Source organism: Proteus sp. HMSC14B05 (assembly GCF_001808035.1).
GTDB classification, from domain to species: domain Bacteria; phylum Pseudomonadota; class Gammaproteobacteria; order Enterobacterales; family Enterobacteriaceae; genus Proteus; species Proteus mirabilis.
On sequence record NZ_KV792006.1, the window covers coordinates 1 to 57,671 of the forward strand.

Annotated in this window: 55 protein-coding genes, 1 tRNA gene and 1 pseudogene (1 of these 57 running past the window's edge); 31 read left to right on the forward strand and 26 right to left on the reverse strand. The window is 38.5% G+C overall.

The genetic code is table 11. From position 1 onward, the window contains the following. The 4 genes from HMPREF3129_RS19080 to HMPREF3129_RS17495 all read left to right on the forward strand — a co-directional run. On the forward strand, nt 1-3,023 hold a 3,023-nt coding region (locus tag HMPREF3129_RS19080; protein WP_254668264.1), incomplete at its 5' end, for a beta strand repeat-containing protein. Nucleotides 3,024-3,127: 104 nt separating this feature from the next. Further along, on the forward strand, nt 3,128-4,381 hold the full coding sequence (locus HMPREF3129_RS17485) for a TolC family protein (RefSeq protein ID WP_001985440.1): 1,254 nt from the start codon (nt 3,128-3,130) through the stop codon (nt 4,379-4,381). Between the two features lie 24 nt (nt 4,382-4,405). Further along, a complete protein-coding gene (locus tag HMPREF3129_RS17490; RefSeq protein ID WP_036919896.1) occupies nt 4,406-6,568 on the forward strand; it encodes a type I secretion system permease/ATPase in 2,163 nt (720 codons plus the stop codon). 19 nt (nt 6,569-6,587) lie between these two features. Next, a complete protein-coding gene (locus HMPREF3129_RS17495) occupies nt 6,588-7,847 on the forward strand; it encodes an HlyD family type I secretion periplasmic adaptor subunit (RefSeq protein WP_070487159.1) in 1,260 nt (419 codons plus the stop codon). A 267-nt stretch (nt 7,848-8,114) separates the two neighbouring features. On the opposite strand, the gene HMPREF3129_RS17500 is transcribed toward HMPREF3129_RS17495, so the two are convergent. The 4 genes from HMPREF3129_RS17500 to speFL form a co-directional block, all read right to left on the reverse strand. Then, nucleotides 8,115-8,792 (reverse strand): TetR/AcrR family transcriptional regulator, encoded by a 678-nt coding sequence (locus tag HMPREF3129_RS17500; protein WP_083297159.1) that lies wholly within the window; start codon nt 8,790-8,792, stop codon nt 8,115-8,117. A gap of 129 nt (nt 8,793-8,921) precedes the next feature. After that, nucleotides 8,922-10,250: a putrescine-ornithine antiporter gene (potE, locus tag HMPREF3129_RS17505; RefSeq protein ID WP_070487160.1), complete on the reverse strand. Its 1,329-nt coding sequence runs from the start codon at nt 10,248-10,250 to the stop codon at nt 8,922-8,924. Between the two features lie 63 nt (nt 10,251-10,313). Next, on the reverse strand, nt 10,314-12,476 hold the full coding sequence (gene speF, locus HMPREF3129_RS17510; protein ID WP_004244853.1) for an ornithine decarboxylase SpeF: 2,163 nt from the start codon (nt 12,474-12,476) through the stop codon (nt 10,314-10,316). Nucleotides 12,477-12,851: 375 nt separating this feature from the next. Next, nucleotides 12,852-12,959, reverse strand: coding sequence for a leader peptide SpeFL (speFL, locus tag HMPREF3129_RS18575; RefSeq protein ID WP_107034653.1), 108 nt, complete (start codon nt 12,957-12,959; stop codon nt 12,852-12,854). A 358-nt stretch (nt 12,960-13,317) separates the two neighbouring features. On the opposite strand from speFL, the pseudogene HMPREF3129_RS17515 reads away from it, so the two are divergent. The 5 genes and pseudogenes from HMPREF3129_RS17515 to HMPREF3129_RS17535 all read left to right on the forward strand — a co-directional run bounded on the left by HMPREF3129_RS17515 (nt 13,318) and on the right by HMPREF3129_RS17535 (nt 15,950). Then, nucleotides 13,318-14,047 (forward strand): annotated as a pseudogene (locus tag HMPREF3129_RS17515) (TIGR03747 family integrating conjugative element membrane protein). 48 nt (nt 14,048-14,095) lie between these two features. Beyond that, a complete protein-coding gene (locus HMPREF3129_RS17520) occupies nt 14,096-14,662 on the forward strand; it encodes a hypothetical protein (RefSeq protein WP_004247372.1) in 567 nt (188 codons plus the stop codon). Nucleotides 14,663-14,713: 51 nt separating this feature from the next. Next, nucleotides 14,714-14,935 (forward strand): hypothetical protein, encoded by a 222-nt coding sequence (locus tag HMPREF3129_RS17525; RefSeq protein ID WP_239668683.1) that lies wholly within the window; start codon nt 14,714-14,716, stop codon nt 14,933-14,935. 226 nt (nt 14,936-15,161) lie between these two features. Continuing rightward, the gene (locus HMPREF3129_RS17530; RefSeq protein WP_036905867.1) at nt 15,162-15,434 is read left to right on the forward strand and encodes a transposase; all 273 of its coding nucleotides are present in this window, start codon (nt 15,162-15,164) and stop codon (nt 15,432-15,434) included. Between the two features lie 219 nt (nt 15,435-15,653). Then, nucleotides 15,654-15,950 (forward strand): DDE-type integrase/transposase/recombinase, encoded by a 297-nt coding sequence (locus HMPREF3129_RS17535; RefSeq protein ID WP_080749538.1) that lies wholly within the window; start codon nt 15,654-15,656, stop codon nt 15,948-15,950. A gap of 287 nt (nt 15,951-16,237) precedes the next feature. On the opposite strand, the gene HMPREF3129_RS17540 is transcribed toward HMPREF3129_RS17535, so the two are convergent. The 4 genes from HMPREF3129_RS17540 to mutY all read right to left on the reverse strand — a co-directional run bounded on the left by HMPREF3129_RS17540 (nt 16,238) and on the right by mutY (nt 19,051). Continuing rightward, nucleotides 16,238-16,313: transfer RNA gene (locus tag HMPREF3129_RS17540), tRNA-Phe, on the reverse strand. A gap of 261 nt (nt 16,314-16,574) precedes the next feature. Beyond that, the gene (gene mltC, locus HMPREF3129_RS17545; protein ID WP_004244838.1) at nt 16,575-17,645 is read right to left on the reverse strand and encodes a membrane-bound lytic murein transglycosylase MltC; all 1,071 of its coding nucleotides are present in this window, start codon (nt 17,643-17,645) and stop codon (nt 16,575-16,577) included. A gap of 62 nt (nt 17,646-17,707) precedes the next feature. Further along, nucleotides 17,708-17,980 carry an oxidative damage protection protein gene (locus HMPREF3129_RS17550; protein WP_004244837.1) on the reverse strand — a complete coding sequence of 91 codons (273 nt, stop codon included), beginning with the start codon at nt 17,978-17,980 and terminating at the stop codon, nt 17,708-17,710. 30 nt (nt 17,981-18,010) lie between these two features. Beyond that, nucleotides 18,011-19,051: an A/G-specific adenine glycosylase gene (mutY, locus tag HMPREF3129_RS17555; RefSeq protein WP_036919900.1), complete on the reverse strand. Its 1,041-nt coding sequence runs from the start codon at nt 19,049-19,051 to the stop codon at nt 18,011-18,013. A 215-nt stretch (nt 19,052-19,266) separates the two neighbouring features. Between mutY and trmB the strand changes: the two genes are divergently transcribed. The 5 genes from trmB to HMPREF3129_RS17580 all read left to right on the forward strand — a co-directional run bounded on the left by trmB (nt 19,267) and on the right by HMPREF3129_RS17580 (nt 23,221). Then, a complete protein-coding gene (trmB, locus tag HMPREF3129_RS17560) occupies nt 19,267-19,986 on the forward strand; it encodes a tRNA (guanosine(46)-N7)-methyltransferase TrmB (protein WP_004244835.1) in 720 nt (239 codons plus the stop codon). Then, on the forward strand, nt 19,986-20,312 hold the full coding sequence (locus tag HMPREF3129_RS17565; protein ID WP_004244834.1) for a YggL family protein: 327 nt from the start codon (nt 19,986-19,988) through the stop codon (nt 20,310-20,312). Before trmB ends, HMPREF3129_RS17565 begins: the two co-directional genes overlap by 1 nt. 76 nt (nt 20,313-20,388) lie before the next feature. Next, nucleotides 20,389-21,315, forward strand: coding sequence for a glutaminase B (gene glsB / locus HMPREF3129_RS17570; RefSeq protein WP_012367555.1), 927 nt, complete (start codon nt 20,389-20,391; stop codon nt 21,313-21,315). Between the two features lie 70 nt (nt 21,316-21,385). After that, nucleotides 21,386-22,123 (forward strand): YggN family protein, encoded by a 738-nt coding sequence (locus HMPREF3129_RS17575; protein ID WP_017827576.1) that lies wholly within the window; start codon nt 21,386-21,388, stop codon nt 22,121-22,123. Between the two features lie 147 nt (nt 22,124-22,270). After that, nucleotides 22,271-23,221, forward strand: a complete 951-nt coding sequence (locus HMPREF3129_RS17580; RefSeq protein ID WP_070487161.1) for a siderophore ABC transporter substrate-binding protein — start codon at nt 22,271-22,273, stop codon at nt 23,219-23,221. A gap of 102 nt (nt 23,222-23,323) precedes the next feature. On the opposite strand, the gene hemW is transcribed toward HMPREF3129_RS17580, so the two are convergent. Genes hemW through HMPREF3129_RS17605 form a run of 5 tightly spaced genes read right to left on the reverse strand, consistent with a single transcriptional unit; the run spans nt 23,324 to nt 27,168 of the window. Beyond that, a complete protein-coding gene (gene hemW / locus HMPREF3129_RS17585; protein ID WP_004244830.1) occupies nt 23,324-24,454 on the reverse strand; it encodes a radical SAM family heme chaperone HemW in 1,131 nt (376 codons plus the stop codon). Beyond that, nucleotides 24,447-25,040: an XTP/dITP diphosphatase gene (locus tag HMPREF3129_RS17590; protein WP_004244829.1), complete on the reverse strand. Its 594-nt coding sequence runs from the start codon at nt 25,038-25,040 to the stop codon at nt 24,447-24,449. The genes hemW and HMPREF3129_RS17590 overlap by 8 nt, the downstream gene beginning before the upstream one ends. Before the next feature lie 10 nt (nt 25,041-25,050). After that, nucleotides 25,051-25,614 (reverse strand): YggT family protein, encoded by a 564-nt coding sequence (locus HMPREF3129_RS17595; protein WP_004247379.1) that lies wholly within the window; start codon nt 25,612-25,614, stop codon nt 25,051-25,053. A gap of 18 nt (nt 25,615-25,632) precedes the next feature. Then, entirely contained in the window at nt 25,633-26,451 is an 819-nt protein-coding gene (gene proC, locus HMPREF3129_RS17600; RefSeq protein ID WP_004252280.1) for a pyrroline-5-carboxylate reductase, read from the reverse strand. An 18-nt stretch (nt 26,452-26,469) separates the two neighbouring features. Next, nucleotides 26,470-27,168 (reverse strand): YggS family pyridoxal phosphate-dependent enzyme, encoded by a 699-nt coding sequence (locus tag HMPREF3129_RS17605; protein ID WP_004244825.1) that lies wholly within the window; start codon nt 27,166-27,168, stop codon nt 26,470-26,472. 21 nt (nt 27,169-27,189) lie between these two features. Here HMPREF3129_RS17605 and HMPREF3129_RS17610 point away from each other — a divergent pair, with 21 nt between their 5' ends. Further along, nucleotides 27,190-28,209, forward strand: a complete 1,020-nt coding sequence (locus HMPREF3129_RS17610) for a type IV pilus twitching motility protein PilT (RefSeq protein WP_004252277.1) — start codon at nt 27,190-27,192, stop codon at nt 28,207-28,209. Here the strand turns inward: HMPREF3129_RS17610 and ruvX are convergent. The 4 genes from ruvX to rsmE all read right to left on the reverse strand — a co-directional run bounded on the left by ruvX (nt 28,206) and on the right by rsmE (nt 30,999). Beyond that, a complete protein-coding gene (ruvX, locus tag HMPREF3129_RS17615) occupies nt 28,206-28,625 on the reverse strand; it encodes a Holliday junction resolvase RuvX (protein WP_004247382.1) in 420 nt (139 codons plus the stop codon). The genes HMPREF3129_RS17610 and ruvX overlap by 4 nt on opposite strands. After that, on the reverse strand, nt 28,625-29,188 hold the full coding sequence (locus tag HMPREF3129_RS17620; RefSeq protein ID WP_004244821.1) for a YqgE/AlgH family protein: 564 nt from the start codon (nt 29,186-29,188) through the stop codon (nt 28,625-28,627). The genes ruvX and HMPREF3129_RS17620 overlap by 1 nt, the downstream gene beginning before the upstream one ends. Nucleotides 29,189-29,300: 112 nt before the next feature. Further along, nucleotides 29,301-30,257 (reverse strand): glutathione synthase, encoded by a 957-nt coding sequence (gshB, locus tag HMPREF3129_RS17625; protein WP_004244820.1) that lies wholly within the window; start codon nt 30,255-30,257, stop codon nt 29,301-29,303. Between the two features lie 10 nt (nt 30,258-30,267). Further along, complete coding sequence (gene rsmE, locus HMPREF3129_RS17630) at nt 30,268-30,999, reverse strand: 16S rRNA (uracil(1498)-N(3))-methyltransferase (RefSeq protein ID WP_004244819.1); 732 nt, start codon at nt 30,997-30,999, stop codon at nt 30,268-30,270. A 247-nt stretch (nt 31,000-31,246) separates the two neighbouring features. On the opposite strand from rsmE, the gene HMPREF3129_RS17635 reads away from it, so the two are divergent. Beyond that, nucleotides 31,247-31,879 carry a prepilin peptidase gene (locus tag HMPREF3129_RS17635; RefSeq protein ID WP_070487162.1) on the forward strand — a complete coding sequence of 211 codons (633 nt, stop codon included), beginning with the start codon at nt 31,247-31,249 and terminating at the stop codon, nt 31,877-31,879. Between the two features lie 101 nt (nt 31,880-31,980). Here HMPREF3129_RS17635 and HMPREF3129_RS17640 read toward each other — a convergent pair whose 3' ends face one another. After that, on the reverse strand, nt 31,981-32,646 hold the full coding sequence (locus HMPREF3129_RS17640) for a DsbA family protein (RefSeq protein WP_017628339.1): 666 nt from the start codon (nt 32,644-32,646) through the stop codon (nt 31,981-31,983). Then, the gene (locus HMPREF3129_RS17645; RefSeq protein ID WP_036908321.1) at nt 32,634-33,506 is read right to left on the reverse strand and encodes an MBL fold metallo-hydrolase; all 873 of its coding nucleotides are present in this window, start codon (nt 33,504-33,506) and stop codon (nt 32,634-32,636) included. The genes HMPREF3129_RS17640 and HMPREF3129_RS17645 overlap by 13 nt, the downstream gene beginning before the upstream one ends. Before the next feature lie 104 nt (nt 33,507-33,610). On the opposite strand from HMPREF3129_RS17645, the gene HMPREF3129_RS17650 reads away from it, so the two are divergent. Further along, complete coding sequence (locus tag HMPREF3129_RS17650; protein WP_036919905.1) at nt 33,611-34,531, forward strand: LysR family transcriptional regulator; 921 nt, start codon at nt 33,611-33,613, stop codon at nt 34,529-34,531. On the opposite strand, the gene HMPREF3129_RS17655 is transcribed toward HMPREF3129_RS17650, so the two are convergent. Next, complete coding sequence (locus HMPREF3129_RS17655) at nt 34,508-35,434, reverse strand: LysR family transcriptional regulator (protein WP_004244812.1); 927 nt, start codon at nt 35,432-35,434, stop codon at nt 34,508-34,510. The two genes, HMPREF3129_RS17650 and HMPREF3129_RS17655, sit on opposite strands and share 24 nt — an antisense overlap. A gap of 109 nt (nt 35,435-35,543) precedes the next feature. On the opposite strand from HMPREF3129_RS17655, the gene lysA reads away from it, so the two are divergent. Beyond that, nucleotides 35,544-36,788: a diaminopimelate decarboxylase gene (gene lysA, locus HMPREF3129_RS17660; protein WP_036919906.1), complete on the forward strand. Its 1,245-nt coding sequence runs from the start codon at nt 35,544-35,546 to the stop codon at nt 36,786-36,788. A gap of 134 nt (nt 36,789-36,922) precedes the next feature. On the opposite strand, the gene fadE is transcribed toward lysA, so the two are convergent. Next, a complete protein-coding gene (fadE, locus tag HMPREF3129_RS17665; protein ID WP_036919907.1) occupies nt 36,923-39,370 on the reverse strand; it encodes an acyl-CoA dehydrogenase FadE in 2,448 nt (815 codons plus the stop codon). Between the two features lie 238 nt (nt 39,371-39,608). Here fadE and lpcA point away from each other — a divergent pair, with 238 nt between their 5' ends. Next, nucleotides 39,609-40,187 (forward strand): D-sedoheptulose 7-phosphate isomerase, encoded by a 579-nt coding sequence (lpcA, locus tag HMPREF3129_RS17670; RefSeq protein WP_004244807.1) that lies wholly within the window; start codon nt 39,609-39,611, stop codon nt 40,185-40,187. A gap of 58 nt (nt 40,188-40,245) precedes the next feature. Then, nucleotides 40,246-41,013: a class II glutamine amidotransferase gene (locus tag HMPREF3129_RS17675; RefSeq protein ID WP_036919909.1), complete on the forward strand. Its 768-nt coding sequence runs from the start codon at nt 40,246-40,248 to the stop codon at nt 41,011-41,013. On the opposite strand, the gene HMPREF3129_RS17680 is transcribed toward HMPREF3129_RS17675, so the two are convergent. Further along, nucleotides 40,984-41,736 carry a L,D-transpeptidase family protein gene (locus HMPREF3129_RS17680; protein ID WP_036919910.1) on the reverse strand — a complete coding sequence of 251 codons (753 nt, stop codon included), beginning with the start codon at nt 41,734-41,736 and terminating at the stop codon, nt 40,984-40,986. The two genes, HMPREF3129_RS17675 and HMPREF3129_RS17680, sit on opposite strands and share 30 nt — an antisense overlap. Nucleotides 41,737-42,151: 415 nt before the next feature. Between HMPREF3129_RS17680 and HMPREF3129_RS17685 the strand changes: the two genes are divergently transcribed. From HMPREF3129_RS17685 to nqrM, 8 genes are all read left to right on the forward strand, one after another. Continuing rightward, entirely contained in the window at nt 42,152-43,492 is a 1,341-nt protein-coding gene (locus tag HMPREF3129_RS17685) for a Na(+)-translocating NADH-quinone reductase subunit A (RefSeq protein ID WP_004247390.1), read from the forward strand. A gap of 3 nt (nt 43,493-43,495) precedes the next feature. After that, the gene (locus HMPREF3129_RS17690) at nt 43,496-44,734 is read left to right on the forward strand and encodes an NADH:ubiquinone reductase (Na(+)-transporting) subunit B (RefSeq protein WP_036919911.1); all 1,239 of its coding nucleotides are present in this window, start codon (nt 43,496-43,498) and stop codon (nt 44,732-44,734) included. Further along, nucleotides 44,727-45,512, forward strand: coding sequence for a Na(+)-translocating NADH-quinone reductase subunit C (locus HMPREF3129_RS17695; RefSeq protein ID WP_004244802.1), 786 nt, complete (start codon nt 44,727-44,729; stop codon nt 45,510-45,512). The genes HMPREF3129_RS17690 and HMPREF3129_RS17695 overlap by 8 nt, the downstream gene beginning before the upstream one ends. Next, a complete protein-coding gene (locus tag HMPREF3129_RS17700) occupies nt 45,505-46,134 on the forward strand; it encodes an NADH:ubiquinone reductase (Na(+)-transporting) subunit D (protein WP_004244801.1) in 630 nt (209 codons plus the stop codon). Before HMPREF3129_RS17695 ends, HMPREF3129_RS17700 begins: the two co-directional genes overlap by 8 nt. A 5-nt stretch (nt 46,135-46,139) precedes the next feature. After that, nucleotides 46,140-46,736, forward strand: a complete 597-nt coding sequence (gene nqrE, locus HMPREF3129_RS17705) for an NADH:ubiquinone reductase (Na(+)-transporting) subunit E (RefSeq protein ID WP_004244800.1) — start codon at nt 46,140-46,142, stop codon at nt 46,734-46,736. Nucleotides 46,737-46,752: 16 nt separating this feature from the next. Further along, nucleotides 46,753-47,979, forward strand: coding sequence for an NADH:ubiquinone reductase (Na(+)-transporting) subunit F (nqrF, locus tag HMPREF3129_RS17710; RefSeq protein WP_004244799.1), 1,227 nt, complete (start codon nt 46,753-46,755; stop codon nt 47,977-47,979). Nucleotides 47,980-48,064: 85 nt separating this feature from the next. Continuing rightward, on the forward strand, nt 48,065-49,087 hold the full coding sequence (locus HMPREF3129_RS17715; RefSeq protein WP_004244798.1) for an FAD:protein FMN transferase: 1,023 nt from the start codon (nt 48,065-48,067) through the stop codon (nt 49,085-49,087). Nucleotides 49,088-49,106: 19 nt separating this feature from the next. After that, nucleotides 49,107-49,334 (forward strand): (Na+)-NQR maturation NqrM, encoded by a 228-nt coding sequence (gene nqrM / locus HMPREF3129_RS17720; protein ID WP_036919912.1) that lies wholly within the window; start codon nt 49,107-49,109, stop codon nt 49,332-49,334. A 156-nt stretch (nt 49,335-49,490) separates the two neighbouring features. Here nqrM and HMPREF3129_RS17725 read toward each other — a convergent pair whose 3' ends face one another. Next, nucleotides 49,491-49,703, reverse strand: coding sequence for a CsbD family protein (locus tag HMPREF3129_RS17725; protein ID WP_004244796.1), 213 nt, complete (start codon nt 49,701-49,703; stop codon nt 49,491-49,493). 93 nt (nt 49,704-49,796) lie between these two features. Beyond that, complete coding sequence (locus HMPREF3129_RS17730; RefSeq protein ID WP_036919913.1) at nt 49,797-50,669, reverse strand: glycerophosphodiester phosphodiesterase family protein; 873 nt, start codon at nt 50,667-50,669, stop codon at nt 49,797-49,799. Nucleotides 50,670-50,904: 235 nt separating this feature from the next. Between HMPREF3129_RS17730 and dinB the strand changes: the two genes are divergently transcribed. Then, a complete protein-coding gene (gene dinB, locus HMPREF3129_RS17735; protein ID WP_004244794.1) occupies nt 50,905-51,960 on the forward strand; it encodes a DNA polymerase IV in 1,056 nt (351 codons plus the stop codon). 76 nt (nt 51,961-52,036) lie between these two features. Here dinB and HMPREF3129_RS17740 read toward each other — a convergent pair whose 3' ends face one another. Further along, nucleotides 52,037-54,199 carry a TonB-dependent siderophore receptor gene (locus tag HMPREF3129_RS17740; RefSeq protein ID WP_036919914.1) on the reverse strand — a complete coding sequence of 721 codons (2,163 nt, stop codon included), beginning with the start codon at nt 54,197-54,199 and terminating at the stop codon, nt 52,037-52,039. A gap of 249 nt (nt 54,200-54,448) precedes the next feature. Next, the gene (locus HMPREF3129_RS17745) at nt 54,449-55,906 is read right to left on the reverse strand and encodes an aminoacyl-histidine dipeptidase (RefSeq protein WP_004252266.1); all 1,458 of its coding nucleotides are present in this window, start codon (nt 55,904-55,906) and stop codon (nt 54,449-54,451) included. A gap of 353 nt (nt 55,907-56,259) precedes the next feature. Here HMPREF3129_RS17745 and gpt point away from each other — a divergent pair, with 353 nt between their 5' ends. Both gpt and frsA read left to right on the forward strand, forming a co-directional pair. Then, nucleotides 56,260-56,721: a xanthine phosphoribosyltransferase gene (gene gpt / locus HMPREF3129_RS17750; protein ID WP_004244790.1), complete on the forward strand. Its 462-nt coding sequence runs from the start codon at nt 56,260-56,262 to the stop codon at nt 56,719-56,721. A 232-nt stretch (nt 56,722-56,953) separates the two neighbouring features. After that, nucleotides 56,954-57,671, forward strand: the 5' portion of a protein-coding gene (frsA, locus tag HMPREF3129_RS17755; protein ID WP_004247395.1) for an esterase FrsA. Its footprint extends 533 nt past the window's final position; 718 of the gene's 1,251 nt are visible here — the first part of the coding sequence; the start codon lies at nt 56,954-56,956; its stop codon lies beyond the right edge, outside the window.

Consider the following 57,671-nt stretch of genomic DNA (forward strand, 5'->3'; position numbering starts at 1 on the left):
CACCGGTGGTGACCATTCCGGAAGCTGCGGACGGTGTAAATGCTGACGAGCTAAAAGACGGCGTACAGACACAAGTGACTGTACCGGGAGGCAGTGCGGCAGGTGACACACTGACACTCACTATAACTAAACCAGATGGATCAACCGATACTGTTGAACACACACTGACTGCAGATGAAGTGGCGGCAGGTAAAGCCGATGTGACAATCCCCGCAGATAAAGTGACAGCAGACGGTAATTATTCTGTTACCGCAGAAATTACTGATCCGGCGGGTAATACCAGTGGTCAGGGTAAACCTACGGACTTTATGGTTGATACGCAAATCCCAGGCGATACAGACGGTGATGGTGTGGTGGATACAACACCGGTAGTGACTATTCCAGAAGCTACGGACGGGGTAAATGCTGACGAGCTAAAAGATGGCGTACAGACCGAAGTGACTGTACCGGGGGGGAGTGCGACAGGTGACACACTGACACTCACTATTACTAAACCAGACGGCTCAACCGACACCGTTGAACACACACTGACTGCAGATGAAGTGACGGCAGGTAAAGCCGATGTGACTATTCCTGCAGATAAAGCAACTCCGGATGGTAATTATTCTGTTAAAGCAGAAATTACAGATCCCGCAGGTAACACGAGTGGTGAAGGTAAAGCAACGGACTTCACTGTAGATACCGTTGCCCCATCTACCCCTGTATTAAATGCTGAGGATAATGGCTCTGTTTCTGTTGAACTGCCAGGGGATGCCAACAAAGGCGATACGGTAGAAATTACCTTTGAAGATGAAAAAGGGGATAAACAGACTGTAACAATGGAGAAAGGGGATAATGGTTGGACATCTAGTGATCCTAATTTGATCCCAGACAGTCAGGGCAATAACACCGCTATTCCATCTGATAATGTAAAAGATAACAGTGAAGTAACCGCAATAGCTAAAGATCCAAGCGGTAATGAAAGTGCTCCAGCAACAGCAACGTCCAAAACAGATGTGCTACCGACAGTGAGTATTAGTGTTGATACAACATCAGTAAATGACAATGGAGATAAGATTAGTGCTGATGCTTCTGTTTCGGGTGAAATAACAGAAGTTCCTGCAACAATAGAGGACAAGGATGATACTACCGGATTAGTATATACCGTTGCTCTAGATTATGTTGCAGCACAGGATGTGACCGTAACCATAACCTTAACAAATGATGCAGGTCATGCAAGTGCGCCGGATTATTCAACGCTTGCAGGCTCTCAGCATGATGGGAAAATCGCCCTACATGGGGACACTGGTAAAGTAACCTATGATGGAGCTTCAACTGTAACGGTTGTTATTCCTGCTGGATCTAAGAGTGTTTCATTTATAGTTGATCCAACAATGGAAGCTAACCAAAATGCATTTAATGCTGAAGGTATGGAGAAAGTTGTTGCAACCATTACGGGAACATCTAATAACGCTACCGCTGTAACTGATACAGTAAATAATGCAGGTGCTTCTGCTACGGGGGTTATTTATGATGGCAACTCTATTTCATTACGTAATCTGGACGGCGATTTTACACTGAAGTATTCATTATCCTCATCGGTGGCTGAAAATGGGGACTTTGGATATACCATCGGAGTTGATAGCGGTAAAAAAGATCCTAAGCTAACGACAGATTACAATGATACGATTTATGTTGGTTATTATCAGGATGGTAGCGAAACTTCATCATACAGCAATCTTGCTAACTCGCAGGATAATGGACCTGATGGCACAAAAACAGATGGTAATCAAAGTATTACAACTGTTGATTTAGGTGCTGGTGATGACCTGATGGTGATCCGCGGTAATATGTTAACCAATACACGAGTCTATGCTGGTGAAGGTAATGATACCTTTACTATGGACGGCATGAATACAGCGTTACGTTCTATGTATGCTGGTAGTTATCTCTTTATGGAATCTGGTAATGATACCGTTACGATTAAACGTACAGGGGTAACCAATGCTGGTCAAATCTATCTTGGCTCAGGTAGTGATACCTTTACTCAAGGTGATGCCAATGATCAAAATAATACCGAATTGTCCGGTTTATTAGATCTGGGTAGTGGTACTCAAGATAAGTCAAATATGCCAAATGAGTATCTTTCTGTTTATCAGGATGGCAGTAATTTAAGCTTAGGTAATGACAATAACATTGATGCGGTCACAGATGTTAATACTGTCACTATTTATGGTTCTGTCTCCGGTGAAATTTTAGGTGGATATGGTAGTGATAATATCACTATCACTAAAAATCTGACTGGTAATGTTTCTGTTGGTGATAATACAGACACTCTAACTGCTGGGTGGATTTATGGTGGTGCCACTGTTTCTATGGGGGATGGCAATGATACGGTTACTGTCACTGAAGGTGCGTATAACACAACTATTTCACTAGGGGCAGGAGATGATGTGTTTGATGCTACTGCTGGTGTTATGGGGGATTCTGTTAGCGCGACATTAGTGAATGGTGAAGATGGCAATGACACCATAAAATTAGGCACAATTGGTAAAAATCTGACAGTTGATGCGGGTGCTGGCGATGATACTGTGATTTTGACAAAAGATTATGATCCTTCACCTATAGGTAATCAGGGATATATTAATGGGGGAGAGGGAACTGATACTTTAGTCTTATCAGGTACGATTACGGTAAATATGGCCACTAAGACTGATGAAGGTATTGCTAATTTCGAAAAAGTCGATATGACGGTTAACAGTGAGTTGAAAGTGGACAATAGCTCTCAGACTATTAAGTTAACCGCATCTGATGTGTTGGGAATGAATGCAAATTCAACGATTTATATTTCCGGTGATGCTAATGATAAGGTGGATTTAGGTGCCGATGGTGCTGGAGGTTTAGGTACATTTACAGCTACTGCCACTACAACAAAAGCAACCGCATTAGATGGTACTGAACATACTTACACTCTTTATAGCAGTGCAAGTGGTGCTAATGTCTATATTGATAATAATATTATCGATAATGGAGGTGTTATTTAATTATCTGTTGTAATTAAATCTAAGGCTGCTCTTTCGGGCAGCCTTATTATCTAATCATAAAACTTTTATATTTAGATTATATTTTCTTATTAGAGGTAATATCTGTGTTTTCTATAAATAAACTCAAAATAATAACGTTTGTTATTTTAGGAGGTGTATTATTTAATTCACATGCAAACTCTTTAAAGTATATATTAAATAATTCATTAAATAATGCACCGGAGTTATTAGAAGCTAAAGCTGATATAGATATAGCCGTTGCAAAAGTTAATCAGACTAGAGCTCAACATTTTCCCGTAATAAGCGTAACTGGAAATAAATTATTAGGACAATATCATAGAGATAAAAGCGACTATGACAATAATAGTTTTATTCCAGGGTTACGAGGTGAATTAAATATCTATTCTTTCGGTGGAATAGAAAATGATGTTGAACGTAATGAAAAAGAACAACTCTATTATCAATTTAAATATAGCGAAACGAAAGAAAATGTCGCTTACACCATATCAGATCTCTATTTAAAAGCATTGTTAGCTAAAGAATCTATTGCGGTAAAGAAAAAAAGTTTAGATAGACATAATAAGATTATATCTGAATTAAATGTGATAGCCCGTAATGATGAAGGGCGTGTTTCTGAATATGTTCAGGCAGAAGCAAGAAAAATATTAGTAGAACAAGATATTAACTATTATGAAAAAGAATTAATGACAACGTTAAGTACGTTATCAAAATATACGGGTTTCCCCGTTGGTGAAAGCGATCTTGTCAATCCTTTTGATGGAATGACGGTCAGTGATATGTATAGCGAATTCACTGCGGAAAATAATAATCAAAATCCAGCTTATCTCGTGAGTCAGGCTGATATCGATGCTAAAAAAATGGGCGTTAAAGTAGAAAATAAAAAACAATTACCAAGAATTAATTTAACTGGAAATATAACTAAAGATGATCGTCAGATAGGCATTGATGTGACATGGGACATTATTAATTTTTCATCATTATATTCTATTGATGAAAAAGTAAGTCAATTAAACGCGGCACAACAGAGAATGGAGAGAGTGATTAGAGATATTGAAGAAGCAAGACGTTTATCAGTAATTAATATCCAAAAAAGTACTCAAAAATTGAAGATATTAGATGCACAAATTTTATCATCGACAAAAGTAGTCGATTTTTATCAATTGCAATTTAATGTTGCACGCCGTTCTTTGTTAGATGTTTTGAATGCAGAAAAAGAGTTATCTGATGTTGAATTATCTTATGCCACGACATTGAGTGATCTTAGGTACGGGATGCTTGATTATTTGTATGCACAAGGAAAACTTTCGCACTGGGCACTTAATTCACACACTCACTAATAAATTAAGGTAAATATTGTAGTTATGAAATTGATCATAGAAGGTCTTTCTCTTACAACCCAGTTATTAGGCACACATTTATCTGTGGCTACACTGACTGCACATACAATCCGTACTACAAAGATGGGAATTGATTTTTCATCACTGGTTGAATATCTGAAAAGTGAAGGATTTGAAAATACATTATCACAACGATTATTAGATGATATTCCCTCTCTAGCTATGCCAGTATTATTATTATTAAAAAATGAAGAGAGTGCTGTTTTAACCGAAGTTTCATTTGATGAAACTGGACAACGTAAATATAAAATTCAGCAAGTAGATGGTTTATCTATATGGTTAACACAATCTGAATTAAGTGAAAAATATTTAGGTTATTGCTGGTTCATTAAGCCACGTATTACAGAAGATGTTCGTTCAGAATTGCCTGAATATACGATGCCTAAAGCATGGTTTTTTAAAGTTATATGGCGCTTTAAAAAGTATTACTATCAAATCATTCTTGCTACTTTTGTTATTAATTTTTTGGCACTTGTTAGTTCATTATATGTCATGAATGTTTATGACAGAGTAATACCTAATAAGTCATATCAAACACTCTGGGTTTTAAGTATCGGGGTAATTATTGCAATATTATTTGAATTTACAGCTAAAATGCTCCGAGGCCGGTTAACTGATATTGCTGGTAAGAAAGCTGATTTAATTATCAGTTCTGCTTTATTTAGAAAGGTCACAAATCTTAAGTTACAGGAAAAACCTATATCATCTGGCTCCTATGTTAATAATTTACGAGATTTTGAATCTGTCCGTGATTTTATGACGAGCGCGAGTTTATTAACATTAGTTGATATGCCTTTTTTAATTTTATTTGTATCTGTAATTGCGCTTGTTGGAGGCTATTTAGCTTTTGTGCCACTTACTATAATTCCACTGGTTATTATTGTCGGACTTTTAGCTCAGATCCCTTTATCCAAATATATTAATGAATCGATGAAGGAATCATCTCAAAGGCAAGGATTAGCTGTAGAAGCGATTGAAGGCATAGAAACATTAAAAACGAATAATGCCATGAATTGGGCGCAAAAGCGTTGGGATTATTACACAGCAAAAACAGCATCTTCATCAATGAAAGTTAAAAACATCAGTAATTTTGTTATTTATTTTGCAGTAATGATGCAACAGTTAAATACGATATTTTTAGTTATTATTGGTACTTATTTGATTCATAGCGATGATCCTGCAAGTAAAATTACAATGGGGGCGTTAATCGCAACGGTTATTTTATCTGGTAGAGCGTTATCACCATTAGGACAGATTGCGGGTTTAGCTGTGCGCTTTCAACAGGCTTGGGTCGCATTAAAAGGTGTTAATGGCATTGTTGAGCGACCATCAGAACGTGAACCAGCTAGGAAATATATTACGTTAAAACAAATAAATGGAAATATAAAATTCCAAAATGTTTCATTTGCTTATAACCAAGATAGTAGCAGTGTAGTGAAAAATTTATCATTTGAAATAAAGTCAGGTGAAAAAGTTGGAATACTTGGGCGTATTGGCAGTGGTAAATCAACGACTTTAAAATTAGCAGCTGGATTATATCCTGCAGAGCAAGGGAGTATCACACTAGATGATGTCGATATTCGCCAAATAGATCCTCATTATTTGCGTAATCAGATTTTGTTATTAGAACAAGAGCCAAGGTTATTTTTAGGTAGTTTAAGAGAAAATCTTGATTTAGCCCGTATGGATGGCTTCTCTAGTGATCAAGATTTGATTGTGGCACTGAAGCGGTTTGGTTTGGATAAAGTTATTAAAAAACATCCTAGGGGATTAGATATGTCCTTGGGAGAAAATGGGTTAGGTCTTTCTGGTGGACAAAAACAAATTGTTGCTTTGGCTAGAATGACGTTGAGAAATCCCAAAATTGTTTTACTTGATGAACCAACAACGGGGCTTGATCAATATTCAGAAATTCAGGCATTAAATGCCATTTCAGCATGGTGTCGCTCAAAGACATTATTGGTTGTTACTCATCGACCTCAGGTACTGAGTATTGTCAATCGAATAATTGTTGTTGATAACGGCAAAGTTGTGATGGATGGTCCCAGAGATGCGGTTTTACAGCAGTTAGCTAAAAATGAAACAGAAAAACAAATAACTGCTCACTCAAAAAACCAAAATAGATAAGTAAGATTGGGAATGTGAAATGAATGAACTAAATAAAAAACACCTGATGCCTTCAAGTCATACTAAAGAGGTTCTTTCTAATAAGGACTTAGCACTTCTAAATGACTTGCATGCAGCACTTCAGAATGAAAAACATCATAAAAGTTTTATGATGATCACAATATTGCTGATCTTTATGATTATTTTCGTTATTTGGGCATGGAATAGTAATCTTGAAGAGGTAACTCGTGGTCAAGGCAGTATTATTCCTAGCAGTCGCGAGCAGATAATCCAAACATTGGATGCTGGCATATTAAAAAGTATGCAAGTTAAAGAAGGGGATATAGTTGAAAAAGGTCAAGTATTATTAACGCTAGATGATACTCGAACATCGGCTATCTTAAGAGAAAGTGAAGCAAAAGTTGCTAATCTAGAAGCAATACGAGCACGACTTAAAGCGGAGGCTTATTCTACTGAGCTTAGCTTTCCAGAAGGTTTATCAACAGAATTAGTAACTCGTGAAACAACAGTATACAAGATACGTAAAGACGCATTGAAATCAGGAATAGACAATTTACAACAAAGTAAAGCATTGTTAGACCGAGAAATTTCTATCACTAAGCCAATAGTTGCACAAGGTGCAATGTCTGCTGTGGAATTATTAAGAATGGAGAGGCAATCAGCCGATATTCAATTACAAATAGATGAAAAGAAAAATAAATATTTAACTGAAGCTGGGGCTGAATTAGTTAAAACAGAAGCGGAATTAGCTCAAGCAAGGGAAAATATGGCAGGGCGAGCTGATCCTGTTGAACGTGCTTTAATACGTGCACCATTAAGAGGTATTGTGAAAAATATCCGTATTAATACAGTTGGTGGAGTAATTTCAGCAGGGCAGGATATAATGGAAATTGTTCCTTTAGAAGAGCAGTTATTAGTTGAAGCTTATATTAGTCCTCGAGATGTGGCCTATGTACGTGCTGGTATGCCTGCATTAGTAAAATTGACTGCTTATGATTATGCGATTTATGGTGGGTTAGAAGGCGTCGTGACTTTGGTAAGCCCAGATACATTGCATGATCAAAAAAGACCTAGTGATTTAAAACTTAATCAAGATGAAGCTTTTTATCGCGTATTGGTCACAACTCAAAGTAGTCATCTTACGGATAAAAATGGAAAAGAGCTTCCTGTTATTCCGGGTATGATCGCCAGTGTTGATATTAAAACAGGTGAGAAAACGGTTTTCCAATATTTGATCAAACCTATAACAAGAATGAAGCAGGCATTACAAGAGCGGTAATAATTTTTGAGGTCATAACTATCATAGAAGCAGTTATGACCTGTTATCAAGCTATTACCTATATACTATTTATTAAATAAGAAGATTTTACATGGATGTTTAAAGTTGAGTTTTAGTATATATTTTCTCTCACGAAACAGTTTTTAATTCAATATATTATTTAGATGATGATATATTTATCATTTGAATATATTAATCTAATTTTCTGTTATAAATAATAGTTAACTATTAGTTAATTATAAACTCAGTATATTAAGTATAGAGATATTAAATTATTCTATTTTTAGTAATTTCTAGTTCATGTTGAGGAATATCAAACACCTGCGCCATAAAAATAGAGATAAATATATCTAGTGGCTGATTAGAGCAGGTTAGTTTTGCTTGCATTATTGCTCCTTGCCAACCCATCCAGAAAAAAATAGCCATTTGTCTACAATCAATGTTTTTAGATATAAACTTATATTTTTGTGCTTCTAGAAGATAATTTTCTACCTTTTTCTGCCATCCAGAAATCACATTATTCAGTATTTTATAATAGCTAATGGGTAAATTAACAATGTCTTGTATGAGATTACCTACTAAGCATCCTCGTTGCCAATGATACTTTTCCATTTCTGATTTTATCATGTGACAAAATGCTAATAGTCTTTTGGGGAAAGGTAATGCAGTATAAGACAAATAGTTATCTAGTTGCTTAGAAATAAAGTTGTCATAATGTTGGATGACGACTAAACCAAATTTTTCTTTACTACCAAAGTAATAATAAAATGATCCTTTCGGGATACCAACTTTTTCTAATATCTTACAAATGTCTGAACTGATATAGCCTTTTTCAGAAAACATTTCTATACCACTTTGAATAACTATATTTTTTACATCTGTATTAGGACTATGATTTTTGGGGGGACGTCCTCGTTTCGGTTTGGTGATTTCTGATATCATCATTTTGCTATCTCCACGACAGGGGAGCATACAGGTAGCTTATTAAGTACCTGTCAATGCTGATTATTTTGTTGTGAGAAAAGTTCCTCCCGCTGGAATTTTATGCGGGAGGAATATAACGAATAGCGTGTGTTATTTTGTCATTAGGTCTTGGTTTTGTTTCATTTCAAATCGTGGAGAGACAAAACCATATAGTGTCCATCCCAAGAATGTGGCTAATGCCCCCCACATTACAGCGTCTTCACCAGATGAATACAGAGCATAGAAACTATAAATAGCCCCAATAAATGCGATGATATTACTGGTTCTCGCTTTATGAGGTTCCACTTTGGCGACTTTTTGTAAAATAATCATTGCCGCCATAGAAAGGATGTAAGGAATAATATTAGTCACAACTGCTAGATTGACGAGTACATTAAACTGTTTATTTAGTGATGGGCTGATGGTCATCAGTGACAGTGCAGATTGAATAACAACAATAACTAACATTCCTTTTACCGGGGCATCAGCTTTGCTAACTGCAGAAAATATTTTTGGAAAATAACCAGAATCCGATGACGCCTTAAATACTTGTGCGATGGTGAACTGCCAGCCAAGTAAAGATCCACAACAAGACATAATCATTAGCGCCGTAATGATTTTCCCAACACCTGGGGTAAACATTTGGGAGAAGGCTAAGCCAAATGGCGCGGTAGAGTTTGCCAGATCCATATTTGGCACAATACCTGCGATAACATTTGTTGATACGATATAAATAACGGCTGCACCTAATGTGCCACCTAATACAGCAATAGGAACATTCTTTTCAGGATTTTCAACCGCTTCACTATTGGCACAAGCTGATTCCATACCTAAAAATGCCCATAAGGTCATGGCAATAGAAGAGCCTACGGCTTCAAAGAATGGAAAATTATGTGGATTCCAAGAGTTAATGTATTGTTCAGGATTGAACCACCACCAGCCAATAATTGAAATACCCACAACAGGGATGATCACCCACCAGACAGTGATGCTGCTTATTTGTCCGGTGATCCGCGCACCACCAAAATTTGCTATTGTACAGATCCACAATACAACAATCGTTGCAATACAAATACCTAACGGAGTCATTGTCGCATCCATCAGTTCGGCACCATAACCCACAGCAGAAATTGCGATAGCGACATTGGCAATTAACAGGGAAATACCATAGGTATAATTGGCCATAAAATTCCCCGATTTGCCAAAGGCATACTCGGCATACCCTCCCATTCCTCCGCTACGACGGCTAAACATACCGCATTTAGCAAATGCATAGGCCAGAGCCATAGAGCCGACTGCAGTGACAATCCAAGATAAAATAGAAATGGTTCCTACTTCGGCTAGTTTGGTCGGTAGCATAATAATACCGGAACCCATCATATTCACCGCAGTTAATATAGTGAGTTGCAATACACTCATTTTATTTTTTGAAGTACTCATCGTTTTACTCTCCGGCTGACGGAGCATGCTTATTCACACTCCGTCACGCATAAATTAATTAACTCAGTGCTTAATTACATAGCCATATGCCCGCAAACGACCGTCCTCATCATTGCGGATATATACACCTTGTAATTCCGGTGAGAATCCCGGGAATAGATTAATTCCTTCTTCTAGCGCTAGAAAATATTGCTGTACAGAGCCACCCCAAATTTCCCCTGGCACTACACACAGTACTCCTGGTGGATAAGGTAGAGCACCTTCGGCGGCGATACGGCCTTCAATTTTTTCCACGGCAACTAACTCCACCTCGCCACGCACAAAAGCGATATTGGCTTCTTGAGGTAACATACTGACTTGTGGGAAATGTGATTTACGGAACATCTCTTTTTGCAGTTGTTTTACATTAAATTTCACATACATATCATGCATTTCTTGGCACAATTGACGGATGGTGTATCCTTGATAACGTGTTTGGTTGGCATGATATACTGATGGAAGTACCTCTTTCAGTGGGGCATCTTGTTCCAGTAATTGTTCAAAGCGAGCAATTTGTGCGACCAGATGCTGCATTTTCGCCATGCTTTCTGCAGGCGTTAGCAGGAATAATATGGAGTTAAGATCGCATTTTTCAGGAATAATGTTATTTTCACGTAGATAGTTCGCCAAAATGGTGGCAGGAACACCAAATGATTCATATTTTCCTGTTTTGGCATTAATACCTGGGGTGGTTAGTAGTAATTTACATGGATCAACAAAGTATTGATTTTCTTCATATCCCTCAAATGAGTGCCAGCGCTCTCCCGGAACAAAATTAAAGAATCGGAGATCATTGGCAATTTCATCAGTATCAAAATCTTCCCATGCACGGCCATCGATAGTTTCTGGAATAAACGGGCGAATATGTTTACAGGATTGCAGGAGTAATTTACGGGTTTCAATCCCTGTTTTTACGCAATTCATCCATAAACGTTTACCTGACTCACCTTCATGCATTTTGGCATTCACATCCAAAGCTGCAAATAATGGGTAGAATGGACTAGTTGAGGCATGCATCATAAAGGCGTTATTGAGACGTTTATGATTTACATAGCGTTTTTGACCTTTAATATGGCGATCTTTTTTGTGGATCTGTGAGGTTTGAGAGAATCCCGCTTGTTGTTTATGTACAGATTGTGTAACTAAGATCCCCGGATCGTTTTCATTCAGTTCAAGTAGAAGTGGAGAACAATCTTTCATCATTGGAATAAACTGTTCATAGCCCACCCACGCGGAGTCAAATAAAATGTAGTCACATAAATGTCCGATTTTATCGACTACCTGACGTGCGTTATATATTGTTCCGTCATAGGTACCTAATTGGATAACGGCTAGGCGGAAAGGGCGCTTTTCATTTGCACGTGTAGGGGCGACTTCTTTGATGAGTTCACGAAGATATTTTTCTTCAAAACAGTGAGCATCAATCCCACCGATAAACCCAAATGGGTTACGTGCAGCTTCAAGATAAACAGGCGTTGCTCCTGCTTGAATTAATGCTCCGTGATGGTTTGATTTATGATTATTACGATCAAATAATACTAGGTCATCTGGTGCCAATAAGGCATTAAGAACGACTTTATTGGAGGAAGATGTACCATTAAGAACGAAATAAGTTTTATCGGCATTAAAGACTTTTGCTGCATGTTGTTGTGCGGCACATGGGGCACCTTCGTGGATCAGCAGATCACCCATAGAAACATCGGCATTACATAAATCAGAGCGGAATAAGTTTTCACCAAAATACTCGACAAATTGGTTACCTAGAGGATGACGGCGGAAAAATTCACCTCCTTGATGCCCAGGACAATCAAAAGCTGAATTTCCTTGTTCAACGTATTTTTTTAAGCTGCCGAAAAAAGGAGGTAATAGACTCTCTTCATATTTTAACGCTGCAGTTTCTAGTTGTTTATTATATAACTCACTATTTTTTTTATTTAAATCAATTACACCAGTTAATCGATTAATAATATTAGCAGGGATAACTTCATCTTTATTAATAACGGCAAAAATAGGCTGTTCAAAGCTATTTTGTTCAATTAAATTAAGCTTTCCATTCTGAATGTCATTAAGTGAAATAATAATCACGGCAACATCAGAAAAATCAGTATGTAGAATATCGACACATTCACGGTGGGTTGAAATATAGTCAGACATATCGTAGCTGACCGCTATTTTATAACTTTTCATTTTTAATACCTTTTTTTTGGTAAAAAATTCCCGCTGAAATATTAAGTAAAAATATTTCAGTTTTTTTATTTTTATAAATGCGAGTTTTTTCCCTCGATAGAGTGTCGAGTTATAAAAATCACGTTTATATTTATGTCATCACGTATAAAAATAATGTATAGAATGATGGTTTTTATAATTTTAGTAATATGTTTTTAGCAAAATCACCAATAATAAGAACTAATTAACTGCACATTACTATGCATAAAAACCAGGAATATGAATGATCAATAAGAATCCATTATAGTCACATAAAATGTGATTTATAATGGTAAAGAGGTTGACTATCCATACGCTGGTAATATGCAAACCACGTGATGGATGCCAATAGAGAGATTATCTTTGAGCGTTGAAAAGATTAAAATCAAAACATGAACGATGTGAAAACATCATTATATGTGTAATACGTCTTATATGTGGCCAAAATCGATTATTATTTTCCATTTTCGCATCCGTTAATTATTAAGACCTATATAACAACTATAAATTAATATAATTAAACACCCGAATTATACTGTGATATAGATCAAAATATATCATTTTAAGAATAGTTTTGTCTTTAATTAATATGTTGCTTGTTAATTATTTGTTGTTTTGTTTTTAATAAGAGAACTTATAATTAATATAGTCGCTAAGTCTATATTATGAATAGCAATATAATAAATATAAAATATTTTCATTATGAATGTATAGGGTTGGTTGTTTGTATAAATATAATAAATGTTTTTTATTTTGCTTATAAAACTAGTGATAATTGGTGGTCTGATAGCGTTCTTGCTAATCAGTGAATTTAAAAAATTATATGTCACAGTTAAATACATCATCAACACCATTGCCTGCATCACTAAAAAAGCGTGGCTTTTTTACCATATTATTGTGGGATATACCTTGGCAGATTATTGGTTTCACTTTTGTTTAGTTTGGTATTGGAATATATCGGTATTTTCTTCTTTTGGGAGAAAGAGGGAGCGCAACATAGTTACCAAATTATGCTGATTGAACGAACTTATTTTGCTGAGAGTTTTACACAAAGTATATTTGTATTCTCACCAGTGATAACAACAATTTATTGGATCACTGATTTTTCACAAGGGATACAGGATAATTTGCTGAAGATGCCATTATTCGCTATAAAAACGGGTAATGGTGTTACTGATGGGATTAATGTAGGAGCAATAAAAGCGTTCCAAATAGGAGAACAATATTTACTGGCAACATTCTTTGTTTTACAAATAGTGATAATGCGAGTCACTATTCTCGTGCTATCAATTCCATTATTTATCTTAGTGATAATAGTCGCCGTTGTTGATGGTTTGGTCAGACGTGATTTACGTCGATATGGTGCAGCTTATGAATCTAGTTTTGTTTATCATCATGCTAAGCGAATAATCAAGCCCGCAATTTATATCCTCTGTGTATTGTATTTATCATTGCCATTTGCAGTTTATCCGAATTTCTTGTTGTTGCCTTCTATCTTTTTGATAGGGATAGCTATTTCTGTGACAATAGGGTGTTTTAAAAAGTATTTGTAGGGATTATTCCTTTTTATTAATTAAGATTAAGATGCGATGGAGTTGCTGATGCCTGAGTTAACAATACGAGAGTGTGGTGAGGAGGCAATTAGATTAACTAATGAGTTATTTCAACAGTCTGAGCAATCTTTTATGGCATATTTATTAAATGAATCAGACTTAGCATGGTGTATTGCAAGTACTAGAAATTTTCCGCCAGAGAGGCAACTTCCTTGGGATCACGCAGGACAAACATTTCAAAATGATAATGGATTTAGCTTTTGTTTTAAGTTTTTAGATATGCAAAATAGGCCTGCTGGAGCCTGCATTTGTGAATATTGCTCTGATAATGTATTGAATATTGAAATGATTCAGAACTTTCAAATTAAACCATCTATTCTTGATGGAAATACGCTTAAGTTTATGCTTTATACCATAGTGTTTTTTCTGTTACTGACACAAGGGACGGGTGTACGGCTCATGTTTCCTATAAATGAAAGTGTTGCAACATACTATGTTGAAAAACATGGTTTTCAGGATTTAACTGGTGATGGTTCAAAAGAAATACTTTACCGCTCAGCAGAAGATTTATTAAATTGGTTTGAGCAAAATAACCGCTCAGTTGATAGTGAGTGATTTATGAGCGATACTATAATGCAATCAACATGGCAAACTAAGGAGTTGGGTATGGTAACCAGAAAAGGAAAATCTGTTACGCCTGAGTCTTCGTTTTTCCAAACGCCACACATTATTCAGACTAGAGAAGATGGAAGTACTGTTAGTACTGTTTGTAGTCGTAGTGGAAAAGAAGTGACCTTTGTTACTCCAAAAGGAAAAAGGATCAGAGCATCACAGAATGAAGTTTTTAATGCTTTATTGAAATCTATAAAATCAGTAAATCATTCATAAAATAAATAGTTATTGGATACAGAAAAAGAGAGTTTAGACTCTCTTTTTGCATATCTATGGTGTAGCTAGTGGTTTTAATTACAAAATTAATTTCTGATTACTCAAGCTCTTGATATTTTCTTACGGCAACAATGTGTGTTGAAGGATTAGCGACTGCCTAATTGATCTGCTTTAATCAAACAAGACACTTTAATAATGGAATATAATTTAACTATTGAAGTGTTGAATGAAAAAACGAACAAACCGAGTTTATACTCTTGAGTTTAAGCAAGAAGCGGTCGCATTAGTCTCAAAACAAGGTTATAGCGTCCCAAAAGCGGCAGCTTCTTTAGGGATCACCGATAAATTACTTTATAACTGGAAAGCAAAATTCGACGCTGAGCAATCCGGTAGTAGCTTGAATTCCGATGAGAGAGCTGAACTATTAAGGTTTCGAAAAGAAAATAAAGAACTTAGGATGGAGAAAGAAATCCTAAAAAAAGCAGCGCCCTCCAGCTAAAGGAAACCAAGTAACGTTTAAAACGATTAAGCAATTATCTTCTCAGTTTCCCGTGCAGAAGCTCTGTAAGTTAATGAAAATAAGTCGTTCTGCCTACTACGCTTGGCTTAAACGCCCAGCAAAATTGATCACCGCAGAACCAAAGCTATCTTTGAACAGAGTCGAAATAGCTTAGGTTACATAACGTGACATAAACGGTTATGCAAAGAGGGCTTTAGCGTGAGTGCTTATGGCGTTCAAAAGCTAATGGCTCAGCTTGGCCTAGTCGTCACTCAGCGTGTTGCTTACAAAGTCACCACAAAACGCAAACACAGTGATGCGGTAGTCGATAATTTGTTAAATCAAAATGTTAATCTTCACGCACCTAACGAAGTGCGGGCGGGTGATGTGACCTATTTAAAAACAGGGGAGGGCTGGGTGTATTTAGTCATCGTGATGGACTTATACTCATGCCGTATTGTGGGTTGGCACATCGATAAACGAATGACGGCAGATTTAGTTGTGCAGAACAATTAGGGCATGCCAGTATTACATCGACATTAGAATACATTGATGAAAGTGTTGATAACTTGCGAGATATACTTGAAGCGGAATTGATGTGATAAGAATAACAGGAGGAGTATCTAGATTTGACAGTGATTAGGAAAGAAAGTAAAAGTGACAAATAAAAAAAAACAGCCTTGGTATGAGCAAGACTGTTTAGTTTAAGAGTTTTAACATAAAGTGACTGTGCCAAATTATATTATTTTTCAACTCTTGTTTGCCCTCTCAGTGATTTAACTCACTGACGAACAAAAGAAATATGGTGCCCGGACTCGGAATCGAACCAAGGACACGGGGATTTTCAATCCCCTGCTCTACCGACTGAGCTATCCGGGCAACGGGGCGTATTAAACCCGATCTCACCGTCTTCGTCAACGTTATTTATCACAAAACTGTTCAATCGCTGTTTTTTTAATCTCATTGATTAATAAAAGACTCTTTTTTTCACAAAATGAGTAAAAAGAGTACTGAAGTGATTTTTGTTGTCGCAGAGCAATAAAGAAAAAATGTAGCGAAGTGAACAAAAGTAGGGCACTGATAACAAAAAAAGCTTACCCAAATTGATTGGGTAAGCTTTATTTTTAAACATAATAATGGTTAACGATAGTTACGTTGTGCGGTGCTTACCTTTTCAAGATAACGCCGTGATTGGTCGGCCGGATGTTTATTGCGCAATGTCGTATAAACTTCCGTTGGCGCTAAGTTATTAATCATCGCGGCTGCTTTTTTCTTATCACTGTGGAAGATGCGTAAGACACTACCCGCACCACCATTATAAGCCTGTATCACCGCATAGCGACGAGAAACGGGATCTTTAATGTCACCTAAGTAGCTATTTTGTAATATCGAGATATACGCTGTACCAACATCGATATTATTTGCCGGATCAAATAAGTAACTGCGACTTGGCTGCCCTGATTTACCTTGCATACGAAATACATCTCGTCCGGCTGTTGCTGGCATAATTTGCATTAAACCTAGTGCATCTGAGCTACTTACCGCATAGGGGTTGAAGCTGGATTCAATTTGCATAATGGCAAGGATCAGTGAAGGTTCAACACCATACTTGGCCGCGGCTTGTTGTACATAAGGTAAATATTTATGTGCACGTTTATCTAAGTGGTTAGGTACTAAGTTAATAGTGACATACCAAATAGTGTTCAGCCCTGATTGACGTTTTTGTAATTTATTGGCAATTAGATAATCTGCAAATTTATTTGCTCGCCACTCCCAGCGTATAGGCTGCCCTGTATTATCAAGTACTTGTCCTAATAAAAAAGGCTCTGTACTGTGGGGAATATTATTTACATCAGAGTAGAGGTCGATAGAGCCGGGATCTTCTCCCATAAGCAATGTCGTGACAATCGCTTTATGTAATTGGAATTGAGGCGCGTCACCCCCTAGGGTTTCAATAGTGATAGTACCCGCTTCAAAATTAATATGGCTACGAGTTCTATAAGCGTCCGTATATTTTACGTAGTCTTTAGGGCCTGCGATTAATACTTCCTGCATTCCCCAAATCATCTCGATATTATTGGCAAATTGTCCCATTAATATATCGAATGCATTGGTGTCTTTGCTGTAATCAGGCTCAAAAGTTTTAGTGGGTTTACTACTACATGAGATGAGTAGAGGGGCGATAATCAGCAAGAGAAGGATTTTTTTCATGGTCTATTGCATCGCTCTGGTGAATAAAACTCCAGAGCCGTAATGGCTCTGGAAAATGGATATTATTTTTCAGGTGGTGTGTAGCCGTCAATATGAACATCGTGGCCTTCAAATAAAAATCTTACCATCTCTTGTTCTAATAATTTGCGATCGTCAGGATTCATTGTGTTGAGTTTTTTCTCATTGATAAGCATGGTTTGCTTTGCCATCCATTGACCCCAAGCTTCTTTAGAAATCTCATTGAAAATGCGTTTTCCAAGCTCTCCTGGATATAACTGAAAATCAAGTCCATCCGCTTCTTTATTTAGGAAAGTACAAAAAATAGTTCTACTCATAATAAATCCTCAAATATCGCCGGTATTAGCTTAGGCTAATTGTCTTAGTAAATTCTCTACAGGTGCCGCAAGCCCTACGCTTGCCGGGGTTTGTAAGTTATACCAAAGTCCTTGTTGCGCCTCCATCAGAGAGGTAAACGTGGAGAGTTTTACGCAAATTGGTACTATATCTAAATGAAAATGGCTAAAAGTATGTCTAAATGAAATTAATTGCTCAGTTTTGTTATTTTCAAGAGCATGTTCAGCTAGCCACTGTTCTAAAAGCATTTTTGTTTCAAACTGAGGAAAGGCGAACAGTCCTCCCCATATTCCTGCTGGTGGTCTTTTATCTAACCAGACCAGATTATCATATTGTAAAATAAGAAAATAAGTTGTTTTTTCCGGAATAGCCTTTTTAGGTTTTTTCCCCGGATAATCCGCCCAACTATGGTGAGCATAAGCAATACAACCTGTATTTAAAGGGCAAAGTTCGCATTTTGGTTTTGTTCGCGTACAAACCATTGCCCCTAAATCCATCATTGCTTGATTAAAATATTCAACCCCTTTGGTTGGGGTGACTTGTTCACTGATTTCCCATAATTTATTTTCAACTTCTTTTTTACCCGGCCAACCTTCTACAGCATAACAACGCGCTAAAACACGTTTTACATTGCCATCAAGAATAGGGTAAGGCTTTTTTAGTGATAGCGATAAAATAGCCCCTGCTGTAGAGCGTCCCACACCCGGTAAAGCACAAACGTCCTCAAAGGTATCAGGAAACTGTCCTTGATGCTTATCTACAATGTGTTGTGCCGCCTTATGTAAGTTTCTGGCGCGGGCGTAATAACCTAAACCCGTCCATAAATGTAGCACCTCATCAAGTGGCGCTTTCGCTAATGCGCTAACATTCGGAAAACGCGCAATAAAACGCTCAAAATAAGGGATCACCGTGGCAACTTGAGTTTGTTGTAACATCACCTCAGATAACCAAACGTGATAAGGCGTTTTTTCTTGTTGCCAAGGTAATGTTTTGCGCCCGTATTTGTGATACCAGTCGAGTACGACTTGCGAGAACTGCTGTGCTTCCATCATATTTTATTTTTAACTCAGATCTGTATAAGGGTAAGATTGCACCACAGAGAGCATAAACTGTAAACACCCTTAATATTTATCTTATAGAGTGATGCTTATATAGGTGACTCTTGCTAAAATTGGCTATCTTTGGATAATGTCGCTTAAATGTATACTATAACGACATTATAACGTTATTAAGTTAATAATTGGCCTAACGACTGACAGTATTAGACATGATCAAGAATGTAATTTCTCCGGAATTCAATGAAGAAGGGCGTGCTTTACGACGCGTTCGTAGTTTTGTTCGCCGACAAGGCCGTTTAACTCCTCGTCAGGAACAAGCATTAGAAAAGCAATGGCCTATCTTTGGCATTGAATATCAACCGGAACCTATCGACTTCAGTCAGGTTTTTGGACGTAACGCCCCTGTTGTTTTAGAAATTGGTTTTGGAATGGGCGCTTCGTTGGTGACTATGGCAAAAAATTCGCCAGAAAATAATTACTTTGGTATTGAGGTACATGCCCCCGGTGTAGGTGCTTGCCTTGCCAGTGCACAAGAAGAGAATATCTCAAATCTGCGAGTTATGTGTCATGATGCGATAGAAGTACTCAATCACATGATCCCAGATAATAGTTTACAGATGGTTCAGTTGTTTTTTCCTGATCCATGGCACAAAGCGCGTCATAATAAACGTCGTATTGTGCAAGTACCATTTGCAGAGTTAATTTTAACTAAATTAGCGCCAAACGGTGTTTTCCATATGGCAACAGATTGGGAACCCTATGCAGAACATATGCTTGAAGTTATGACAAGTGTTGATGGATATCAGAACTTATCAGAAACTCAGGATTATGTACCACGACCAGAAACACGCCCCGTGACTAAGTTTGAACAACGCGGTCATCGTTTAGGGCATGGAGTATGGGATCTTATGTTTAAGAGGGTAAAATAATGGCTAAACAACGTAGTCGCCGTTTACGCAAAAAAATGCGTATCGATGAATTTCAGGAATTAGGTTTTTCAGTTAAATGGACGTTCCCAGAAAATACCCCTATTGAGGAGGTCGACAGCTTTGTTGATGACTTTATCCTTAATGTGATAGAGCCAAATGGGCTGGCATTTGATGCGAGTGGTTATCTGAGTTGGGAAGGCCTGATCTGTCTACAAAAAATTGGCAAATGTACCGAAGAGCATCGTCAATTAGTAGAAAACTACTTAAAAGAAAAAAATATGCAAGATGTACAGACCTCTGAACTATTTGACGTTTGGTGGGACTAATAAAAAGTTATACATTTTTAGCAAATAATCACAAGGGCATCCAACAGGATGCCCTTGTCTGTCTAGGGAATCAGCTGTGACTACAACGTTATCTAACGCATTATTGTCAGATATATTGCAACAAATTCGTCCTTTAATTGGGCAAGGAAAAGTAGCAGATTATATTCCTGCTCTCGCTCAAGTACCTGCTAATCAACTGGCTATGGCCGTGTATACAGTTGATGGTGAGCTTTATCAAGCGGGTATGGCCGATAAACGTTTCTCTATTCAGTCTATATCAAAAGTACTTAGCTTAACCCTTGCGTTAACACGTTATGATGAAAGCGAGATTTGGCAACGAGTAGGCAAAGAGCCTTCAGGATTACCTTTTAATTCGTTAATTCAGTTAGAAATGGAAAAAGGGCTACCACGTAATCCTTTTATCAATGCTGGAGCGATAGTGATTACGGATATGTTGCAATCGCGATTAAGTGCGCCAAAACAGAGAATGTTAGAAGTTATTCGTGCACTGACGAATACAGCTGATATTTGCTATAACACCGTTGTGGCAAAATCAGAGATGGAACATTTAAGTCGCAATGCTGCCATTGCCTATCTGATGAAATCGTTTGATAATTTTGATAATGATGTTATCACCGTATTAGAAACCTATTTTCACTATTGCTCGATTGAAATGAGTTGTGTAGAGCTTGTTCGTTGTTTTAGCTACTTAGCGAATCAAGGAATATGTGTTGGAAGTAAAAATCAGATTATTACGCCAAGACAAGCCCGACAAATAAATGCGTTAATGTTAACTTGTGGTATGTATGATGGTGCGGGAGAGTTTGCTTTCCGTATCGGTATTCCCGGTAAGTCTGGGGTGGGAGGCGGTATTATTGCTGTGGTTCCTGATGCCTTTACCGTAGCAGTATGGTCACCAGAATTGGATAAATCTGGTAACTCATTGGCGGGGTGTGCTGCCCTTGAATTATTAGCAAACAAAGTAGGGCGCTCAATATTTTAAGTGGCTGTAGACGCCAATAATGCGAATGTTAGGTAAAAAAGTAGTTCAATACGCTTCTAGGAGAGCGATTATGGGATTTAAAAAGTTGGTCGTTGCATTGGTTTTTGTCGCAAGTTCAGCCACTGCTGCACCCAGTTTTGACTGTGCTGTCACGCCAAAAGATGATTTACGTATTACACCTGAATTTGTTGAAGTGACCGGCTCTAATGGTTTACTTGTTATTTATCCCGATGGCACGTTACTGCGCGATGAAAAGAGCGTCACACTAACCCCTGAGCAACAAGCTATTGCGAAAAAATATCAAGCGACAGTTAGGCAAGATATTCCTTGGTTAAGAAAAGAGACGGGAATTAAATTACAAGAGTCAAGAAAAGTACTGGATAAAGTTGTTATTGAAGCCTTTGGGCAAGATAGCCGTATTTTAAAGCGCTTAAGTGACTTAGAAAAAAATCTTAATCAACAAATGGATACTGTTATTTCGCTCAAGCCTGATAATGTCACATTCCATGCTCAAGCGATTAAACAGGTCGAAACCAAAGGGCGAGAAATAATTGAGAGTAGCCTTGGGGGGATGTTGCAAGATAGCATTAATGAATTAGGACAAAAACAATTACTAGCTGCTGCGAGTGGTGATAGGAAAAAAGCCTTAAGTGGATTATTAGGTAATCTTGATGGTTTTCAGCAAATCATCGAAAAAGAGTGGAAGCAACAAGAAGCTTCATTTAATCAATTTGGGCAGCAGGCGTGTAATAAAATCACCCAAATGGAAAACCAACGTGTCGAATTGATAAATTCACTAAACAAATAGCCTTATCCTTACAGTAAATAAGAGTTATAGATTGTTGATTCACAATAGTTGAAAATAACAATGAAAATCATTCTTATTCAATTGACATGTAAAGTAAGCTGTTTAGAATGCCCTGCTTAAGTATTCCACTTAAACAGGGCTAAATTCATGAAAAAGATCCTTGCGTTAGTTACTGCCTCTCTTCTGTCAGTTAGTAGTTTTTCTGCATTAAGTAATACCTCAGTTACATACCAGCCTAATCAAATTGTTGAACAGCAAAATGATAAAGTTGTTATCAAGCACTTATTAGGTGAAACCGCAGTATCTAAAAATCCGTCTAAGGTTGTACTATTTGATTTTGGTCTATATGACTCTTTAGTTGCATTAGGTTTAGCGGATAAAGTGGTTGGTTTACCATTAGGAAATGCACCTGAATATATTAAAGGACGTATTGCGAATGATGTGGCTAATGTTGGGGGAATGAAAGCCCCTGATTTTGAGAAACTCGCTGAGCTTAAACCTGATTTAATTATTATTACCGGTCGTCAAGGCGCTTCTTATGAGAAACTCACAAACATTGCCCCCACGATTAATTTAGGCGCAAATAGTGCGAATTATCTTGATTCAGTGGAAGCGAATATTCAATTAATAGGTGAATTATTTGATAAGCAACAAGCTACTCAAGCACTATTAGCAACATTGAATACAGTGATTGAACAAGCTCAGAAAAAAGCGGCAGGATCAGATAAAAAAATGTTGGTCTTACTGCACAATGCAGGCAATTTAATGCCCAATAACCAAAGCGTGATTTACGATGTGGTTAAAGCGAAGAAAGCAGAATTACCACCTGTTGCTGAAGAAGAGAAAGGCAAACGTCGCGTGGTTACTTCTGAAATGATCGCCAAAGTAAATCCGGATGTTATTTTTATTATCGATCGCAGTGAAGCCATTGGTGCCGGTAAATTAGAGAAAGCCACTTTTGAAAATGATGAAGTGAAAACAACTTCTGCTTATAAAAATGGTGGTATTGTTTATCTGCAATCTGATCTTTGGTATCTCTCTGGTGGTGGATTAGAAAGTCTTACTCAGCAAATTGAAGCGGTGCAAAGTGCACTTTAAAATCAGTGATAGTGGTTATAAGCGCCGATAAATAAATTATGCCCATAGTGTAAATGAACAGTATGGGCATTTGCTTATTAACGAAATAAGTGAATTTTCGTATTAAAGAAAGAGTTCAAGTAATGAATTAAGAAACAGTTTACCGTGGGGCGTTATCTGCCAATGGGTTTCTGTTTCACTGATATAACCTAATGCGAGTGCTTCATCGATTTGCCTACGGATAGTCTCTTGTGCAAGCCCCGTGTAGTCGCTAAAATCTTGCCGAGGAAAAGCTTCTAATAACCGAAAACGGTTCATAAAAAATTCAAATGGACGGTCATCATTATCAACCCAATTTTGCTGGTGAAGATAACGTCCTGCCATAAAACCTTTAGGATGTTTGGTTTTTACCGTTCTCATAATTCGGCCATCGGCAAAACTTATTTTTCCATGAGCACCACAGCCAATACCTAAATAATCCCCAAAACGCCAATAGTTTAGGTTATGTTGACATTGAAAACCTGGCTTACAATAAGCCGATGTTTCATATTGTTGATATCCTGCTGCGGTAAGTAATTTGTCACCTTCAGAAAAAATATCCCATAACATATCATCATCAGGTAATTTAGGCGGACGGGAGCCAAATTGTGTATTGGGTTCAATAGTTAATTGATACCAAGAAAGATGTGGGGGAGATAAAGCGATTGCTTGTTGTAGATCTGAAAGTGCTTGAGATAATGATTGGTCAGGTAAGCCATGCATTAAATCAAGATTAAAGCTACGTAAGCCTAACTCTTTTGCTAGTCTCGCGGCATTTTTAGCTTCATCGGCATCATGAATGCGCCCTAAGCGGATCAGTTTATCATTACCAAAACTTTGTACACCAATGGATATACGGTTAATTCCCGCACGTTGAAAACCGGCAAATCGTTCAGCTTCAACCGTACCAGGATTGGCTTCCATCGTAATTTCAGCATCAGGAGCAACGGCTATGCGCTCTTTTACGCCATACAGTAAATCAGCCATTGATTCAGCACTTAATAGGCTTGGCGTGCCACCACCAATAAAGATAGTTTGCACTTCACGAGAGCCAACATGAGTAAGATCAGCATCTAAATCATTGAGCAGATGTTGCACATATTCCTGATGTGGAACTTCGCCTTTTAAGGTGTGAGAATTAAAATCACAATAAGGGCATTTTTGTACACACCAAGGAATATGAATATACAAACTTAATGGTGGTAACTTAAGCATTCTTAAGTGCATCCAACATTAGTTTTAGTGCTTTACCACGGTGAGAGTATTGATTTTTTTGCTCTCTGGTTAACTGTGCCGCAGTGCAATTTAGCTCAGGGATAAAGAAAATAGGATCATAACCAAATCCACCATCACCTTGCATTTCTTGAGTTAACACACCTTGCCAAATACCATGGAAAATTAGCGGAGTGGGATCGTTTTCATGGCGTAGATAAACTAACACACAGTTAAACTGAGCTTGACGTTTCTCTGCGGGAACATCTTTCATTGCTTCGAGTAATTTATCTACATTTTGCTGATCGGTTGCCTCAATACCAGCATAACGAGCAGAGTAAATGCCCGGAGCACCACCTAATGCATCAACCGAGATCCCTGAATCATCAGCTATGGCCGGTAAACCTGTTACTTTGGCAGCATGACGCGCCTTAATTAGTGCGTTTTCTACAAAAGTAAGACCTGTTTCTTCAACTGAGCCAACACCTAGCTCAGTTTGTGCGACAATATCTAAACCAAAATCAGCGAGTAATGAGGCTAACTCTGTTACTTTACCGGGGTTTCCAGTAGCAAGAACCACTTTTTGCATATTATCTTCCTTAGTAAAGTGTCATGTTGATTAGCCACTGTAAAACATCTACACGTAAATAATTAAGGGCATAAAGGATCAGGATAACAATCATGGCTGAGAAATCTAATCCTCCCATTGCCGGAATAACACGGCGAATAGGGGCCATTAAAGGCTCAGTTAATTGGAAGAGCAGATGATCGATAGGATTACGTCCTTGACTGACCCAACTGAGAATTGCACGGATGATAATCATCCAAAAAATAATCTTACCTGCTGCGGTGAGTAATTCAATAAATGCGAAGGGTAGGACTAAAGAAAACGGAATAGCACCACCTGCTCCGGATAAGTAAGAAGGGAGGATAATTTCTAATAACACTAAAACATATGCCAAGATGACCGAAGCTGTATCAATAGAGCCAATAGAGGGGATAATTCTTCTTAATGGACGCACAACAGGTTGGGTAATTTTAACCACAAATTGTGAAAACGGATTATAAAAATCAGCTCTTACACATTGCATCCATACACGAAGTAGTAGCACGGAAATATAGAGTTGAATAAGAGTCAGAATGACGAAATTTAAAAAGTTCATTAGTTGGCCCTGATGAAATTAAAACTGTTTTTCCATTTCTTGCGCTCGTTTAATCGCCGCTTGCATCGCTAAAGCAACATTCTCAGGTAATTTACCTGCATAGAATTGTGCCAATGCTGCAGCTGTTGTGCCACCTTTTGACGTTACTTGTTCACGTAATGTTGAAAAAGGTAAGCTATTTTGTTTTTCAGCTAATGCAGTAGAGCCACTGGCTGCTTGTTGTACAATAGCTCTTGCTACGTCGGCTGAAAAACCTAAGCGCTCGGCTTCTTGTTGCATAGATTCCATAAACAAGAAGAAATAAGCAGGCGCACTACCCGCAACGGCGATAATATCATTGATAGCTGATTCTTGCTCTACCCAAACCGTCGTACCGACACTTTTCATTAACGCATCAGCAAATTGTTTATCTTCAGGGGTAATAGTGTTTTGAGCAAACATACCGCTTAACCCTTTGCCAACCAGTGCTGGGGTATTTGGCATGATGCGGATCAGTCGTAGCGAAGTGGCTAAATAATCATTATAACGAGAAGCTGGAATACCCGCGGCAATGGTTAGCACTAATTTTTGACTAAAATCGATATGTTGTAATGGCTTACAAACTTCAGCCATCATTTGTGGTTTGACGGCTAATACGATGACATCGGCATTTTCAACAGCACTGATGTTGTCGCAAGTACTCTGTATGGCAAACTCTTTTTCTAAAGGCTCACGTCGAACCTCAGAAGGTGAACTTACCGTAATGTTTTTTGCGGGATAACCACCATTAACCAGTCCTGCAATAATAGCGTGTGCCATATTTCCGGCACCAATAAAAGCGATATTGCGATGTTCCATACTAATTTAACCTCTTTTTTATTTATTGGCGTAATCACGAGCGCCAAAAATGGCCGTTCCAATACGTACCAGTGTTGAGCCACAGGCAATTGCTGCTTCCATATCACCAGTCATTCCCATCGACAATGTATCAATATCGGGGTACTGATTTTGTAACTGTTTAAATGCCTGATGCATTTTCTCTAGTACCTCGACTTGCTTGTTATAGTCATTTTCTGGGGCAGGAATAGCCATTAGTCCGCGCAGTTTGATCCCTGGCAGAATGGATATTTGTGCAGCAAGGCCATCAAGCTCGGTAAGAGAGATCCCTGATTTACTGTTTTCATCACTAATATTTATTTGGATCAAAACATTTAGTGGCGGTAACGTAGTTGGACGTTGATCACTTAATCTTTGCGCTATTTTTAATCTATCTATGGTATGGCACCAGGCAAAATGTTCAGCAACAAGACGTGTTTTATTGGACTGCAATGGGCCAATAAAGTGCCAAACTAAATTTTTGTTTTCAGCAAAATAGCTGATTTTATCTACACCTTCCTGCACATAGTTTTCACCAAATTCAGTTTGTCCACATGCAATTGCTTTTTCGATATCGCTCACAGGCTTAGTTTTACTAACTGCAAGTAGAGTTATTTCGTCTGGAGAACGTCCGCATTTTTGCGCTGCGGTGTCAATGTGAGACCTGACATTGACGAGATTCTGTTTAATAGTATTCATGGCAACTCAGGAGATAATAAGATGAATATGGAAAAATTAATTATATATAGTGTAAAGCATAATGCTTCCGATCTGCACCTTTGTTGTGGCGATGTGCCACGATTACGGATCAATGGCGTACTTTATCAACAAAATCAATGTAAACCTATTACTTCTGATACGCTATTCAAATGGATAACACCTTATCTGACCACAGCGCAATTGCAATTTTTTGGTAAGGAGGGGCAAGTTGATACGGCGATAACTCTTGCTGAGGGGCAGCGCTTACGAGTGAATTTATTTCGCCAACAATTAGGGATATCCGCAGTACTAAGAGTGATAAATTCACAACTCCCGACATTAACATCACTACGCGTACCAAAATCAATCACTGCATTATTAGATAATGTTTCTAATGGACTCATTTTAGTGACGGGAGCAACAGGGAGTGGTAAATCATCCACATTAGCGGCGATGATTGATTATCTCAATCAGCATAAGCGTCAGCATATTCTTACTTTGGAAGCGCCAATAGAGTTTATTTACACCAATAAGCAAAGCATTATCCAACAACGTGAAATAGGGCGCGATGTACAAAATATAGCGAGTGCAATAGAAGCTGCATTACGCCAAGATCCCGATGTAATTATGCTAGGGGAATTAAGAGATCTAGAAAGTATTAAAATGGCATTAATTGCGGCTGAAACGGGGCATTTAGTACTAGCAACATTACATACACAAGGCGTTGTTCAAACGTTAGAGCGTGTCACTAATGTATTTTCATCCAATGAACGACAATGGATCTCGGCACAATTAGCTGGGAGCTTAAAAGCAATTATTTCTCAGCAATTGGTTCCTGCAACACAAGGCGGGCGTGTTGCTTTGTTTGAAGTGATGTATATGACGCAGGGGATTGCACATCTGATCAGAGAAGGGAAATATCATCAAGTGACGACATTAATGCAAACTGGGTTTGAATATGGTATGCAAACCTTCACTTTAAGTCGCCAACAACGTCAATATGAAGGTTTGCTCAATGAGCACATCAATGAAGAAAATTAATACTGCCGTTCAAACCAGCTTTCTAAAATAATAACGGCAGAGGTTGCATCAACACTGCCTTTATCTAAAGAACGATACCCCCCTTGTTCAAAAAGGTGAGCACGGGCTTCTACTGTGCTAAGGCGCTCATCATGTAAGGCGATTTGTACGCCAAAGCGTCCATGTAAGCGATTAGCAAATTTTTTGGCTTGGGTAGTCACTAGCTGTTCTGTACCGTCCATATTAAGAGGCAAACCCACCACCACTAAATCCGGCTGCCATTCTTTAATGATTTTTTCGATTTGACTCCAATCTGGAATACCATCTTTAGCTTTAAAGGAGGCTAATGGCCTTGCTGTCCCTGTAACTTCTTGACCTATTGCGGCTCCAATACTTTTGGTGCCAAAATCAAACCCCATTACCGTTCTATTTGACATTATGCATGACCAGCCGTTGGTGAAATTGTGTGGATATCGATACCAATTAGTTCGGCGGCTTTATGCCAACGCTCTGCAATTGGGGTATCAAAAATGATTTGTGGGGTTGCTTCAACGGTAAGCCAACTATTTTCTAAAATTTCTCTCTCGAGCTGGCCTTTTTCCCAACTGGAATATCCTAATGAGACTAAGGTTTTTTCAGGCTGTCTTGCTGTACCTAATGTTTCTAACACATCTTTTGACGTGGTGATCATGGTGCTATCGCTGATTTTAATACTTGAGCTAAAACCAGAAACAGGGGTGTGTAAGATAAAACCATGCTCTTCCGCTACAGGGCCACCAGACATAACCGGTTTTTGTAAGCTAATCGCACTATCTCTATCTGCTGAGAATATCTCCAACTGCTCTAAGACACTTTCAATAGAGATATCTTCAATCGGCTTATTAATAACTAAACCCATTGCACCGTTTTCATTATGTTCGCAAACATAGACGACCGAGCGTTGAAAGAGCGGATCGCTTAATGATGGCATAGCAATAAGAAAATGGTTGAGTAAATTCATAATAGTAATACTGTTCTCTGATTGTTTTTATTAAAAAACCTAGCCCTATTGATAATGTTTAATATAAGGGCTAGGTAAAGACTTTTAAACCTTAAAACACATCGTTTAAAAATTAGTTTTTCTTGTTAAGGCGAGCTTCAATAGCATCCATTAACATACCTGTAATAGAAACCTCAGGATAAGCTGCTTCAATCTCACGTGCACAAGTTGGGCTTGTAACATTAATTTCCGTTAAACGATCACCAATAACATCTAATCCAACAAAAATAAGGCCTTTTTGTTTTAAGATAGGTGCTACTTGGCGTGCAATTGCCCAATCGCTTTCTGTTAATGGGCGCGCTTCTCCACGGCCACCTGCAGCTAAGTTACCACGGGTTTCCCCTTTGGCAGGGATACGAGCTAAGCAATAAGGAACCGGCTCTCCATCAACCACCAGAATACGTTTATCACCATCAACAATTTCTGGTAAGAAATTCTGTGCCATACAGAAACGGTGACCGTGCTCTGTTAAGGTTTCGATAATAACACCGACGTTTGGATCATCTTTTTTCAGGCGGAAAATAGAGGCGCCACCCATACCGTCAAGTGGTTTAAAAATCACATCACCATGTTTTTCATGGAAAGCGCGAAGGTGTTTGGCTTCTCGAGTGACTAATGTGTTTGGCGTTAATGATGGGAACCATGCTGTAAACAGTTTTTCATTACAATCACGTAAGCTTTGTGGTTTATTAACAATTAAAGTCCCCATATCTTCAGCACGTTCAAGAATATAGGTAGCATAGATAAATTCGGTATCGAATGGGGGATCTTTACGCATTAAAATGGTATCAAGGGAGCCTAACGCAATATCCTGCTCTTGACCAAATTCAAACCACTTTTCAGGGTTTTCTTCTACACTTAACAGACGTGTGTGAGCACGGGCTTCACCTTGATTAAGATAAAGATCGTTCATTTCCATATAATGGATTTCCCAACCACGGCGCTGTGCTTCGAGTAACATGGCAAAGCTGGTATCTTTTTTAATTTTGATGGATGAAATAGGATCCATCACAATACCTAATTTAATCATTATTTCTCCTTTATCCCAGATCGCCGAACCGAACCTGCAAAGCGGTGATTGCGGTGAGTGCTGTTGTTTCAGTTCTTAATACACGAGGACCTAATAAAATATCAGTAAAATGGTATTTTGCTGTCATGGCAATTTCTTCAGGGGATAATCCCCCCTCAGGGCCAATTAATAGTCGTACTTTTTTAACTGGAAGTGGCAAGGTATTAATACTTTGGCTTGCTCTAGGGTGTAAATTAAGTTTTAAGCTATCATCCGTTTGGGCACACCACGCCTCTAATGACATCACCGGCATAAGCTGTGGAATTTTATTTCTGCCACATTGTTCACAGGCTGAGATAATAATTTTTTGCCATTGCTGATGCTTTTTTTCTAAACGACTAGGATCTAGTTTAACACCACAACGTTCAGAGATCAGCGGAGTAATAGTGTTAACACCTAATTCAACGGACTTTTGGATAGTAAACTCCATTTTTTCACCACGTGAAAGTACTTGGCCTAAATGAAGATCAAGTGGGGATTCTCTATCATCCATTTGTCCTTCATTAATCTGCACAATCACTGATTTTTTGCTACTTTCGATAATATCAGCATCAAATACTTGATTGGAGCCATCAAAAAGTGCCAGTTTTTGGCCTTTTGACATTCTTAATACTCGTCCAACGTGATTTGCAGCTTCTTCTGCTAATGAAGTTTGTGTACCTGCACTGAGTGGCTCTGGATGATAAATGCGAGGAATACGCATAACGTGAAACCCTTACGTAAAATGTTAACCATGATAAACAAGATATTGTGATATGCATCATACGCATGCCATTAGCTCATGCAAGTTATCAGGTGGCTTTTTCTATCATTATAGCTGGATTTTATTTGCGAGATTTGTCGTAAAACTTCATGTTTGCAATATGATAAAACAACCATTGCTTGGAAGTAATAGCATTCTATTTTAGAGTCCTAGATTAGGAACTCGCAAATATCAAGGATAGATATTTATGTTATTACCGCAAAACATCATGATTACAATGGCCTTTTTTACCTTTTTAAAAGGGGGTAGCGATTATTTCTCTACCTCTGTTTTAGCACGCCTCTCACCTATTCGTTATCAGCAATTGTGGCAAGTTTATTTAATTATCTGTTTTTATTGGTCTTTTACTATTTCTAATTATTCGTTATTAATATTATTTCTATTGTTTAGTTTTTACCTCTTAACTTTCTCGTTTTTCGATGCAGATTATCTTCAGCTACCTGATAACTTAACTTTTTGGTTACTTTTCTTTGGAATTACGCTTAATTTAACGCCTTATGGCGTGATTTCTTCAACTTGCTCTTTTTATGGCTGTTTAGTCGCAAGCTTGTTTTTTTATAGTATTTATTGGCTCGGTTATTGGATATATCAAGAGACTATTTTGGGGTTGGGTGATGTAAAGCTTTTTAGTGCCATAGGCGCTTGGTGTGGAACAGAACTACTACCTTATATCCTCTTTTTCGCTGCACTATTAGGGATTGTTATTTATATGCTTATTTGGGCTTTTACTAATGTGAAGATAAAGCAGATTGCCTTTGGCTCTTGCCTTGCATTTTCAGCGATAGTTGTTTTAAGAGTAAAGACAATAATAATGTATTGAATAGGCTAATATTTCTTGCTGAATATTAAATAAGAGTGAGGTGTAGAATTTGTCTACACCTTCAAGTCTCTATCATTATTTACTCTATTTTCAGTAAGGTATTACAGCGTTTGTTTTAGAAAAGAAGTCCAACTTTTTGTATCGCCAAAATAATTCTCTACTGGGATCAACTGGTAGGTTTGGTTATCTTCAATACATAGCGTTGGGAAACCACGACCATTTACTTGATGCATTAATTGTTGAGTTTGCTGTATATGTTGAGTTATTTCATACTCATTTACTTGCGTAAATAACGTCGAAAAGAGGGTGATATCAAACCCGAGCTTTTGTACGATAAAAAATAGCACATCTTTATCACTAATATTTAATCCATCAAGATAATAGGCATCTTGTAACGCTTTTAATAACATGACATCTCTATCGCCCATTTTTCTTGCTACCAATATCGCTGCAATTGGCATCAGTGAGTTTAATGTCATCTCTGTATTGGCGAGGTTATTGCGGTATTGCTGACTAAAAACTTGCCCCGATAACTGGCTAATACGTTCATCGATAGGGGTAACATGCTCTTTCCATGCATCGCCCCCTGTCACTTTTCTTGTCGGGGTAAATAATCCCCCACCATGTAGTGTTAGTACATGTGGGTATTCGTGACTCACTACTTCAATAAGTGGGGCAATGCCGTAGCACCACCCACAAAGTGGATCGTAAATATAGTGCAGCTTTTTAGTGCTATTTTCTTGGTTCATATGGCTTACTGAGGCCATTTCATCTCTCCTTTAAGGACTTTTGCGCTAAGCTCTAAACTCGATTTATCTGCTAAGTTAGGATAACTTTTTTCCATCGCCGCAATAAATTGTTCTGAGTTTTGAGTTTCAGCGAGTTTAGTTTCTGCCTCTTTAAGGTAATTCATTGTGAAATCAACAGAACGCATATCATAATTGCTTTTTGGAACATAATGTCCTGGAATAACCGTTTTAGGTGATAACGTTTTAATCTGTTGTAACGCTTCTAGCCAATATTGGCGTTGTGCTTTAGATTGAGTATCTGCTAGCCACACATGAATATTTTCAGACAGTATTACCCCACCCATAATAGCATTCAGTTTTGGCACATAAACATAGGTTCTTTCTGGAGATTGGCTATCTAATCCTTTGATATAGAGTTTTTCACCTTCAAGAGAAAAACTATCACCAGTAACGACTTCAGGAATGATAACTTTTTTAGGGGCATTGTCTTTGAGGACAGGCCCCCAGTAGGCAAGTTTTCCTGCTTGGGTTTCATTAATGATTTTGACGGTGGGAGCTGAGGCAATCACTTTAGCATTTGGAAATGCTTCAGTAATGACATCTAACCCAAAATAAAAATCGGGATCAGAATGGCTGATATAGATATAAGTTAAGTTTTTCCCTGATGCTTTAATTTTATCGACTAAGGCTTGAGCATCATTTTTTTGGAATTGAGCATCGATTAAGACAGCATCTTTATCACCATAAATGATTTCAGATGAAACAGGGAATACACTGGCATCACCGGGATTGTAGATATCTAATGTTAACTCTGTTGCCATAACAGAAGTGGCGAAAAACGCAGTAGTTGCAAGTGTTAAAGGAAGTAATTTTTTCATCTTTATTTTCTCCATCATGTTGATGCGTTCTATAATAGGTTGCATGAAATGGGAGAAAAACCCTGTTTTGGTGAATACATTGTTGCATAAATCGAGCAAATAATATGGACAAAATTAAAGCATCAGAAGTTTTTGTGACCATCGTTAAGCAAGGTAGCATGATTAAAGCTGCTGATTATCTAGGTATGTCTAGAGCAATGGTGACGCGCTACCTTAATGAAATGGAGGAGTGGGCTGGGGTGCGTTTGTTGCATAGAACAACCCGTAAGCAGAGCCTGACTTCCGTGGGAGAATTAGTTTATCAACAAAGTTTACAACTGCTAGAGATGGCCGAGCGTATTCCCGCGAATATTCCCAAAGAGAGTCACCAAATCAGTGGGCTGGTGCGTATTACAACGGCACAATCACTCGCTAATTGTGCATTATCTGTGGCTATAACTGAATTTATACAACTTTATCCTCTTATTGCAGTCGATTTGCAGATATCTAATCAGACAGTCAATCTTATTGAAGAGCGTATTGATATTGCATTGCGTATTACCAACCATTTAGAGCCTAATCTGATAGCCCGCCCTTTAGCAAAATGTCTTTCTGTGGTTTGTGCTCATAAAGATTATTTAGCTAAACATAGTATCCCTAACACGCCGGATGATTTGACTTATCATCAATGTCTCACATATCGCTTTTTTGGCAGTAGCTTGTGGGAGTTTAGTTTAGGTGATGAGCGTTATTCTGTTCCTGTAGGTGGTAATTTAAGTGCCAATGAGTCTGTTGTGTTATTGCAAGCCACTTTGCAAGGTGCCGGAGTCTCCTTACAACCTTACTGCTCAGCAAAACCCTATCTTGAACGGGGTGAGTTAGAAATTTTGTTAGCGGATTATCAGCCACAGCCTATGGGAATTTATGCCGTGTTAGCGAGCCGACAAAATATGCCCGCAGCCGTGCGTGTTTTACTGGATTTTCTGGTTGACTGGTTTGCTTCTTCGCCTCATTGGTTGTCATTATCGGGTGAACGCGTGAGTTAATTGTTTTGGGTAATTAGCTAAAGTGGTTTTCATCACATCAATAAAATAGCGCACAAGTTGTGATGAGGGGCGATGAGATGGTGTGATCAAACTCACCGTAAATGGAATGGTAAAACTCAGTGGCCGTATACAGAGATCACTATATTGATAATCAAGGGCGGTAATAGGGTTAACGATAGAAACACCAATGCCTTTACTCACCATGGCACAAATTGAGGCCGCACTTTGTGTTTCCATGATCAATTGTCGAGTGATCCCCTGTTTAATAAACATAGCATCAATAAGTTGTCGATAACTATCATTAGCAGATAAGCTGATAAAACGAGTTTGATGAAAGTCTTGTGGCTGCAGTAATGCTTTTTTACTTAACACATGAGACTTTGGCAAAATAGCGACTTCATTTAACGTTAGCAGTGTTTCTTGTTGGGTTCCGGCAGGTGTTTGTGTGTGCTCTGTTAGCCCTAAGTCATAATGTTGTGCAGATAACCACTCCTCTAATAAAGGAGACTCCTGTGGCACTATCGTTAAATTAACCTCGGGATATTGGCTGAGAAATTGTTGGCAAATTGAGGGTAATAGTGATTGAGCAAATGCCGGTAAACAGGTGATATTTAATTCCGCTTGATGAAAATGGCGAATACTATTGGCTGCGGTAATAATGCGATCAAGTCCATAATAAGAGCGCTGTACCTCTTCAAAAAATCTTAATCCCTCCGTGGTAGGTTGTAGGCGACCTTTAATTCTATCAAATAGCTTAAATGACAATAGCTGTTCAAGACGTGATAGTTCGCGACTGACTGTGGGTTGAGACGTTTTCAGTAAATCTGCCGCTTCGGTTAGGTTTTGTGTGGTCATCACTGCATGAAAAATTTCAATATGTCGCCAACTAAATGGAGTTTTCATAAATGTTATCCTATATCACAGATGAATAGACTATAGCTAATTTGATATTTTTATTCCCGCTTTAATTGCTTAATAATATTTTTATTCACCCTACATTGCTGAGTAAAAAATGATGACAATATCCAACAATGCGATCCTATCTCAATTAGCACAAACTTATGGCACGCCATTATGGATCTATCAAGGTGAGACTATTTCTGAACATATTGAGCAATTAAAAGCCTTTGATGTGGTTCGTTTTGCACAAAAAGCCTGCTCTAACATTCATATTTTACGGTTAATGAAACAGCTGGGCGTTAAAGTTGATTCTGTCTCACTAGGTGAAATTGAGCGGGCGTTGGTTGCCGGTTTCCAAGGTGGTCGAGAGCGTAGTGAAATTGTCTTTACCGCCGATTTACTCGATGAAAAAACGATTGAACGTGTGGTTGAATTAGATATTCCGGTTAATGCAGGTTCTATTGATATGCTTCGCCAACTTGGAGAACGTCATCAAGGGCACGCGGTGTGGATAAGAATAAATCCTGGGTTTGGTCATGGACATAGCCAAAAGACCAATACAGGTGGGGAAAATAGTAAACATGGTATTTGGTATGAAGATGTGCCAGAAGCATTAGCGGTGATTAATCAATACAATTTGAGTTTGGTTGGTTTCCATATGCATATTGGCTCAGGGGTTGATTATCAGCATTTAGCGAGTGTCTGTGATGCAATGGTTGAGCAAGTACTCACCTCTAATGTTGATATCAAAGCCATCTCGGCCGGTGGGGGATTGTCAACACCTTATCAGCAAGGAGATAAAAGAGTCGATTTAAACCACTATTTCTCTTTATGGGATAGTGCTCGTCAACGTATAGCGCAACACCTTGGGCATGATATTGAACTGGAAATTGAACCAGGACGCTTTTTAGTGGCTGAGTCTGGCGTGTTAGTGTCACAAGTAAGGGCGGTTAAGTCGATGGGAAATCGTCATTATGTGCTGGTGGATGCAGGGTTTAGTGATTTAATGCGCCCAGCTATGTATGGTAGTTACCATCAAATCACATTATTAGATAAATACGGCCAATTAAAATCTAGCGAGTTTCAACAAGAAACCATAGTTGCAGGGCCTCTTTGTGAATCTGGTGATGTGTTTACCCAGCAAGAAGGAGGAATGGTTGCTCCTCGTTTATTGCCTCCGGCAGAAGTTGGTGATTACTTAGTTATTCATGATACGGGGGCTTATGGTGCATCAATGTCATCTAACTATAATAGTCGTCCCCTTATTCCTGAAGTGTTAATTTCACAGGGCATACCTCAATTAATTAGGCGTCGTCAAACCATTGAAGAGCTATTAGCGCTAGAAATTAACCTGTAATTTTTACTACTCCTCCCTGTGTTAATCATCCTCCAATAAAAAACACCTCATTATTAAATTAAAATAATGAGGTGTTGTATCCGTGTTTCAGTCGTTAAATAGCAGACTATTTATTGATGAACATAACGGCATAATTAGGCTGCTTTATCTGTTTTTATTGTGTCAGTTGATGACTTTTTTGCCGGCACCGCCAAGGCATCAAAGTCAAATTCATCCACATTAATACTACGTAAACGGCTTTGCTCCGCTTTACGTAAGATATCTGCTTCTTCGGGAGTCACTCGTTTATCAGCTAAAGCTTTATCCGCTAATTTATCTAATTGAGTGAAGCTAAATTTCTTTTCATAGAGTCGACAGATACGTTCAAACAGTGGCTCTGCGGCTAAAATATCGAGCAGAGCTTCTTCCATTAAACCATGAGGATTGTGCTCACTGGGTGTGAGGAATTGCCCTTTACCAATACGATCACGGGTTTCAGAAGGTTGTTGGATAATTTGAGCCACCTTACTATCTAATTTATCTGAAGGCAGTTTCTGCACTTTACCCAGAGGGAAAATAATGGCGCGCAGGGCTCCTGCAACAAAACGATTTGGGAAATTGCGTAATAGCTCATCAATGGCATTTTCTGCTTGGTATAAACACTCTTTAATACTCCAGTGTACCAGTGGTAAATCAGCGGTATTACGACCTTCATCCTCATAACGTTTTAGCACCGCAGAGGCGAGGAAAATATGACTTAAAATGTCGCCAAGCCTTGCAGAAATACGTTCACGACGTTTTAAACTACCACCTAAAACCCCCATGGCAACATCAGAAAGTAACGCCATGTTGGCACTGAGCCGGTTAATTTGTTGGTAATAACGACGAGTTTCATCTTTTGTTGGCGCGGTACTTAAGCGACCATTAGTGATACCTAACCAAAGGCTACGTAATGTATTACTGGCAACATGGCCTAAGTGACCAAATAAGGCATGATCAAAGTCGTGTAAGTTGTTATCTCTAGCCGCTGCAATTTCATCTAAAACATAAGGGTGGCAACGAATAGCCCCTTGTCCATAAATGATCATGCTACGAGTGAGAATATTAGCGCCTTCCACCGTAATGGCGATGGGGGAGCCTTGATAAGAGCGAGCCACAAAGTTAGAAGGGCCAAGACAAATCCCTTTCCCACCAACAATATCCATTGCATCAATAATCCCGCGTTGCGCTCTATGGGTACAATGATATTTTACGATAGCAGAAAGTACGGCAGGCTTTTCTCCTAACATAATACCTGTGGTTATTAAGGTTGAAGCTGCGTCCAAGAGATAAGCATTACCAGCAAGGCGCGCTAATGGCTCTTCAATTCCTTCCATCTTACCGATAGGAAGCTTAAACTGACGACGAATTCGAGAGTAAGCACCTGTTGCCATTGCTGCACTTTTTAAGCCTCCAGTGGAGTTAGATGGCAGTGTGATACCACGACCGACTGAAAGACATTCCACCAGCATTCTCCAACCTTGGCCTGCCATTTTTGGACCACCGATAATAAAATCGATAGGAACGAAAACATCTTTACCACGAGTGGGACCATTCATAAAAGGAACATTGAGTGGGAAATGGCGATGACCAATTTCTACCCCTTTTACGTCGGTTGGAATTAAAGCACAAGTAATACCGGGGTTTTCATCATCACTCAGTAGATGGTCTGGATCGCGAAGTTTAAAAGCGAGTCCTAATACTGTGGCTATAGGTGCTAAAGTAATATAGCGTTTATTCCATGTGAGACGAATACCAAGGACTTGCTCACCTTGCCATTCCCCCATACAAACCACACCACTATCAGGGATAGCGCCAGCATCAGAGCCTGCTTCAGGGCTGGTTAATGCAAAGCATGGAATTTCATCACCTTTGGCTAAACCAGGTAAGTAACGTTTTTTCTGCTCATCAGTACCATAATGTTGCAATAACTCACCTGGACCTAATGAATTAGGTACACCTACAGTGATGGCGAGAATACCAGAAACACCTGCGAGCTTTTGCAGTACACGAGATTGTGCATAGGCAGAAAACTCTAATCCGCCATACTCTTTTTTGATAATCATCGCAAAGAAGCGATGGTCTTTTAAATATTGCCAAATCTCAGGAGGTAAATCAGCTAGCTCATGTGTGATTTGGAAATCATTGGTCATGCGACAAACTTCTTCAACTGGACCATCCAGAAAAGCTTGTTCTTCAGCGGTAAGCTGTGGTTTAGGATAATTGTGAAGTTGTTTCCAATCTGGTGCTCCACGGAATAATTCACCTTCCCACCATGTTGTTCCCGCATCAATGGCCTCTTGCTCTGTCTTAGACATAGATGGCATCACTTTTTGGAAAGCCTTTAGTGCAGGGGCTGAGATATATGCTTTGCGAATAGAAGGAAGAGTGAATGGTAATAATATCAATGCAACGGGCAGTAATAGCCAGTAGCTCCAGATATTGGCTAAACCCATCACGAAAGTATAAGCAATAAGTAAGATACTGCTTACTACAAGGCTGTATTTTCGGTAACTAAGTATACCGATGAGAACTAAGAAAAGCACAATACTGAGTAGGGTCATAATAAAACTCCTGTATTTGCAAGACATCAGAGGTCAGACCTGTTATTTGTTATTTAGATCTAATGCAGTCACCAAGTTTTAGCAATATTTTTACATTCTAATTACAATGTAGCTCACAAATTATTCGTAAATGAGAGAAGTTAGCATTTGTAGGTAAAGAGGTGCTTCTTTCGTATCATTGGATCCGTTACACTGAGAAATAGATATTTTTTGATCCCTTTTCTGGAGTAAAAATCCTATGTACCAAGATCTTATTCGTGGCGAATTAACTGAAGCGGCAGATACACTCTCTCGTTTTTTACAAGATGATGCGAATATTGAAGCCATTCAAAAAGCAGCTGTATTATTAGCAGACTCATTTAAAGCAGGCGGCAAAGTTTTATCCTGTGGTAATGGGGGATCACACTGTGATGCCATGCATTTTGCAGAAGAATTAACGGGGCGCTATCGTGAAAATAGACCCGGTTATCCTGCTATCGCAATTTCTGATGTGAGCCATATTTCTTGTGTGAGTAACGACTTTGGTTATGAATATGTTTTTTCACGTTATGTGGAAGCGGTAGGTAAAGAGGGTGACGTATTACTGGGGATCTCAACTTCCGGTAATTCAGGCAATATTATTAAAGCCATTAGTGCCGCTCGTGAAAAAGGTATGAAAGTTATTACTCTAACAGGTAAAGATGGCGGAAAAATGGCAGGGAGTGCAGATATTGAAATTCGTGTCCCTCATTTTGGTTATGCCGACCGTATTCAAGAAATCCATATCAAAGTTATTCATATTCTGATCCAGCTGATTGAAAAAGAAATGGAAAAATAACGATATAGTAATATTGCCTTATATGAATAATTAAAGCGTGAGTAAGTAGGAGCGGGCGATGTGTGAATTGTTGGGCATGAGTGCAAATGTACCCACTGATATCAATTTTAGTTTAAGTGGCCTCATTCCTCGTGGTGGTAAAACTGGCCCTCATAAAGACGGCTGGGGTATCACCTTTTATGAAGGATTAGGATGTCGTACATTTAAAGATCCACAAGCTAGTGCCGTTTCACCCGTCGCTCGTTTTGTACAAGAATACCCCATTAAATCACATGCTGTCATTGCGCATATTCGCCAAGCTAATCGAGGTAATGTCAGTTTAGAAAATACGCATCCTTTTACCCGTGAACTGTGGGGTAAAAATTGGACTTATGCTCATAATGGACAACTTAAAGGTTATCAATCACTGGATACAGGGCGTTTTAGAGCGGTAGGACAGACTGATAGTGAAAAAGCCTTTTGCTGGATATTAAATCAGCTTGAAAAGCGTTACCAGAGAACACCATCTAATTGGCCGGCGGTCTTTCGTTTCATTGCTATTTTAGCTGATCAATTGCGACACAAAGGTGTGTTTAATATGTTGTTATCCGATGGCCGGTTTGTTATGGCATATTGTTCAACTAATTTACACTGGATAACCCGTAAAGCTCCTTTTGGTAAGGCCAAATTGCTGGATCAAGATATTGAAATTGATTTTCAGCAACACACTAAAGCGGATGATATTGTGTCGGTAATATCGACATTACCCTTAACAGGTAATGAATCTTGGCAAAAAATCCCTGTTGGTGAGTTTGTTTTATTTGATCGTGGGTTGCGAATTTTGTAACCATTTACTATCGATACTTTTAGCTAAATTTAACGTGGAAATAGCCTCACGATTATTCACCAAATAGCGACCGTTTTTTACACTAATTGCTGGGATCTTTTTGTATTCTTCCACATATTGGTAAGCAGGTGCTAACTGTTGCCAAAAATCCATATTGGCAGAGTATTGGAATTTTTTCATATTTTCGGCTGTCATTTTAAAAGGGAAAATATGAATATTAATGCTCTGTTGGCCATTTTTCAGCGCAAGTTCGGCATATTGGTAGATTTCATCCATCACAGTATCGGTCATTGCATAGCAGCCCACTGATTTACAAGCACCGTGGATCATCAAAAAATCACCGGTATAACCTTGCTCTTGATCGTATTGATTAGGAAATCCTAGGTTAATTGCTCGATAAAACCGACTATTTGGGTTAAGCTGAGTTTGATTAACTTGATAAAAGCCTTCGGGACTTTTTAAATCACCTTGATATTTCTTCGGACCTAATCCTCCCGAATAGCTACAAATGGGATAAGTACGTATTTTCTCTAATTGTCCATCCTGTTTTTCTATATACAGTTCTAGTAAGTTTTCTTCTTTAAATATTTGAATATAGATGGGCTCCCCTGTACTTTTTTTAACAGGTTTGATAAGAAATTTTGAACTATTTTCAGCATTAACAAATAATGAGGTTAATATTATTGTTAAAAATATGATTAATTGTTTTGCGTGACTGGTCATGGTTTTATCAAAAAAAAGGCTTAAAATTTGTTGATAAACTAGATTGTAGATTGCAATGAAGCAATCAATTTGTAAATTTAAATCTACTATGGTTTCTTTTCTATTACAAAATATTCTGTATAAAACTTAATCGTTGGTCGAGAAATGTGATATTTTAATTCGGTTTATGCGAATTGTTAACGTTTCAGTCAAAATAATATTCCCATTTGCTTGAGCTAAATCACTCGAATAGTCAGACAGGCTGAAACTGAGATGATAAAATTCAGATCGGCAGAATAAGAGAAAATAGTAACAATTATCGGAGATAAATAACTTAGGGTATCAAACTACCTTAAGGTGTTTTTATTACAGAGTCGCTACATTTTCGGGGTGAATTTGTAGCTTAGGGTTTAACTGATAAACTTGTGCAAATCTTATGATTAAAATTAAAAAAGGACTCGACCTCCCAATTGCAGGAGCGCCTGCCCAAGTGATAGAAGACGGACCCGCGATTCGACACGTAGCTTTGCTAGGTGAAGAATATGTCGGAATGCGTCCTTCTATGATGGTTTCGGAAGGTGAGCATGTTAAAAAAGGGCAGGTTCTTTTTGAAGATAAAAAGAACCCCGGTGTAATATTCACAAGCCCTGCGTGTGGTAAAGTTGTTGCCATTAACCGCGGTGAGCGCCGTGTACTTCAATCCGTTGTTATTGAAGTTGACGGCGATGAAGAAGTCACTTTCGACAGTTATGATAGCTCATCACTTTCAGAATTGACCCGTGAACAGGTAGAAACAAACCTAGTAAATTCAGGTTTATGGACAGCGTTAAGAACACGTCCATACAGTCGTTCCCCTAAATTAGGAACCACGCCGGTGGCAATTTTTGTCACTGCGATGGATACTAATCCATTAGCGGCAGATCCTACTGTGATCATTGAACAAAACGAGCAGGCTTTTAACGATGGTCTGATTGTTTTAAGTAAATTAACAGAGGGTAAGGTGCATGTTTGTCATGGTGAAAAAGCACCGGCAAAACTCAATGATGGACAAATTAGCTATAACCAATTTGTTGGCCCTCATCCTGCGGGATTAGTGGGTACTCATATCCATTTCTTAGAGCCAGTCAGCGCGAAAAAAATGGTATGGCATCTTAACTACCAAGATGTTATTGCGATAGGGTATCTCTTTACTACAGGCTCTTTATATACCGAGCGTGTTGTTGCATTAGCGGGACCTCAAGTTAAAGCCCCTCGATTATTACGTACCTGTTTAGGTGCTGATCTTTATGAATTAACGAAAGATCAATTAGTCGATGGTGATAATCGTATTATTTCTGGCTCTATTTTATGGGGTTGGAAATCGGACGAAGCGCATCACTATTTAGGCCGTTTTCATAACCAAGTCTCTGTATTACGCGAAGGTCGTGAAAAAGAGTTATTTGGTTGGGGTTATCCAGGTACTAATAAATTCTCCATTACACGTACCACAATTGGTCACTTCTTAAAGAACAAACGTTTTGCATTTACAACCACAATGAATGGTGGTGAACGTTCAATGGTGCCAATTGGTAACTATGAGCGTGTTATGCCATTAGACATTATGGCAACACATTTGTTACGTGATTTGATTGTCGGTGATACTGACAGTGCTCAAGCATTAGGTTGTTTGGAATTGGACGAAGAAGATTTGGGATTATGTACTTATGTTTGTCCAAGCAAATATGAGTATGGCCCAGCACTGCGCCAAGTATTGACCAAAATTGAGCAGGAAGGGTAACTCATGGGGTTGAAAAATTTATTTGAAAAAGTAGAGCACCATTTTGAGTCCGGTGGTAAATACGCCAAGTGGTATGTACTCTATGAAGCGGTCACAACGGTTTTTTATACGCCGGGTACGGTGACACGTAATGGTTCGCATGTACGCGATACCATCGATCTAAAACGTATGATGATCCTTGTTTGGTTATCTGTTTTCCCAGCCATGTTCTGGGGAATGTATAACGTTGGTCAACAAGCGATCCCTGCTCTTAATCAGTTGTATAGTGGTGCTGAGTTACAGCAAGTGATTGCTTCTGATTGGCACTATGCACTTGCACAGTATTTAGGTGCATCATTGACACCAGATGCTGGGTGGGGAAGTAAAATGCTCCTTGGGGCAACTTACTTTTTACCTATCTATCTTGTTGTATTTGCGGTAGGTGGTTTCTGGGAAGTGTTATTTTCCCTTATTCGCGGACATGAAATTAACGAAGGTTTCTTTGTTACTTCTATTCTGTTTGCGTTAATTGTGCCACCCACATTACCATTATGGCAGGCTGCTTTAGGTATCACCTTTGGTGTCGTAATTGCAAAAGAGATTTTTGGTGGAACAGGACGTAACTTCTTAAACCCCGCATTAGCAGGGCGTGCTTTCCTCTTTTTTGCTTATCCGGCACAAATTTCAGGTGATCTTGTTTGGACTGCCGCTGATGGTTTCTCTGGTGCAACCCCTCTCTCTCAATGGTCTGTTTCTGGTCAAAGTGCATTGTTAAATAATGTCACTCAGCAGCCTATTTCTTGGATGGATGCATTCCTTGGAAATATCCCTGGTTCTATTGGTGAAGTCTCAACACTGATGATCCTAATTGGCGGCGCAATCATTTTATTTGCTCGTATCGCATCATGGCGCATTGTTGCCGGTGTGATGGTGGGTATGATTGCAATGTCATATCTGTTTAACTTGATTGGTTCTGACTCTAATCCATTATTCTCAATGCCTTGGCACTGGCACCTCGTATTAGGTGGCTTTGCATTTGGTATGATGTTTATGGCAACCGATCCGGTATCAGCTTCATTCACTGATAAAGGCAAATGGGCTTACGGTATTTTAATTGGCGTAATGGCTGTGCTAATCCGTGTCGTCAATCCGGCTTACCCAGAAGGAATGATGCTAGCAATCTTATTCGCCAACTTATTTGCACCGCTGTTTGACTATGTGGTTGTTCAGGCGAATATTAAGCGGAGAAAAGCTCGTGGCTAAAGAAAAAAACAAAGATAGCGTCGGAAGAACGTTCCTCGTTGTATTTATTCTATGTCTTGTTTGTTCCGTGGTAGTGGCTGGCTCTGCTGTTGGACTTAAATCTAAGCAAGAAGAGCAAAAGCTACTGGATAAACAACGTAATATTCTAGATGTTGCTGGTTTATTGGTGCCTAAGATGAGCGCCAGTGAAGTACTCAAAGTTTACGATACACGCATTAAAGCTAAGATTGTAAACTTCAAAACTGGCGAATTGACAGACAGTAAAGGCGACTTTGATTTAAATAGCGAACTACGTAGCGATGAAACCTCTATCGCACTATCACCTGAAGAAGATATTGCAAAAATTCGTCGTCGTGCCAATACCGCAGAAGTTTACTTTGTTCTTGATGATCAAGGTAAAACCCAAGAAGTGGTACTGCCCGTCTATGGTTCAGGCCTATGGTCGGTCATGTATGCCTTTGTTGCGGTAGATATTGATGGTGTAACAGCGAAGGGGATTACCTATTATTCTCATGGTGAAACGCCGGGGCTAGGTGGAGAAGTTGATAATCCGCAATGGAAGGCACAGTGGAAAGGTAAACGCTTACTGAATGAAGAAGGTGTGCCTGCTATTAAAATCGTACGTGGCGGGGCATCAGATAGTCCTTATGGTATTGATGGCCTTTCAGGTGCAACCTTAACCTCTAACGGCGTTCAACATATGTTCGATTTTTGGTTAGGTGATAAAGGTTTCGGCCCATTCCTGAAAAAAGTTCGTGAAGGAGAGATCAATGGCTGATACAAAAGAGATCAAACGCGTTTTACTCGGGCCGTTGTTAGATAATAACCCGATTGCCTTACAGGTATTAGGGGTCTGTTCTGCATTAGCAGTAACAACCAAGCTTGAGACGGCATTAGTAATGACCATTGCGGTAACATTAGTGACGGCATTCTCAAACTTCTTTATTTCACTGATCCGCAACTATATCCCCAGCAGTGTACGTATTATTGTGCAAATGGCGATCATTGCTTCATTAGTAATCGTGGTAGACCAAGTTTTACAAGCGTACGCTTATGAAATATCTAAACAGCTTTCTGTTTTCGTTGGTCTTATCATTACTAACTGTATCGTGATGGGACGCGCTGAAGCCTATGCGATGAAATCACCACCTATCGAAAGCTTTATGGATGGTATCGGTAATGGCCTAGGATATGGGGTTATCTTGATCCTTGTTGGATTTTTACGTGAGCTATTTGGTTCAGGTAAATTATTTGGCATTACGGTGATGGAATCTATCCAAAACGGCGGTTGGTATCAACCTAATGGCTTATTCCTATTAGCGCCAAGTGCTTTCTTTATTATTGGCTTGCTAATTTGGGGATTACGTACATTAAAACCTGCACAGGTTGAAGAGGACTAATTGCCATGGAACATTATATAAGCTTATTTGTTCGTGCTGTTTTTATTGAAAATATGGCACTGGCGTTCTTCTTAGGGATGTGTACTTTCCTTGCGGTATCTAAAAATGTAAAAACAGCATTTGGATTAGGTATTGCGGTAACCGTTGTTCTGGGGCTTTCTGTACCTTTGAATAACTTGGTTTACAACTATGTACTACGCGCAAATGCATTAATGGAAGGTGTTGATTTAAGTTTCTTAAACTTTATCACTTTCATTGGTGTGATTGCGGCTCTGGTACAGATCCTCGAGATGATTTTAGATCGCTACTTCCCTTCGCTATATAACGCATTGGGGATCTTCTTGCCACTGATCACTGTTAACTGCGCTATTTTTGGTGGTGTGTCCTTTATGGCACAACGTGACTATAACTTTAGTGAATCTATTGTATATGGTTTCGGCTCTGGAATTGGCTGGATGTTAGCTATCGTATTACTGGCTTCTATTCGCGAAAAAATGAAATACGCGGATGTACCGTCAGGTATGAAGGGATTAGGAGTTACTTTTGTCACCACAGGGTTGATGGCATTAGGTTTCATGTCCTTCTCTGGTGTTCAGCTATAAAGGGTGAGAAGAACTCATGGATATAATTATTCTAGGTGTTGCGATGTTTACCCTGATTGTTTTGGTGCTAACTGCATTGATTTTGTTTGCAAAATCAAAGTTAGTCAATACAGGGGATATTGAAGTTGAGGTGAATGGAGATCCTGAAAAAAGTTTCCATGCGCCAGCCGGTGATAAATTACTCAACGTATTATCAAACGAAGGTATTTTTATCTCATCTGCATGTGGTGGTGGTGGCTCTTGTGGTCAATGCCGCGTAAAAGTACTTGAAGGTGGTGGAGATATTCTTCCTACTGAGCTTTCTCATATTAATAAGCGTGAAGCTAAAGAAGGTTGCCGTTTAGCTTGTCAGGTTAATGTTAAAAATAATCTGAAATTAGAGCTACCCGAAGAGATCTTCGGGATTAAAAAATGGGAATGTGAAGTTATCTCAAATGATAACAAAGCCACGTTTATTAAAGAGTTGGTATTAAAAATTCCTGAAGGTGAAGTGGTACCTTTCCGTGCTGGGGGCTTTATTCAGATTGAATGTCCTCCTCACACAGTGCGCTATGAAGATTTTGATGTTCCTGAAGAGTATCGTGAAGATTGGGATAAATTTAATTTATTCCGCTATGTTTCTGAAGTTAAAGAGACCACAGTGCGTGCATACTCCATGGCGAACTACCCTGAAGAGCATGGCATTATCATGTTAAACGTGCGTATTGCGACACCGCCACCACGTAATCCTGATGTGCCACCGGGAATTATGTCATCTTATATTTGGTCATTAAAACCGGGTGATAAAGTGACAATTTCAGGGCCGTTTGGTGAATTCTTCGCGAAAGAAACTGATGCGGAAATGATCTTCATTGGTGGTGGTGCTGGTATGGCACCGATGCGTTCACATATTTTTGATCAGCTAAAACGCTTACATTCTAAACGTAAAATTAGCTTCTGGTATGGTGCTCGTTCTGTGCGTGAAATGTTCTATACAGAAGATTTTGATATGCTGGCTAAAGAGAATGAAAACTTTACTTGGCATGTTGCGCTGTCAGATGCATTACCGGAAGATAATTGGACGGGTTACACCGGCTTTATTCACAATGTGCTCTATGAAAACTACCTTAAAGATCATCCAGCACCAGAAGATTGTGAATTCTATATGTGTGGACCACCAGTGATGAATGCTGCGGTGATCAAAATGCTTAAAGATTTAGGCGTAGAAGATGAAAATATTATGCTGGATGACTTTGGTGGTTGATTTTTCTCATAAAGTAGATAAAGCATAACAGTATGAAATGACAAGCGCCCACTAATGTGGGCGCTCATGATCAGAAGAGAGATATATGTTAAAAAGAAAGATGATGCATGGGATCTTGATGCTATGTGCACTGGTTTTCTTATCAGCCTGTGGTGAAAAACAGCAGGTGTTAGAAGGCGAAACGATGGGAACTTACTATTCAATTAAATATGTTCCTAGTAGTGATTCACCTTCACAAAGCGTCTTACAAACAGAAATCGATCGTATTCTTGAAGAAGTGAACGATCAAATGTCAACGTATCGTCCTCAATCTGAATTAAGTCGTTTCAATCAAAGTCGTGAAATTAATACGCCATTCCCAGTTTCACCCGCTACTGCTAAAGTCGTTAGTGAAGCGATACGTATTAATAAAATTACGGATGGGGCTTTAGATGTTACTGTTGGGCCTTTAGTCAATTTATGGGGATTTGGCCCAGAAGGACGTTTTACTCATCAACCTTCAGCCGATGAACTAGCTAAACGTAAAAAATGGACGGGAATTGATTACCTTGCAGTGGAAGGTAATACATTAATTAAAAAAATACCTGAGCTTTATGTTGATCTCTCTTCTATTGCTAAAGGTTACGGTGTTGATGCTGTTGCCGAATATTTGATTTCTCAAAATATTACCAACTATATGGTTGATATTGGTGGTGAGGTGAGAACACAAGGTGTTAATGGTAATGATAAACCTTGGCGCATTGCGATTGAAAAACCTGCTAATGATGGCACAACACAGAGTGTACAATTAATTATTGAACCGGGTGATAATTCGATTGCGACATCGGGGGATTATCGTAACTATTTTGAAGAAGATGGCGTTCGTTTTTCTCATACGATTGATCCTACAACAGGTCGCCCAATCAAACATAACCTTGCTTCTATTACCGTAATTGTACCTACTTGTATGAGTGCTGATGGTTTATCAACAGGGTTAAATGTTCTGGGGCCTGAAAAGGGCTTAGAGGTAGCAAATAAATTAAATATTCCTGTTTTTATGATAGTTAAAACTGAAAATGGGTTTGAAGAGCGTTATAGTAAGGCATTCGCCCCATTCTTGAAAAAGTAGAATTTAAGGAGAGAAGGTTATGTTAAAAATATTTCTTTTTGCCTTCATCTTGTTCTTACTGGCATTCTTTGGAATGGCTTTAGGATATATTGTTAAACGTAAAAGTATTCAGGGCAGTTGTGGTGGTTTAGGCTCCATTGGTATTGAGAAAGAGTGTGATTGTCCTGAACCTTGTGATGCTCGTAAAAAAAGAATGGTGAAAGAAGCTGCTCGCCAAGAGCTATTGCAGAAAAACCGCATCTTATAATTTGGTTATCGATGCATTTTTTTGCTAACGATGGATTTATCAAGTAATAGCTAAAATAAAAGAGTGACGTATATTTTATACGCCACTCTTTTTTGTTTAGAAAAATCGCTTTCAGATAAGGATATTAAGCTTTTTAATAGCGTGATTAAGTCGCTGCTACTTCCAAGGATAAGGGTTACTGCCTTCCCACTCTAATACTTCTTTTTTCGCTTCATCATAAGAATAGCCATAATGCTCTTGGAGTTTCCCTATCAGTTGCTCTCTGGTTCCTTCAATAATATCCAGTTCATCATGGGTGAGTTTTCCCCATTTTTCTTTCACTTTTCCTTTAAATAAATTCCAGTCACCAGAAGCTTTATTATTTAACATCTTATTCCACCTAACTTATTTCTGTTTATTGACACTATTAAGTGTAGAAGAGAAATGTATTAAGGTAAAAAAGCGCCAATGTCGCAACGATGTTTACTCTTTTCTGAATGCTTTTATTTTAGCTGGAGAATCAACCATAACTGCATCAGCACCTAATTCTACTGCTTGCAAATAATCTTTCTCAGTATTGATACCGAATAAAACGATATGCGCATTACCCCCCGCACGAAAACAAGACATCGCATCTTTGTCCCAACTTAATACAGCCGCTGAACGAGCTTCACCTAAGGTATATTTTTCAACCACCTCAACTTTTCTGTGCAGTTCAAGGCCATACCAACGTGTGATATCAAGATTTTCTGGCAGTAAACAGATATGCCCCATAGTAATATTGGCTAAGATATCGCGGGTAACATCACGACTTTCAAAGCGTTGTACGTTATCAGGTAACGCATCTAAAAAAGCACTATTGGTAGAATAAACACGCGTTCTCTCTAACGCATTATGTTTGCTTAATACCGAAGCTAATGCTTTGCCTTGTATAACGGGATCGGCATCAGGTGATTTTAAGTCAATATAGAATTGTGTTTTAGGAAATTGAGTCAGAATATACTCCAATGTCGGGATAGTAACTCCTTTATTGCGATATGGAAATTGTTGTGCTTCCCCATATTTATATCCTGCATCCCATTGCGCCAATTCTTTGGCAGTAAAGGTTGAAATTGCCCCTTGCCCATTAGTGAGGCTTTTTAGATCATTTGGGCGATAAAGAACAGGGACATTATCTTTAGACAGTTGAACGGTTATCCAAATTGCATCAGCTTGATTGCTTAGTGCTGTTTTGATAGCAATTTCGGTATTTTCAGGTGCATCCGCTGTGCCACCTCTGTGTGCAATAATTTTAGGAGAAGCCATAACAAATACTGAGTAAAAGAGGAATGAAATTGTAATAAATATTTTGATCATATAACTCTATTTCCTTGTTTTATATTTTATTTTCAAATAATTACGATAAAAATAAAAAGAGCAGAATAAGTTAAAAGTAATCTATCATTACTGTGTGACATTTCTATAAACAAACGTACTTAATTAAAATAATAATCACTAATATCACTTAAAATAGGTATAGATCAGGGAATAAAAATTGTAGTTAATGGTTATTTACTGTATATTTAAACAGTAAATAGCGTGAGGTGATTGTATGCGGAAAATTATTCATGTCGATATGGATTGTTTCTATGCTGCGATTGAAATGAGAGATAACCCTACATTAAAAGAGATCCCTATTGCAGTCGGTGGTAATGCTTCTCGTCGAGGTGTTATCTGTACTGCTAATTATCCTGCTCGCCGTTTTGGTGTCCGTAGTGCCATGTCAACGGCTACGGCATTAAAATTATGCCCTCATTTAAAAGTATTGCCCGGTCGCATGGCATTATATAAAGAGACTTCAGCTAAAATTCGTCAAATATTTGCCCGTTATACAGATTTAATAGAGCCGCTTTCATTAGATGAAGCTTATCTTGATGTCTCTGATAGCAAACACTGTCACGGCTCTGCCACATTGATAGCGCAACAGATCCGCCAGCAAATTTTTGCTGAACTTAACCTCACGGCTTCCGCCGGTATTGCGCCGATTAAGTTTCTCGCCAAAATAGCATCTGATTTAAATAAACCGAATGGACAATATGTGATCACCCCTGAACAGATGGATGACTTTATTTTAAAATTACCATTAAATAAAATTCCGGGAGTAGGAAAAGTCACCTTTGCTCGATTACAAGAGATGGGATTAGAAACCTGTGCTGATGTTCGTGGTACGGATGTTATTTCCTTAGTGAGAAATCTAGGTAAATTTGGGCAAAGCTTATGGGAGCGTAGCCATGGTATTGATGAGCGATTAATCAATCCTGAACGTTTAAGAAAATCTGTTGGTGTTGAGCGCACACTGGCTGAAGATATTGATTCATGGGATGAGTGTTTAGCATTGCTTGATGGATTATATGATGAATTAGAAAAACGATTAAGCCGAGTGAAACCTGATCTTAGAATTGCGAGACAAGGGGTTAAATTAAAATTTGATGATTTTCAGTTAACCACCCAAGAGCATTCTCATCCTATTTTAGAAAAAACGGATTTAATTGATATTGCTTATCAGGCATGGCATGAACGTCGAAATGGCAGGGGAGTAAGATTAGTCGGTTTTCATGTCACGTTGCAAGATCCACAAATGGAACGACAACTTCTTTTAGCATTATAAGTATTAAAAAACCATAGCGAGCATCAAGGCGCACTATGGTTAATGTATTTAAATATACTTTTTAATTAATAGATGATCACCAGCGGTAATTTATCGTTGCTGTCATGGTTCTGCCAATGCCATAAAAACAGGCAGTTTCACCAGCACAAGAGGCAACATAGTGTTTGTTGGCAATATTATTCATATTTAGTTGAACTTCAGCCCCTTTTAAAGAGGAGGATAATTCGCCTAAAGAATAACCTACCATGGCATCATACAAAGTGACTGCAGGTACACTAATCGTATTTTTAGTATCGCCTTGAGATACACCGATATATCTCACACCAAAGCCCGCTTTAGCACCATTAAATAGCCCTGATGTTTCATCATACTGCCCCCAAAATGATGCCATATGTTTAGGAACCCGTGGTAATTCTTTTCCTTGTGTACCTGCGGTGATGGTTTTTCTCACTTCAGTATCGGTATAAGCATAGCTACTAATAAATGATATATTTTCAGTTAATTGGCTATTAATTTGCGCTTCAATACCACGGCTTCTAATTTCACCTACTGGCTCAAAATAGGCTTTTTCAGCGTTATAGTTAGTCACATTACGTTGTTGTAATTGGTAAATGGAGAGTGTTGCTAATGTCTGTTCATTTGGGGTGAGGTATTTTATTCCTGCTTCTAATTGACGTCCTTCACTTGGCTCAAATGGTGCACTATCCGGAGCTCTTCGTGTCTGTAAATTAGGTTCAAAAGAGGTGCTATAACTAATATAAGGTGAAATACCATTATCAAAGGCATAGAGTAGACCCACTCGACCGGTTAGCTTCTGATCGTCTTGTTGGTCTTTGCTGTTTTTGATGTGATCATAGGTACGAACTTGCGCCCAATCTTGGCGTAATCCCCCTAATAAGATCCAGTTTTTCCATTGGATCTGATCTTGCAAATAGATCCCTAACTGGTCGTGTTTTTGTAATTGATTTGTCACGGGTTTTTGTAAACTGATATCAATAGGATAATGATAATTAGGATTTCGCCAATCCAGATCATATTCTGGGCCCATCGCTTGCAATAAATTGTCTTTATTTTTACTCCATTGATAATCAATACCTATAATTACTGTATGCGCTAATTTTTCAGTATCAAAATCAGCTTGTAGTCGAGTATCAATACCAAATGTATCTGTTTCTCGTTTTTCTTGTTGAGCTCGGCGTTCAAGAATATAAGGGTTATCTTTTCTTAATGAACCAAAAACAAGATATTTATATTTTTGTTTGATATGGCTATAACGGGCATTTTGGATCAATTTTAATCTATCATTAAATTCATGCTCAAATTCATAACCAACGCCATATTGTTGACGCCATGATTGGTGATAATCAGCATTATTTACATTGAAATCAAATGGAATGGTGCCTTCGGGTGTTTTTTTGACCGTACCATAAGCTGGCAAAAAATTACGGTATCCCGCTTCGGGCTCTTGTTGAATAAAACTTAATAACGTTAAACGTGTCTGCTCATTTGGCAAAAAAGTGATGGCAGGGGCAAGGGCAAATCGTTCTTCTTTATAGTCTTTAATTTGAGTATGTTGTGTTTTTGCTAATCCATTAAGGCGATAGAGAATACGATTATCATCACTTAATGAGCCTGCAAAATCAAAAGCTGTCTCTGCTAATTTATCATTTCCTACACGTGCTTGAATATGATTAATGGTTGTTGAAGTGGGTCTTTTGCTGGTCATTGCCACAAGACCACCTGGATTTAATTGACCATATAGAACAGAAGACGGGCCACGGATCAGCTCAACTCTCTCTAATAGCCAAGGGTCAATAGCTCCTGTAGAAGATGAGGCTCCCATACCATAACTAAGTCCATCAAGAAAACGGGGGGCATAGCTATATCCACGAATAAAGATTTCATCATTTCGGTTTGAACTGCCGCGATATTCAGTGAAAACGCCAGGTGTATACCGCAATGCTTGAGAGACAGAACTGACATCTTGCGCATCCATCTGGTCACGTGTAATGACACTGATTGATTGTGGTGTCTTATCTATATCACTAAGTATTTTATTTGTTGATAGTGTTTTTGTTGCCACTAAACCTGAAATTGGTCCTTGCGGATCTTGTGAGGGAGATGCGGTAACAATGATTTTATCAGGTAAATTTTGTGTCATTGCGGCATGAATTTGTAACGATAACAGACTGAAGGGGAGAGTAAGTAATAGGTTGGTAGCAATAATTTTTTTAGACACTGTTGATCCCTTTAAATTTTTAATTTTTCTTTACCTAAAATGCGGTAATGGTGAAAATACCATTATGTAAATATTAATACTAATGATAATTATTATTATTCTATAAATTATTCTTATTAGTATTAATTTTTTATTACAAAATAGTATAAGAATTGGCTTTTATAAGGTGGGTTGGGAATAAGTTATAGGGAGATAAAATAACAAAAAACCCGCCTATTAAGCGGGTTTGATAACTGTTTTTAAGTAGAATTATTTAGCCGGGATCGCTTTTAAAATAGCTGTCAGTAACTGCCAGTATTGGCCTACACTCTTAATGTGTACTCGCTCATCCGGTGAGTGTGCACCGCGAATAGTTGGCCCAATAGAGACCATATCCATATCTGGATAAGGTTTTTTAAATAGACCGCACTCAAGACCTGCATGGATCACCATAATATTTGGCACTTTATCAAATAGTTGTTGATAAGTGTCGCGTACTAAGTGCATAACCGGTGAATCCGCATCAGGTTTCCAGCCAGGATAACCACCTTTGGTTTCGATATCTGCTTGAGCAAGTTTGGCTAATGCTGTCAGCATGCTAACAACATAAGTTTTACCGCTATCAATCAGAGAGCGAATTAAACATAGGATTTCTACTTTATCGTCAACAATACTCACTACACCGACGTTTAATGAGGTTTCAACCACACCTTCCACATCATCACTCATGCGAATAACACCATTTGGCATAGCATTAAGTAAATTGATGGTGCGAGATTGACAATCAGCAGTAAATACTGGTTTTTCGGTGCTAGTATCTGTTAATTCGATAGCTAGATTTTTTTCAGCAATGGCTAATTCACTTTTTAATAGCGCTTCAAATTCTGTGGTAATGCTATTTAATTGAGTCGCTTTATCCGCAGGAATAGCAAAAATAATATGCGCTTCACGAGGGATAGCATTACGCAGTGTACCACCATGGAAATCAATTAATTTTAGTGCTAATTCATCCGCATGTTCAGCAAGGAAACGCGCTAATAATTTGTTTGCATTACCTAAACCTAAATGAATATCACCACCTGAGTGGCCACCATTTAGGCCTTTTAGTACCAGTTTTTTGACGATATGGTTTGCAGGAATAGCTTCATAAGTGAGGTCTACCGTGGTTTTAACATCAATACCACCGGCACAACCCATATAGATTTCGCCTTCTTCTTCTGAGTCTGTATTAATCAGAATATCCGCTTGTAACCAACCAGGCTGTAGTCCAAAAGCACCATCCATTCCAGTTTCTTCTGTCATGGTTAACAATACTTCTAAGGGGCCATGTTTAACAGTATCGTCAGCTAATACAGCAAGTGCAGAAGCCATACCAACACCATTATCTGCACCTAATGTGGTGCCTTTCGCTTTTACCCATTCACCATCAATATAAGGTTGGATAGGATCTTTGGTAAAGTCGTGTTCGGTATCGTTATTTTTTTGTGGCACCATATCTAAGTGCGCTTGTAAAACGACTGTTTTACGATCTTCCATACCTTTGGTGGCAGGTTTACGGATTAAAATATTTCCTACCGCATCGCGCTCAACAGATAAACCTTTTTCTGTCGCCCAAGCCATAATGTGGGACGCTAAGGCTTCTTCATGGTATGAAGGGTGTGGAATTGAACAAATTTTTGCAAAAATATCCCATAATGGTTGTGGGGATAGAGTAGATAGTTCAGACACGATGGATCTCCTCTAACAGCATCTGTGTTATGAATAGCCTACCGCTTTCTTAAGGGTTAGCTTTATTATTCTGAGCGTTATTCGCCAAATATAATTGAGAATATCACTTTCTTTTGATGAATGCGTCATTCTCTTACGTATCTATCTAATAATTTGGATTTCTGTGTTGGTGTTCGCTTTTTTATTGCGTATTTTTTAGACAAAAAAAATACATATCAGGAAAAATGAGGATTATCTCGACCATTTTTATGTTTTCTCTGGTTTTTGAACGCCCAAATCACTATAATCTCGCGCAACCTTTTTTTCCGCAAAAAAGCTTCTCTCGAATTTCAAGTAGCTAGGATCACAATATTATGAGCGAAAAATATGTTGTAACGTGGGATATGTTGCAAATACATGCCCGTCAATTGGCACAACGTTTGTTACCAGTCGAACAATGGACAGGCATTATTGCCGTCAGTCGTGGTGGATTAGTTCCTGCCGCATTACTTGCTCGTGAATTGGGTATCCGCCATGTGGATACTGTCTGTATTTCTAGCTATGATCATGACCATCAACGTGACCTCAAAATCTTAAAAAAAGCAGAAGGTGATGGTGAAGGTTTTATCGTTGTTGACGATTTAGTTGATACAGGTGGCACCGCAAAAGTTATCCGTGAAATGTATCCGAAAGCACATTTTGTCACTATCTTTGCTAAGCCAGAAGGGCGTCCGTTAGTTGATGATTTTGTGGTTGATATTCCACAAAACACCTGGATTGAACAACCTTGGGATATGGGCGTTATGTTTGTTCCCCCTGTTTGTGATAAAAAATAATTTATCTTAATCAGTTAATCCAAATATATTGATAAAATCCTCGTTTATTGAACTGACCCCAGTTCCTATGCGAGGATTTTTTATATCGGCTTTATTTTTGATGATCTTACGCTTTTCCTATCTCTTCGTGCTGATGTTGATCTGCTATTCCACTGTAGAAGTGAAATCCATGTTATGATATGAGCAGAATTTTGAGCCTCATTATACGATACACACTGATTTGAAGAGTGATATGGCAAATAATACAAATCTTTCTGAAACGTTATTTAAACCTCGTGCTAAACATGCGGAAACCTCAACGTTAATACAGTACACACACCCTAAATCTAATATTGATTCGTACTCTGTACTTAATGGGATGAGCCAGCAAAATTGGTATCGCACAATTCAACGTCTACAGTGGATCTGGCGAGGTATTTCCCCCATAGAGATCGAAGAAGTATTAAGTCGCATTGCTATTTTTGATGCGCCACGCAGTGATGATAAATTTATTGATACAGTTGTTGGTTATCGACGTGGCAACTGGTCATTTGAATGGTCTCATCAAGCAATGATTTGGCAACAAAAAGCGTTACGAGAGACCTCAGAGGAAGCAGCCGCTGATTGTTGGTTACGGGCGGCAAACCTTTATAGCATTGCTGCTTATCCATTTATTAATGGCGATTTTCTTGCTGATCAAGCTGTAGTATTGGCGATGAAAGCTTTTGAAAATGCCATGAAATTCTCTTCATTTGAAGTAAAAAAACTGACATTTAAATTAACAGGTAAAGGAACTACCAGTGGATTTTTACATCTACCTAAAGGGTGTAAAGGGCCTTACCCAACAGTCATTTTTTGTGGTGGATTAGATAGTTTACAAAGTGATTATGTTAACTTTTTTAGGCGCTACTTATCACCAAAAGGTATCGCGATGTTAACCGTAGATATGCCATCTATCGGTTATTCTGTTA

Bases quoted from the DNA above. Each gene is read 5' to 3' on its own strand.
- HMPREF3129_RS17490 (WP_036919896.1), top strand. From the start codon at position 4,406: ATGAAATTGATCATAGAAGGTCTTTCTCTTACAACCCAGTTATTAGGC.
- HMPREF3129_RS17495 (WP_070487159.1), top strand. From the start codon at position 6,588: ATGAATGAACTAAATAAAAAACACCTGATGCCTTCAAGTCATACTAAA.
- HMPREF3129_RS17500 (WP_083297159.1), bottom strand. From the start codon at position 8,792: ATGATGATATCAGAAATCACCAAACCGAAACGAGGACGTCCCCCCAAA.
- potE (WP_070487160.1), bottom strand. From the start codon at position 10,250: ATGAGTACTTCAAAAAATAAAATGAGTGTATTGCAACTCACTATATTA.
- speF (WP_004244853.1), bottom strand. From the start codon at position 12,476: ATGAAAAGTTATAAAATAGCGGTCAGCTACGATATGTCTGACTATATT.
- speFL (WP_107034653.1), bottom strand. From the start codon at position 12,959: ATGGAAAATAATAATCGATTTTGGCCACATATAAGACGTATTACACAT.
- HMPREF3129_RS17520 (WP_004247372.1), top strand. From the start codon at position 14,096: ATGCCTGAGTTAACAATACGAGAGTGTGGTGAGGAGGCAATTAGATTA.
- HMPREF3129_RS17525 (WP_239668683.1), top strand. From the start codon at position 14,714: ATGGTAACCAGAAAAGGAAAATCTGTTACGCCTGAGTCTTCGTTTTTC.
- HMPREF3129_RS17530 (WP_036905867.1), top strand. From the start codon at position 15,162: ATGAAAAAACGAACAAACCGAGTTTATACTCTTGAGTTTAAGCAAGAA.
- mltC (WP_004244838.1), bottom strand. From the start codon at position 17,645: ATGAAAAAAATCCTTCTCTTGCTGATTATCGCCCCTCTACTCATCTCA.
- HMPREF3129_RS17550 (WP_004244837.1), bottom strand. From the start codon at position 17,980: ATGAGTAGAACTATTTTTTGTACTTTCCTAAATAAAGAAGCGGATGGA.
- mutY (WP_036919900.1), bottom strand. From the start codon at position 19,051: ATGATGGAAGCACAGCAGTTCTCGCAAGTCGTACTCGACTGGTATCAC.
- trmB (WP_004244835.1), top strand. From the start codon at position 19,267: ATGATCAAGAATGTAATTTCTCCGGAATTCAATGAAGAAGGGCGTGCT.
- HMPREF3129_RS17565 (WP_004244834.1), top strand. From the start codon at position 19,986: ATGGCTAAACAACGTAGTCGCCGTTTACGCAAAAAAATGCGTATCGAT.
- HMPREF3129_RS17575 (WP_017827576.1), top strand. From the start codon at position 21,386: ATGGGATTTAAAAAGTTGGTCGTTGCATTGGTTTTTGTCGCAAGTTCA.
- HMPREF3129_RS17580 (WP_070487161.1), top strand. From the start codon at position 22,271: ATGAAAAAGATCCTTGCGTTAGTTACTGCCTCTCTTCTGTCAGTTAGT.
- hemW (WP_004244830.1), bottom strand. From the start codon at position 24,454: ATGCTTAAGTTACCACCATTAAGTTTGTATATTCATATTCCTTGGTGT.
- HMPREF3129_RS17590 (WP_004244829.1), bottom strand. From the start codon at position 25,040: ATGCAAAAAGTGGTTCTTGCTACTGGAAACCCCGGTAAAGTAACAGAG.
- HMPREF3129_RS17595 (WP_004247379.1), bottom strand. From the start codon at position 25,614: ATGAACTTTTTAAATTTCGTCATTCTGACTCTTATTCAACTCTATATT.
- proC (WP_004252280.1), bottom strand. From the start codon at position 26,451: ATGGAACATCGCAATATCGCTTTTATTGGTGCCGGAAATATGGCACAC.
- HMPREF3129_RS17605 (WP_004244825.1), bottom strand. From the start codon at position 27,168: ATGAATACTATTAAACAGAATCTCGTCAATGTCAGGTCTCACATTGAC.
- HMPREF3129_RS17610 (WP_004252277.1), top strand. From the start codon at position 27,190: ATGAATATGGAAAAATTAATTATATATAGTGTAAAGCATAATGCTTCC.
- ruvX (WP_004247382.1), bottom strand. From the start codon at position 28,625: ATGTCAAATAGAACGGTAATGGGGTTTGATTTTGGCACCAAAAGTATT.
- HMPREF3129_RS17620 (WP_004244821.1), bottom strand. From the start codon at position 29,188: ATGAATTTACTCAACCATTTTCTTATTGCTATGCCATCATTAAGCGAT.
- gshB (WP_004244820.1), bottom strand. From the start codon at position 30,257: ATGATTAAATTAGGTATTGTGATGGATCCTATTTCATCCATCAAAATT.
- rsmE (WP_004244819.1), bottom strand. From the start codon at position 30,999: ATGCGTATTCCTCGCATTTATCATCCAGAGCCACTCAGTGCAGGTACA.
- HMPREF3129_RS17635 (WP_070487162.1), top strand. From the start codon at position 31,247: ATGTTATTACCGCAAAACATCATGATTACAATGGCCTTTTTTACCTTT.
- HMPREF3129_RS17640 (WP_017628339.1), bottom strand. From the start codon at position 32,646: ATGGCCTCAGTAAGCCATATGAACCAAGAAAATAGCACTAAAAAGCTG.
- HMPREF3129_RS17645 (WP_036908321.1), bottom strand. From the start codon at position 33,506: ATGAAAAAATTACTTCCTTTAACACTTGCAACTACTGCGTTTTTCGCC.
- HMPREF3129_RS17650 (WP_036919905.1), top strand. From the start codon at position 33,611: ATGGACAAAATTAAAGCATCAGAAGTTTTTGTGACCATCGTTAAGCAA.
- HMPREF3129_RS17655 (WP_004244812.1), bottom strand. From the start codon at position 35,434: ATGAAAACTCCATTTAGTTGGCGACATATTGAAATTTTTCATGCAGTG.
- lysA (WP_036919906.1), top strand. From the start codon at position 35,544: ATGATGACAATATCCAACAATGCGATCCTATCTCAATTAGCACAAACT.
- fadE (WP_036919907.1), bottom strand. From the start codon at position 39,370: ATGACCCTACTCAGTATTGTGCTTTTCTTAGTTCTCATCGGTATACTT.
- lpcA (WP_004244807.1), top strand. From the start codon at position 39,609: ATGTACCAAGATCTTATTCGTGGCGAATTAACTGAAGCGGCAGATACA.
- HMPREF3129_RS17675 (WP_036919909.1), top strand. From the start codon at position 40,246: ATGTGTGAATTGTTGGGCATGAGTGCAAATGTACCCACTGATATCAAT.
- HMPREF3129_RS17680 (WP_036919910.1), bottom strand. From the start codon at position 41,736: ATGACCAGTCACGCAAAACAATTAATCATATTTTTAACAATAATATTA.
- HMPREF3129_RS17685 (WP_004247390.1), top strand. From the start codon at position 42,152: ATGATTAAAATTAAAAAAGGACTCGACCTCCCAATTGCAGGAGCGCCT.
- HMPREF3129_RS17690 (WP_036919911.1), top strand. From the start codon at position 43,496: ATGGGGTTGAAAAATTTATTTGAAAAAGTAGAGCACCATTTTGAGTCC.
- HMPREF3129_RS17700 (WP_004244801.1), top strand. From the start codon at position 45,505: ATGGCTGATACAAAAGAGATCAAACGCGTTTTACTCGGGCCGTTGTTA.
- nqrE (WP_004244800.1), top strand. From the start codon at position 46,140: ATGGAACATTATATAAGCTTATTTGTTCGTGCTGTTTTTATTGAAAAT.
- nqrF (WP_004244799.1), top strand. From the start codon at position 46,753: ATGGATATAATTATTCTAGGTGTTGCGATGTTTACCCTGATTGTTTTG.
- HMPREF3129_RS17715 (WP_004244798.1), top strand. From the start codon at position 48,065: ATGTTAAAAAGAAAGATGATGCATGGGATCTTGATGCTATGTGCACTG.
- nqrM (WP_036919912.1), top strand. From the start codon at position 49,107: ATGTTAAAAATATTTCTTTTTGCCTTCATCTTGTTCTTACTGGCATTC.
- HMPREF3129_RS17725 (WP_004244796.1), bottom strand. From the start codon at position 49,703: ATGTTAAATAATAAAGCTTCTGGTGACTGGAATTTATTTAAAGGAAAA.
- HMPREF3129_RS17730 (WP_036919913.1), bottom strand. From the start codon at position 50,669: ATGATCAAAATATTTATTACAATTTCATTCCTCTTTTACTCAGTATTT.
- dinB (WP_004244794.1), top strand. From the start codon at position 50,905: ATGCGGAAAATTATTCATGTCGATATGGATTGTTTCTATGCTGCGATT.
- gpt (WP_004244790.1), top strand. From the start codon at position 56,260: ATGAGCGAAAAATATGTTGTAACGTGGGATATGTTGCAAATACATGCC.